The organism is Microcoleus sp., assembly GCF_041354475.1.
In the GTDB taxonomy this organism is placed as follows: Bacteria; Cyanobacteriota; Cyanobacteriia; order Cyanobacteriales; family Microcoleaceae; genus Microcoleus.
The window spans coordinates 1-51,879 of sequence record NZ_JBGJZU010000047.1 but is presented as its reverse complement, the minus strand read 5'-3'; the positions used below and the strand labels follow the sequence as shown (position 1 = coordinate 51,879).

The following is a 51,879-nucleotide window of genomic DNA, read 5'->3' as shown; positions in this document are numbered from 1 at the left end:
CTGCCACGATTATATCCACATGAACAAAGGCGAAAGCCAAGAACATCGGGAGCCGGATGCGGGGAAACCAGCACGTCCGGATCTAACTGAGAGGGGCGGGGAATAATATCCCCCCTCGACTCAACCACTCTCAAAAAACAGCGTTTTACTGAAGGGATTCTAACTCCGAGCGATCGCACAATCAAGGAGAAAGCCGCCACACCTTAATCGTGTCATCAAAACTACCACTGACGAGAGTTTGATCTTGAGGATTAAAAGCCAATTCTACCCAAGTAGTATGACCTTTAAGCGTACCAGTCATTTCGCCAGTATTCGTCTGCCACAGCTTGATAGTGCCACTCAAGTCGCTGCTGGCCAACTTGTCACCATTGGGGCTAAAAGCTAGAGACTGAATTCGATCGGCATGGCCAATCAAAGTCCGCAATAAAGAACCCTTGGGCTGTAGAGAATCATGACTTACTTTGATGTTCCAACTAAAATCATGAGACTCAAGGCGATCGGAATTGTCTGTAAAATTGGGTAACTGAGAATCCCCAGGTAAAGGAGACTCATGATTAGGACTAATGTCCCACAACTTCACAGTCTTGTCCCAACTACCACTGGCGAGAGTTTGACCATCGGGGCTGATAGCAAGAGACCAAACGGCGTCAGAATGACCAATGAGAGTCTGTTTCAATTCGCCAGTCTGGCAGTTCCAAAGCTTGATAGTACCATCGCTGTTGCCAGTAGCTAGAGTTTGTCGATCGGGACTGAAAGCCACCGACTGTACCTGATCGGAAAGCCCTTTAAAAGCTTCTAACTCAACAGCGTCGTCTACTTGCCACAATTTCAAAGTTTTGTCCTTACCGACACTGGCAATTACTGTACCATCGGGACTGAAAGCCACGGAGAACACGCCATCTTTGTGTCCTTCCCAACTCCGAATCAACTTGCCGGTGTAGAGATTCCACAATTTAATTGTATTATCAGCACCGCCACTGGCGATCGTCCGGCCATCAGGACTAACAGCCACGGACCACACCGGGCCGGAATGTCCGGCTAAAACCTTGAGCACTTTGCCGTGACGCTTGTGCAGGAGGCGAATTGTCCCGTCGTTATTACCACTGACTATGGCGCGGCCGTTGGGGGTGACAGCCACTGCCCAAACGGGGTTTTGGTCAAGAGTCGTCAGAGTTCGCACCGCCACAGGTTCTGGTGATGTCTGAGGCTGGAAATCGGACATGGGCGGGGGATTGAACCGAATTTCAGGAATAGTAGCAGGTTCTTGATAAGTGAAAGCCTGGGGCTGGGGAGACTGGAAACGAGAACCCAGAACCAGGGATAGCAAGCCGACAACCGCCCCAGCCCAAGCGCCTAAAGTCCACTGTGGCTGGCCCAGAATCAGATCCATCGATGCCGGGCCATGTTTGATGTCTTGGAGAATTGCCGAGGCTGTGGGATAGCGTTTCGAGGTTTCGCGCTGTACCATGCGATCGAGAATGCAGCCTAGTCTTGCCGAAACCGGCACTTTCAAATAATGCCGCCAGGCCCAGGTATCTGCTTTGATATCAAACAAATCAAAGGGTGACATTCCTGTTAGCAAATGAATGCAGGTGATGCCTAAACTATAGATATCGCTGCTGGGAATAGCTTGACCTTGAATTTGTTCTGGGGCTGCGTATTCAGCAGCACCGGTGGCTGTGGCTGTTTTCAGCGGGCCGCTGTTAGCGGGAATTGCTGAGCCGAAATCGACTAAAGCTAGACCTCCGAGACTTTCCTTTTCTCCCAAAGCTGTCACTGCTTGAGGGGATTTCCGGTGAATAATATTGGAGGGTTTGATATCTCGGTGAATCAGTTGATGGTCGTGAACAAATTGCAGTACGGGCAACAATTCGCTCAGGATATACCAAATGTGAATTTCTTTAAAAACACCTTTTTCTGAGAGTTGGGTGGTCAAATTGCGACCTTCGATGTATTCTTGTACCAAATACTGGCGGGAGTCGAGTTCAAAAGATGCCAGTAGTTGTGGTATTTGGGGATGTTTTCCCAACTCATCGAGGGCCCAGTCTGGGGCGCAAAATGTTGGATTTCGTAGTTTTTGACCGTCAGCGACTGTTTCGGCCTCGAAAAATTGTTGAATTACGCAACGGGGTTGGGAAGGTTGGTCTTCATCTACTGCTAAAAAAGTGCGGGTTGTGAGACTTTCACCTAGGGTGTGAAAGACTCGGTAGCGCCCTTTTAGTAGCAAATTCGAGCCGCAACTTTGGCATACTGTAGCGCGATCGAGATTTTGGGGGTGAGGACAATGGGAATTGATGCAGTAACTCATTTGTCTTTCCGCTGGAGACCCCCATCCGACTCTGGTTAGTGGGGGAGGAAAGCGGGGCGGTGGGTGCCGCTTCCTGTGGGCAAATTAAATGATTGCAATATTTGTTCTATGATAATTGTTTCCCAGATTTTAGCCACTCTTGCCAAGGTCGATCGCGCGTAAAATATTATTACTGACGGCAAGCTGCTGGGCTAGAGCCCCCAGATTCCTCCCTAGGCTCAAATCGTCAATCTCCCATCTCAAATCCATGGAGTTTCCTATGAGGGCTGTTTAATATGTCGATCGCGCCCTGGTTGTGAAATTGTTGGGTTTTAGTAACATTACGTTATAATTTATTTGTGATTTGGCCGCGAAATAGTCGCTTCTTGGCGCTGTGTTCGCTGAAGACTGCTGGATAACTTGTTGAATATTCTGGAACCAGTAACTACTAAATTTTAACTATTACTTATGCCGTTGATTCGTATTCCAAAATCCTGGGAAATTCTCGATCGAGAAATTACTCCAGAAAGCGTCTTTCTCAACCGTCGCCGGTTTATGACCAATTTAATTGGAGTCGGTGTCACTGCTTCACTCCTGCCACTTGCGGGCTGCAAGAGCAATTCGGGAGCGAATACAGCTTTGGAACAAACAGCAACTCAAGCATATTCCGGCTTAACCCGCAATCCAGCTTTCGCTAAAGTCGATCGGGCAATTACAGACGAAGCCCTAGCGACAAAATACAATAACTTTTATGAATACGGCGGCACAAAATCTATTTGGGAAGCAGCCCAAGCCTTACCCACCGAAAACTGGAAAGTAGAAGTTACAGGTTTAGTAAAAAATCCTCGAATTTATGACATTGACGAACTCTCCAAAAAATTCCCCATCGAAGAAAGAGTCTATCGATTTCGCTGCGTAGAAGCCTGGGCGATGGTAGTTCCCTGGGTGGGATTTCCGATGAAATTGCTGATGGCTGATGTCGAACCAACTTCAAAGGCAAAATTTGTTCGCTTCACATCTTTTTACGACCCCAAAATTACTCCCGGCCCCGGTTTGATGTCGCAATTTTATCCTTGGCCTTATACCGAGGGAATGCGGATTGAAGAAATGGCTAACGATTTAGCCTTTTTTGCCACAGGTTTGTACGGCAGAAAACTACCCAAACAAAATGGCGCGCCACTGCGGCAAGTAATTCCTTGGAAGTACGGTTTTAAAGGTGCAAAATCGATTGTTAAAATTGAATTTGTGGAGAAACAGCCAGCGACTTTTTGGAATACAATCGGCCCTAATGAATACGGTTTTGAAGCAAATGTCAATCCCGATAAACCACACCCCCGATGGTCACAAGCTAGCGAAAGAGTAGTAGGGCCTGGTAACAGTTGGTCCTGGGAAACTCGCCCAACTTTGCCCTATAATGGCTACGGGGAATATGTCGCCAGTTTGTACAGTTAACTGACGGAAAATCCCTCGTTCCTAGGCTCTGCCTGGGAACGCAGATCCGGAGGCTCTGCCTCCCTATTCTCGCGAGGCAGAGCATCGAATTAAAGCATTCCCAGGCAGAGCTTGGGAACGATAAAAAAATTGATGAAGCTACCAAGGAATTGTTAAATGGTAACAACAACATCAACTCCCGTCGAGCAGGAAATTACCCCAGAAAACCGAGTTGTTTTAAAAGGTGTCAGTTGGTCAACTTTTAAAGCATTGCTGGCAGATGTTGGGGACGATAGAGCTTGGAGAATTGCTTACGATAGAGGAGTCTTAGAAATCAGGATGCCACTGGAAGAACACGAAGAACCCAAACGACTGATAGAAAGCTTTGTGGAAGCTATTGTAGATGAGCTGGAAATTGAACTTAGAAGTCTCGGTTCTCTGACTATCGAACGAGAAGATTTAACTCGCGCTGTGGAACCAGATTCCTGTTTCTATATTCAAAATGAATATTTAGTTAGAGGCCGAAATATCAATTTACCAAATGACCCGCCACCTGATTTAGCAATAGAGTCGGATTACACGAATTCTTCTGTTAATAAAGATGCCATATATGCTGCTCTTGGGGTTCCAGAACTTTGGAGGTATCGGCGGCAATCTCTGCAAGTTTATCAACTTGTGGAGGGGAAATATCAAAATTGCGATCGCAGTTTTGCTTTTCCGTTTTTACCTGTTGCCGAAATTCCGGTTTTCATCGAACAAAGCAGAACAATCGGACAGCGTGCGGCTGTGCGTTTGTTTCGGCAAAGAATTAAAGAGATTTTACTAAGTCAAAAATAACACTTACTCTCTCCTTGCTCCTTCTCTGCGCCCTCTGCGCCCTCTGCGGTAAAAAAATCCTTATTGTTCGCAAAACTCTGCAACTCTCTGCCAAACTCGCTCCAACAAATCGGGTTTACTAACATCAAACCATTCAATTTCAGGATAAGCTCGAAACCATGTCCGCTGACGCTTCGCAAATTGCCGCGTGTGCAAAACCGTTAATTCCTTGGCTTCATTTAGGGTAATGTCGCCCGCCAAATATTGTTTGATTTCTTGATATCCCAGAGTATTTAGTAAGGGCAAATCGCACCCATATTTTTGACACAAATATTCAACTTCCCCAATCCAACCGGATTCTAACATTTGATTAGTACGCTGTTCTATTCGTTTGGTCAAAATTTCCATGTCGCAATCCAAGCCAATTTGCAAGATAGGATAACTTGGAGGATTTTCTCCCTGCTGTTCGGAAATAGAGCGCCCAGTCACATAAAATACTTCTAGTGCTCTTAAAGTTCTGACTGGATCGTTGAGGTGAATTTTCTCAGCAGCAGATGGATCGACTTGCTTTAGCATCTGGTAACATTGGGGTTGACCGAGTTCGATCAGTTGCGATCGCAATTCTGGCATGGGTGCAACTCTGGGAATTTTCAAACCGCGCACGATCGACTTAATATATAAACCTGTCCCTCCCACCAACAACAGCGGAACATCGTAAGCCATTATTAACTTTTGAGCTTGTTCCTGGTACTCTGCCAGTGTTAGCGTTTCCCTCGGATCGCAGATGTCAATTAAGTGATGCGGTACCGAAGTGCGATCGACCTTTGTGGGTTTGGCAGTGCCGATGTCAAATTCGCGGTACACTTGACGAGAGTCTGCACTCAAAATGGGCGATCGCAACCGCGAAGCCACAGCCACAGCCACTCCCGACTTCCCCGTCGCCGTCGCACCACAAATCGTAATTAATCTAGACATAAAGCCTCCTTCTGGGTGCAGGCAGACTTGTTCAATTGCTGAAACCATTGATTTGATTTAATTTCCCTGATTCCTTATTCCTTGTTGCTTCTTCCATAGCTTACTTGCTGGCGGGCGATCGCACTCAACTCTCCTGGCTGACCACAAAAAGTCCGCCCCGCTCCAAGCTATCCATCCCCTCAATAAATTTCCCTTCAGAATGCCCTAGCATCGCCATTAAGGGTTTTGTGCTATAATTTTAGAAGTTTTCCCATTTTAGAAGCTTTTGGGGCTTTAGCCTCATTATTGGAGCTATTTTTGTATGACCAGCAGCTACAGCGCCGACCAAATTCAAGTTCTCGAAGGTCTAGAAGCAGTCCGCAAACGACCGGGGATGTACATCGGTACCACCGGCCCGCGAGGACTCCACCATCTAGTTTATGAGGTTGTTGACAACTCGATCGATGAGGCGCTGGCTGGCCACTGCACTCACATCGAAGTTGAGATCAACGCCGACGGTTCCGTTACCGTTACAGACGACGGGCGGGGGATTCCGACCGGCATTGTTGCCAAGACTGGCAAATCGGGAATAGAAACAGTAATGACTGTACTCCACGCCGGTGGTAAGTTTGGGGGTGGTGGCTACAAGGTTTCAGGAGGATTGCACGGTGTAGGTATTTCGGTGGTGAACGCCCTGTCGGAGTGGGTAGAAGTCACTGTTTGGCGCGACCAAAAAGAACATTTACAGCGCTACGAAAGAGGCAATCCTGTAACCGAACTTAATGCCAAGCCCAACAAAGGCAATCGCACCGGCACTTCAGTTTCTTTCTTGCCAGATACTCAGATTTTTAGCACTGGCATTGAATTTGATTACACTATACTCGCCGGGCGCTTGCGAGAATTGGGTTACTTGAATGCGGGCGTGAGAATTACTTTTAGCGACCACCGTTTGGAACTGCTCAAAAGTGACGAATCTCGCATCGAAACTTACTGTTACGAGGGTGGCATCAAGGAATACATCGCCTACATGAACCGCGAAAAGCAGCCTTTGCATGAAGAAGTGATTTACGTGCAAGGCGAACGCAATAACGTGCAAATAGAAGTGGCTTTGCAGTGGTGTGTTGATGCTTTTAGCGATAATGTTCTCGGTTTTGCTAACAACATTCGCACGATCGACGGTGGTACGCACTTAGAAGGTTTGAAAGCCGTGTTGACACGGACGATGAATTCGATCGCTCGCAAGCGCAACAAAATCAAAGAAAACGAACCTAACCTCGCCGGTGAAAATGTCCGGGAAGGTTTAACAGCCGTTATTTCAGTAAAAGTCCCTGACCCGGAATTTGAAGGTCAAACTAAAACTAAACTGGGCAATACCGAAGTCCGGGGAATTGTCGATTCCTTGGTAGGCGAAGTATTGACAGAATATTTGGAGTTTCGCCCCCAAGTAGCCGACGCTATTTTGGAAAAAGCAATTCAGGCATTTAAAGCCGCTGAAGCCGCACGGCGTGCCCGCGATTTAGTCCGCCGAAAATCCGTCTTAGAATCCTCTCCTTTGCCCGGAAAATTAGCGGACTGTAGCTCCAGAGACCCCGCCCTGTCTGAGATATACCTGGTCGAGGGGGATAGTGCTGGGGGCTGTTTTTTTTCATTTCAGGAAATAATATTAGCTGACGGTACAACAAAAACTATCAAAGAGATAGTTGACGAACAAGCATCCGGCAAAGAACACTTTTGCTACACCATTAAAGAGAGTGGAAACATCTGTGTTGAGCGGATTACTAACGCTCGGATGACTAAAACAAATGCTGAAGTCATCAAACTGACATTAGACAATGGGGAGACAATTACTTGCACTCCCGACCATCTATTTATGTTGCGGGATGGCACTTACAGAGCAGCAGCAATGCTGACACCGGAAGATTCGTTGATGCCTCTTAACCGCAAGTTGTCTGAAAAAAAATCAAACGGGCAAGGACTTAAGGGTTATGAAATGGTGTGGAATCCAAACACTGATAACTGGATTTACACTCATCTTTTATCGGATTTTTACAACCTAAAACACGGTGTATATGAAGCATCTGAGGGCAATCACCGCCACCATGTTGATTTCAACAAACTCAACAACAATCCGACAAATATTCAGCGATTGCCTGCTGAGGTACACTTGGCTCTTCACCGCGCGAATCTTGAGAAAACATTGCACCGCCCGGATGTAATTGAAAAGAGCCGTCAAATTCACATGAGTGAAGAATTTCGGGCGATGATGAAAGAGCGGATGCAGCAGCCGGAAACGCGGCAAATTCTTTCGGAACAAGCGAAAGCTCAGTGGGAAGATGAAGAGTATAAAGCTTACATGACGAAGAAGTGGCGCGAGTTTTACGATTCTAATGAAGCTTATCGCGAACAAAATCAGGAACTGTTGGATCGAGCGCAACAAGAATATTGGAGTTGCGAAGAAAACCGTTTAGCTCAGTCGGAACGGGTTCGGAATCATTTTGCTAACAATCCTCAAGCGCGGGCTGCTCATTCACAACTTGCTAAAGAACAATGGCAAGATGAGAATTTATTAGAGTGGAGGCGTGAAAAAACGAAGGAACAGTGGACACCAGAGTTTCGCCGCAAACGCAAAGCTGCTTTGGATGAAACTTATTACCGCAAAACTCTGGAAGCTTTGAAGGCTGTTGAGATGAAAATGGGCTGGGTTGATGTTGATTATTACAATCTCTATCGCCGAACCAAAAAAGATAAGTGTTTGTTGAAGTATGAGACTTTTTGCGATCGCTATTTTGGTGGAGACGCACTCTATGCTCGTCAAGCAGTTCGGAACTACAATCACCGCGTGGTCAAGATCGAAGCCGTAGCAGAACGCTATGATGTTTATGACATCGAAGTTCCCAACAGCCACAACTTTGCATTAGGTGCGGGAGTCTTTGTTCATAACAGTGCTAAACAAGGGCGCGATCGCCAATTCCAAGCCATTCTCCCATTGCGGGGTAAAATCCTGAACATCGAGAAAACCGACGATGCGAAAATCTACAAAAATAACGAAATTCAATCGTTAATTACAGCCCTTGGTTTAGGGATTAAAGGCGAAGAATTCGATCCGGCACAATTGCGGTATCACCATATAGTGATTATGAGCGTAGCAGGGGACGAACCAACACTGGTGATGGACGATACAGGACGCACTGAATTCGTCACCATTGGTGGGTTTATCGATGACTGCGTAGAAGGCCGCCGCGCTGCCGATCGATATCAAGTGATGTCTTTCGATCAAACTACTCATGCTACTCGTTTTCGCCCTCTGAAAGCCGTGATTCGTCACGGACATGAGGAAGGGATGTATAAACTAACAACGCGCTACAATCGATCGATCAAAGTGACATCATCTCACAGCGTTTTTGTCTTTGAAAATAACGAAGTTATTCTCAAAAAAGGTAACGAAGTTAAGCCAGGAGACCTCCTAGTTGCCAGTCGGCGTTTACCTCGTCCAGCAGCAAGCCCAACGCAGATAGATTTGTTGGAAACTTTCTATAGTGCTGAGTTAACCAAATCACTTTATCTCAAAGGTGAGGACGTGCGAAAAGTTGCAATTCAGCGTGTCTTGGCAAAAGTTTCTGTCCCCGATCAATGGAGTGAACCGCGAGTACAAATAGATGCGGAAGCGTGGCAAAAATTAATCGCACAGCGCGAAGCAATCGGCATTACCCAAAAGCAAGTTGCGGCTTCCGTGGGAGTAAAACAGCCAGTCACAGTTAGCCAGTGGGAACGTGGAATCAGTCGCCCAATTTTATCTCACTTCTTGACTTATCTTGAAGCAATTGGTAACAGTGACAATGTTGTCTACGAAATGCTGCCGTCGAAAATTGACGATCGCCTCGCTCAAGATGATACCAGCAAAAATGCCCGTTGGCGCGAAGTTAGCTGTTACAAACCGCTCGATGACTTCACAGCCAGCGAAATAGCACAACTGGGCGAAGATGTGCAAATTGTGCCACAAGCACACGGCGACAAAGCGTTTGCCCGCTACCTACCTATTAGTCGGGAATTGATGTGGTTTATGGGCTGGTATGTAGCGGAGGGAACTCTCAGCAAACATCAAGTTAGCCTTAACTTAGGCAAGAAAGATCTGCGGTTTATTCCGGAAATAATTGCTGTCATTGAGTCGGTATTTAACGAAACACCTCGCCAATATAACGACCCAGACAGTGACGGAATTAAGCTCTACTTCCACAGCGTTGCAGCGGCGCGATTAATCCAAGCTTGGGGTTTAGGGAAACAGGCACATTTGAAGCAACTGCCAGATATTGTGTTTAGCTTGACAGAAGAACTGCAAATGGCTTTTCTCGAAGGCTATTTCCTCGGCGATGGTACAACAGGAGGCAGTCATTTATCCCTGACAACTAATTCTCCCAAGCTGAAAGATGGGTTGCTTTATTTGTTAGGACAGTTGGGGATGATTGCCAGTCCAACTCGTCACGAACCCTCTACTGCTGTAGATGCGGAAATTCAAACGCGACATCCCTATTATTCGATCGCAATTTGTAGCAAAAATCAGCTCGAACTGTGCCGCCAAATTTGGCATCGACACGCCAATGCCGATCTGATTGAAGCACATCTAGCACGCCCTAGTCGCAAATCATCGGACTACGTGCCAATTAGCGATGATTTGATGGGACTGAAAGTGATTTCGGCTGAGGAGATTGAATTAGTAGGCGACTATGTTTATGATTTCTCCGTCGAAGATGATGAAAACTTTGTCTGCGGTACTGGCGGTTTGTGCGCCCATAACACTGACGCTGACGTAGATGGAGCCCACATCCGCACGCTGTTGCTCACTTTCTTCTATCGCTATCAGCGAGCACTTGTAGAACAAGGTTACATCTACATTGCTTGTCCTCCTCTGTATAAAGTGGAACGGGGACGGAATCATTACTACTGTTATAGCGATCGCGAAATGAACAATTTGATTCGGAATGAATTCCCGGCGAATGCGAACTACACGATTCAGCGGTTCAAAGGTTTGGGCGAAATGATGCCTACACAGTTGTGGGATACCACGATGAACCCGGAAACTCGCACGCTGAAACGAGTGGAAATCGATGACGCTGCCGAGGCCGATCGCATCTTTACCATCTTAATGGGCGATCGAGTCGCACCCCGGCGCGAATTCATCGAAACCTACGGTCCCAAACTCAACCTGCTGGACTTAGACATCTAAGTTAGTCAGTAGTCAGTAGTCAGTAGTCAGTAGCTAACAACCAATGACTGACGACTACTGACTAAACTGTTTGTGTATTTTATAGCAACCGCCAAGATGCTGAGGACGTTTTCATTGGCCCAAACCCTTGATTTTCTGCCTTGTGCCTTGTGCCTTCTGCCCAGTATAGGTTTTGTTATAAAAATTAATACAATCTCTCATTAAATCAGTCTAAGGTAATAACTTAGGTATTTTTTAGATTGTTGGCGCATCCATCGACAACCACGAAAATAGAAAGTTGGACAATATATTATGAGCATCAATTTAGCGACCAAATTGCGTGAAGGAACGAAAAAATCTCACACAATGGCAGAAAATGTCGGTTTTGTCAAGTGCTTTTTAAAAGGCGTTGTAGAAAAGACATCTTACCGGAAATTAGTAGGCAACCTCTACTTTGTATACTCCGCCATAGAAGAGGAAATGGAACGCCAAAAACAGCATCCGGTGATTTCAAAAATTTACTTTTCTGAGTTGAATCGGAAACAAAGTCTAGAAAAAGATTTGTACTATTACTACGGCGTGAATTGGCGGGAACAGGTAGCTCCCTCAGCAGCAGCAAAAGCTTACATCGAGCGAATTCACAAAATTTCAGCCACCGCACCAGAACTGTTAGTCGCTCATTCTTACACTCGCTATCTCGGCGATTTATCCGGTGGACAAATCCTCAAGGGGATTGCTCAGCGCGGGATGAATCTTACCGAGGGAGAAGGTACTGCTTTCTATGAATTCGCAGATATTCCTGATGAAAAAGAGTTCAAAACTAACTATCGTCAAGCAATGAATGAATTGCCAATTGACGAAGCTACAGCAGAGCGAATTGTTGATGAAGCTAATGCAGCTTTTGGCATGAATATGAAGATGTTCATGGAGTTAGAAGGCAATTTGATTAAAGCTGTTGGTCAAATGTTGTTTAATACCCTGACGCGGAAGCGTGGCGCTGCTAGTACGGAATTGGCTACGGCTGAGTAAGTTAAGGTCTGCGGGCGATAATTTGAACCTCGGTTAAAGAGGAAAATTTTAAATCCTGGGGGTTTGATGGCTGCTTTTACAGTCACCAAGTCTCCGGGATTTTGCATTGTGGGCGATCGACTTTCTCGATCGGCTTCGAGACACTCGTGTCATATCGTTTCCGGTTGTATTGGAATGATTTAACCGCAGAGAACACAGAGGACACAGAGGGAGAGAATAGAAATCTGAATAATTCAGATGCTACCGGATTTGATATCAAAATTACCCAGATGCTCTACCATACCAAAAGATTTAACGTCCCACACCCCGATTCGGAGGTTCCTCCGGCACCGTTGGTGAAGCAGACCTCGCCTGTCCCTCCAAATACTTGTTCAAAGCGTAAGCAATGTCGCCACGAGTCATCGGCTTCAAAGGATTAATCTTATTAGTTCCCAATTCAATATTGACAAAACCTTCATAAAGTGCAGTCGCCAGAGACTTTCTCGCCCAATTAGGGATTTCCGCCGCATCTGGATAATTAGCTAAAATCTCAGAAACGTTAACATCGGGAAACTGAAAAACACCATAAGCTTGAGCAAAAATCGCTAAAGCCTCAGCACGAGTCACCCTTTGATTGGGAAAAAACATTCCATCGCGATATCCAGTCATAGTTCCCGTTTTCAAAACAATTTGAATCGCACTATAGGCCCAGTAACTTTTAGGTACATCTGGCAAGTCCCGATCGGCTTTCTGAGAAATTTTCCGGTGTTCTAAACCAAAAGTTTTCACCAAAATCGTAGCCAACTCCGCACGACTCACAAAACCCTCAGCATTAAAATTACCACGGGCATCCTTAGTCATCAATCCCGCAGTCACCACCCGCTCAATCGGGTCAATCATTAATTGAGCTTGAACGGCTGTCGGGATTCCTTGCAATAGCGCGATCGTAAAAAAAATGCTAACTAAATTTTTCACGATTTTAAAATAAAACATTTGCTTCCGGCAAAGCACCCTGCATCTTACCCAACCAATCAATCAAATTATCCAATTGCTTGTCCGCACTCAAAACGGCCATCCCTCGAATAGTAACCTTTCCCTTGCTGTAGACAAAACGAGACTGCAAATGTTCCGGCAAATTAGCCTTAAGCAACAGCCAAGCAGGCTCCTCCATAGATGTTTCCAAAACAATATGCTGCTTATTTTCCGCTTTAATCCTAGAACAACCAATTTGCTTAGCAATTTGTTTGAGTTCAACAATACGAATAAGTTGCTTTGCAGGAAGAGGAATCGGCCCATAACGATCGCACCAATCAGCCTGAATCTGCTGCAACTCTTGGGGCGTACTAGCAGAAGCAACAGAACGATAAGCACTCATCTTCTGATCCAAATCCCCAATATAATCAGCAGGAATAAAAGCCGTCAAACTCAGATCAATTTGAGTATCTTCAACCTTGGGAATTTCTTGACCCTTAATTTCGCGAATTGCCTCCTCCAACATTTCAGCATACAAATCAAAGCCGATCGCCTCCATTTGACCAGACTGTTCCGTGCCCAAAATATCACCCGAACCCCGAATTTCCAAATCCCGCATCGCCAACTGATAGCCCGAACCCAACTGAGCGAACTCTTGAATCGCCCGCAACCTCTGCCTCGCAGCATCAGTCAACTGATTTTGCTTAGGATACAACAGCCAAGCGTGAGCTTGAATACCCGCGCGTCCCACCCGTCCCCGCAACTGGTAAAGTTGACCCAAACCAAACCGATGCGCGTCTTCAATCAAAATAGTATTGACACGAGGAATATCCAAACCAGACTCAATAATCGTGGTGCAGACCAAAATATCGAAATCCGCCGCACTAAAAGTCAGCATAATCGATTCCAATTCCGAAGCATCCATTTGACCATGGGCGATCGCAATTCTCGCAGACGGAACCATCACCTGCAACTGAGCAGCTAACTCCTCAATCCCCTCAATCCGGGGCACAACGTAAAAAACCTGACCACCCCTGTCTAACTCTTGACGAATAGCCGATCGTACCGCTTCCGGGTCATAGGGAGCCAAATGCGTCTGAATCGGTCGCCTACTCGGAGGCGGAGTCGCAATCAAACTCATTTCCCGAATCCCCGACAGCGACATATACAAAGTCCGAGGAATCGGCGTCGCAGTGAGAGTCAGAACATCCACCTCTGTTTTGAGAGCTTTAATAGCTTCCTTTTGCTTAACCCCAAACCGCTGTTCTTCATCCACCACCAACAAACCCAAATCCCGAAACTTAATCGCCTTACTCAAAACAGCTTGAGTACCCACAATCACATCTAACTCCCCAGTAGCCAAACGCTTATGAATCTCCCGGCGTTCCGTTTCAGTGCGAAAGCGATTGAGCAAACCAACTTGGATAGGATAAGGCGAAAAACGCTCTGAGAGCGTGTGATAGTGCTGTTGGGTCAAAATCGTCGTCGGCGCAAGCATGGCCACCTGCTTACCCGCCGTAACCGCCTTAAAAATCGCTCTCAGAGCCACTTCCGTCTTACCAAAACCGACATCACCACAGACCAAGCGATCCATAGGTCGATCGCCCTCCATATCCCGTTTCACATCCTGAGTTGCCTTCAACTGATCCGGCGTTGGTTGATAAGGAAAAGAATCCTCTAATTCTTGTTGCCAAGGCATATCTGGAGGAAAAGCGTAACCTGTTTGTTTAGCTCTTTTAGCATAAAGATTCAGCAAATCCACCGCCAATTTCTTAACAGCTTTGCGAACCTTTGTTTTAGTTTTTTCCCAAGTTTGACCTGTGAGTTTGTTAAGTTCCGGCACTTGATCAGCTACAGTCCGAAACCTCGACAAAGCCCCCAATTGGTCAGCGGCGACTCGGAGAGTACCATCAGCATATTGAATCAATAAATATTCGCGAGTTTCGCGATCGATCGTCAAACGCTCCAACTTAATAAATTTACCCACTCCATGCTGACGGTGAACCACAAAATCACCAGGGCTTAATTTATTCGGGTCTACTTGTTTAGAAGCAGCACGACGGCGCTTGCGAACATAGCTAAAAGTAGCTAGAGAATGTTGACCGTAGAATTCCCGATCGCAAATCAACACAATCCGAAAAGTAGGCAGAATAAAACCTTCCAATTCAGCCAAACCGCTGTACTTCAAAGCAACCGGAATATGCTGCAATTGCAACTTATCGATCGCCAAATAATCCCGCGGATTCACCACAAACTGAGCCGGACAGTCATGTTCCGAAAGCAGAGAAACAGAGCGACTCGGTTGAGCCGAAACCAAAAACACCGAAAAACCGCGATCGCGCTCCTCCCGGAGCATTTGAGATAACTTAGCAAACTGGTGAGGCATCACCGGCACCGGGCGAGAAGCCAAATTAATCGCACCAGAAACAGAAACAGAAGATTCAGCCAATTCCGAAAGATAAAGTCGAGGAAAAGCTTCCACATCCGCCATAGACTCAGCAAAAGAGCGGTGAATCTTAGGAACAGAAACAATTAAACTTTCCCATTGCTCCCGAGCACCTTCAAACCAACGATCGCAGTGAGCCTCACACTGAGCCGGTTCATCAATAGCCACCAAAGTATTTGACGGCAAATAATCCAAAATAGAAGCAGGCTGCTCAAAAGCCAAACCCAACAACCCCTTAATAACCTTCCCTTCCCCTTCTTCCCCCTCCTCTCCATTCCCCCCTTGGGGGGGGGCAGGGGGGGGTTCTTCCTTTGCGCCCTTCGCGCCTTCGCGGTTCGTTAGTAAACTCAACCTTTCACCCAAAGCCCCCCGCACAATCCCGCCAAAATCCGTAGGAGTCAAAACCAAGCGATCGATCTTATCAAGAGAACGCTGCGAAGACGGATCAAACTCCCGAATTTGCTCCAAATCATCCCCAAACCATTCCAGACGCACCGGCAACTCCGCAGCCACCGGAAACACATCCACAATATCGCCCCGACGACTCCACTGGCCCTCCATTTCGACTAGAGGCACCCGCTCGTAACCCATCGAAGCTAATTGGCGGTCTAATATTTTCGAGTCTTGAACCATACCTCGCGCCAAAGTCAGACAATAGGGTGCAAAAGCAGCAGGTGGTGGCAAATGACACTGGAGAGCCCGCGCTGTAGCGACAATCGCCATCGGCTTAGAATTAGTAGTGATTTCTGGTTGCTGGACCAAATCCGCCAGCACCTGCATTTGCCCCCAAGTCATTTCGCTCTCATCCGAGTAAGATAGCTCGTAGGGCGAAGCCTCCGAAGTCGGGTAAAAATGCACAGTCTGCCAGCCCATCGCCTCCAGCCCAGCCACCCAACGGCCAGCTTCTTCCAGAGTTGCTGTGACGACGAGTAAACTTTGCCCCTCTTGCTGGGCGAGGGCTGAAGCTACCAAACCTTTCGGTAGGCGGGCTACGCCGGAGAGTTGCACGTACCCATGGCGCTTGAGTTTGTTGAGTAGTTCTGTGGCTAGGGGCGATCGCCCTAGAGTCCGAATGATTGAAGAGAAAGTCATGGGCTGTTAATTTTTAATCCCCGATCGGCAAAGGCTCTTTCTCTTTGCCTGTTAAGGAGATTGTACGACAAACATCATTGATTGTGTCGAGGATCTGTTGTCGCCGAGGAACTTAACAGGGGGTTAATTTTTGCTCTAATATATCGAGGCTGCGATCGAAACGAGCGAGTTCCGTTAATCTAGGTACAGGATTGATAGCAACAAAATTTCGATTTTGCGATCGAGATTGAAAGCTTTCAGGCCTCTCCTTTAACCGGGCTGTGATTGCCGTTACCACCGATAATTTGAGAAATGTCCCCAAGTACCGACCTTCTGATTGTTCTGCTGCTGATTTTCCTCAATGGCTTATTTGTGATGTCCGAGATGGCCATCATCTCAGTACGCAAGGTAAGACTGCAACAGATGGCCAACCAAGGTTCGACCAATGCCCGCGTCGCATTGGATCTAGCTAATGCCCCCAATCAGTTCTTACCGACAGTCCAAATCGGGATTACGCTGCTGGCGATTCTGTCGGGCGCTTTTGGAGAAACGACTATTTCTAAAAGAGTAGAGCCTTTGTTGCGACTGATTCCCGCCCTCGCACCCTATTCTGGGGCGATCGCCTCAGTCATCGCGATTTTAACCATAACTTATCTGACCATAATTATTGGCGAACTCGTGCCCAAGCGACTAGCACTCAACAACCCAGAGCCGATCGCCTCTAGCGTAGCCATTCCCATGCGAATGCTCTCCAAAATTGGTGCTCCCGCCGTTTATGTTTTGAGTTATTCTACTGAATTAGTGCTGCGGCTCATGGGGATTTTGCCCTCCACAGAACCGCAAGTTACAGAAGAAGAAATTAAAGTTTTAATCGAGCAAGGAACCGAAGCCGGCACCTTTGAAGAAGCCGAACAAGATATGGTAGAAAGGGTGTTTCGTTTGGGCGATCGACGAGTCAGCGCCTTAATGACACCCCGCCCGGATCTTACCTGGCTCGATCTCGACGATTCAGTAGAAGAAAATCGCCAAAAAATGCTTGGCAGCGGTCATTCTAGGTTTCCGGTGTGTCAGGGAGGCCTCGACAACGTTGTCGGTTTAGTACACGTCACAGATATGCTGTCACGGACTTTAACTGGTCAACCCCTCGATTTAAGCGCTTCTTTACGAAGACCTTTATTTGTACCAGAAAGCACGCGGGGTTTAAAAGTATTAGAACTTTTCAAGCAATCTAGCAATCAAATAGCCTTGGTAGTAGACGAATATGGCGTGATTCAAGGATTGGTTACAGTTAACGACATTTTAGTCGAACTCGTGGGAGAATTTCCCTCTATTGAAGATGCCGACGAGCCACAAGCCGTCCAACGGGAAGACGGTTCTTGGCTGTTAGATGGAATGCTACCAGTCGAAGATTTTTTTGAGATGTTTGGCATCGAAGAATTGTCAGCAGAAAACAAAGGAAGTTACCACACAATGGGTGGTTTTGTGATTACAAATTTGGGCAAAATTCCCGCAGCCGCCGATCACTTTGAGTGGAACAATTTGCGTGTCGAAGTAGTCGATATGGACGGGAACCGAGTTGATAAAATCTTGGTAATGCCGATCGACAAAGCAGGGAATCTACCCCCAAGCAATCCAAAAACATGACAGACTCCCACATCAAGCCGAGTACAGCTACTTGTGCGCTCGCGTAGCCGAAGTATGATGTGGGCTTCTTAACAGCCCTAGCGAGGGCGTACCCGACTCCTTAGCCAAGAAGAATTCACCTCTCGTTCAGACCACTTGGTGAGGGAATAAACTAGAGAATAACATCCATCTTAGTTCCTTGTCACCTATACCCACAGACTCTGGCTCATCGCTTCTTCTTATTTTTTTCATCCTCCCGCAACACTTCTAAAATGGAACTACCCACATAATTACTAAAAACCACTTCTCCCGCTTTGTTATAATGACAGCAGCTATCAACATAAACAGCATCTTTAGTCTTGTCAAAAACCTTAACCCCATTAAATATATTAATCTTATTTTTTTCTAAATTAGGAAACTTTTTAAACAGAGCCGGATACCCAATTTCCACTGCCTTAGCATAGGGAGTATCCTGATTAAAAGCAATCTGCTTTTCGGCGGCGCTAAACACCCTTTTTGTCTGATAATACTGATTGGGCTGGAGTACATGAACATAAGGCACATTGCTAGCCGACAAAACTTTGTGCATAAAAATTGAACTCTTCGCCCAATTCCATGCCATTTCTTCAAATGCTACCGCATCCTGTGCCACAGATTTATTAGTATTAAGGTAAATAACGCTCCCATCGTCTTGTTGTTTAGTGCGTTCTTTTTCAAACTTAATCACATCGGTTTTATAATTATTTACTAAGTTTTGAATATACACTGAATAGAAAGCATCACACGCCGCCAAACTACAGTGTTGCAAACTTTCCAAAGCCTGATTAATCTTAGCTTTATTTTCTTTAATTCTGATAGTTGCTTTCATCGCTTTTGTAGAAAGGCTATTATTCGCCAAGTTAGTCAACGGCAAGATATGCTGAATGCTTGGCATCGCTAAATCGACCTTATTTTTATTGTTTAAATTAGAAAGGGCTACTTCATTGAAGCCATCTATATTTACAACCAGATCGAATTCTTGACGAAGGGCTAAGAAATAGTTTAAAATTAACAATTGTTGGGGCTGTTTATAGCCTCCGGTAGCAAAAGACAAAATTACAAATTCTCGATTTTTCAAACTAGGCAACTGCTTGATATATTCAGGCAAAATTTTATTCTGTATTTCAAATATTGAATAGTTAGAAGCAACCGAACCGCCAAATACCCCAATAATAAATTGATTTTTGTTAGTCTTTTTCAAAGGGTAATCGTAAGGAGAAATAAACCCATAGTTATTGACTTTAAAACCGGGGCGAAAATCCGCACTCGGTTTTTGAACAAATCCGAAAAAAGGATGAAATCTTTCTACTATAGACTCATTTAACCGGACTCCTTCTAAATTAATTCCCAAGGCAGATTTATCTAATGGCTTTTGTCTGGTATAGAAAAATTGCTTGTGCTTGACAAAATACCATCCCAAGGAACCCACCTCTAGGAAAGTCAGTAACAACAGTAAATTAATCAAAGCAATTTTGATTATTTCTGGGCTTTTTTTAATAAATTTGAAATCATTCATGTTTTTTTTACAGTAATAAATACTTATTTATTTTTTGGGGCTTTCTTTCAGTGGTGTGCTAGTTGCTGCTGGATTTCTCCATACTTTAATAATCGAACTAGAAATATAGTTTACCAATATTTCCTGTCCTACTAAATTTTTTCTCGTTCCCAGGTTCTACCTGGGAACGCATATCCAGAGGCTCTGCCTCGCGATTTATCGACGCCCAATGCCCGATGCCCACATAGGATTTATCAGCAATTAACCGGACATCATATCACTTTTTCTCGTTCCCAGGTTCTACCTGGGAACGCATATCCAGAGGCTCTGCCTCGCGATTTATCGACGCCCAATGCCCGATGCCCACATAGGATTTATCAGCAATTAACCGGACATCATATCACTTTTTCTCGTTCCCAGGTTCTACCTGGGAACGCATATCCAGAGGCTCTGCCTCGCGATTTATCGACGCCCAATGCCCGATGCCCGATGCCCACATAGGATTTATCAGCAATTAACCGGACATCATATCACTTCTTCTTGTTTCTTTCTTCCTTCCGCAACCGTTCTAAAATCTCCCCGCCCACATAATTACTGAAAACCACTTCTCCAGCTTGATTATAATGACAGCAACTATCCACATAAACAGCATCCTTAGTCTGATCAAAAACATTCACAGCGTTCACTAAATTAATATTATTTTTTGCCAAATTAGGCAACTTCTTAAACAAAGCCGGATATCCAAGTTCAACAGCTTTAGCATAAGGAGTATCCTTATTAAAAGCAATCCGCTTTTCCGCTTCGCTAAACACCCTTTTCGTCTGATAGTATTGATTTGGCTGAAAAACATGAAAATACGGCACGTTGCTAGCCGACAATACTTTATTCATAAAAATTGAACTTTTCGCCCAACTCTGAGCCATTTGTTCAAAAGCAGCATCATCTTTCATAACAGAATTGTTAAGATTGATATAAACCACGCTGCCGCCGTCATCATTCTGCGTTTGATTCCTCTCTTTTTCAAACCTGATGACATCTTTTCGGTAGTTGTTTATCAAGTTTAGAACGTAAACAGAAGTTAAAGCGTCGCACGCAGCTAACTTGCATTCCTGCATACTTTTCAAACCCCGATTAATCCTAACTTTACTTTCTTTAATTGCGATCGTTTCTTTCATCGCTGTTGTAGAAAGGCTATTGTTGGCTATGTTTGTCAGCGGTAGGATGTGCTGAATGCTTGGCATCGCCAAATCGATTTTATTTTTATTGTTTAAATTTGAAAGTGCTACTTCGTTAAAGCCGTCGATATTCACGACCATATCGAGTTCTTGATCTAAAGCCAAAAAGTAGTTTAAAATTAGCAACTGCTGCGGCTGTTTGTAACCTGCCGTGGCAAAAGATAAAATAATGAATTCTCGATCTTTCAAAGCGGGCAACTGTTTGAGGTATCTAGGGAGAATTTGATTTTGGACTTGAAATATTGCATAATCAGAAGCAACTGAACCGCCAAATACTCCGATAATAAATTGATTTGGTTTAGTCTTTTTGAAAGGGTAATCGTAAGGCGAGATAAACCCGTAATTGTTAACTTTAAAACCCGGGCGAAAGTCGGCGCTTGGTTTTTGAATAAATCCAAAAAAAGGATGAAATCTTTGGACAATCGACTCTCTGAGCCGCACTCCTTCTAAATTAATTCCCACCGAAAACTTATCTTTTGGCTTTTCCCTAGTATAGAAAAATTGCTTGTGTTTCACAAAATACCATCCCAGGGAACCGAGTTCGAGGAAAACGAGTAAAATCACTAAGTTCACTAAAGCAATCTTGAGAAAATCTTGTCCTTTTTTGATAAATTTTAAATCTTTCATAAACCTCTATTTCGACTTCCTTGCTACTTTAATAATTGAACTAGAAATATAGTTAGCAAATAATTCCTGTCCTACTAAATTATAGTGACAGCAGGAATCTTTGTAAACAATTTCATTGGTATTGTCCAAGATATTCACTCCACTAAATACATTAACTCCGGCTTTTTGCAAATCATCAACTTTTGACAAAAGCAGCGGATAGCCTTTTGTTACCCCTTCCATGTAAGGACTATCTTTGCTAATGGCAAATGCTTTTTCCTTTTGGGGAAATATCCGTTTGGTTTGATAATATTGGTTGGGCTGAATAAAGTGAAAATAAGGAATTCTTCTACTTGATAAAATTTGATTCATCATTACCGAAGAGTCGTACCACATGGATACCATTTTGCTAAAAGCATCAGTATCATCTAAAACAGTATCAGATTTGGGAATATAGACAGTACCGCTATTTTTGGGGTCGGTTTTAGACTCTTTTACTTGTTTGTCGTACTTGATAATTTCTTGTTGGTAATCTTTGAGTAATAGCCTCACCTGTATTGAGATAACAGCATTACACAAAGCCAACCTACAAGTTTGTAATTGAGCAATGGTTGTTCTCAATTGTTTTTTATTTTCATTGATTTTCACTATGGCAGCCATAGCTTCCGGTGACAAGTTATCATTAGCTAAATCAGTTAATGCCTGAACGTGTTGAACGCTGGGCATTCCTAAGTCTAATTGGGATTTGTTGTTTAAATTTGACAAAGCTACTTCGTTAAAACCGTCAATATTAACTACCATGTCAAACTCTTGACCCACCGCTAGAAAGTAGTTTAAAATCAATAATTGTTGGGGCTGTTTGTAACCACCGTTGGCAAAATTTAAAACAATAATTTCTTTGTCGGCAAATTCTGGATAACTTTTTAACTTCCTAGATAACATGGTACTTTCGTATTCATCCACGGCGAGGTTGTTGGCTACCGAACCGCCAAAAATCCCGATAATAAATTGATTTTTACTGGTTTTAGCAAAAGGATATTGTAGGGGAGTATAAAAACCGCTCTTGTTGACTTTTAAATTATATTTTTTATTGCTAAAAGCACCTTGTTTCATGACATAGCCAAAAAATGGGTGCAGTCTTTCAACGGTGGAATCATCTAGCCGAATTCCGATTCTTTGAATGTCCTCTACTACTGGTTCTTTTGTTTTATTTCGGGTATAAAACAATTGATTTTGAGTTAGGAAATAAAAAGCTAGGGACAAAGATTCCAGGCAAATAAATAGGATGGCAACATTAATAGTGATTACACTAAATAGATTTTTGCCTTTGTTTATATCTTTTGAATCTTTCATCAGATTTGACATACTAGCGTTGACTATTTGGCAGTTGAGACTGCTTCAAATTTTCGCACAAATTTCGATTAATCATGATGCTAGCCAGCCGATGTCCAAGTTGATTCCAGTGGCCTCCACAGTTGACATAATTCTCAAAACCGTGGGCGCAAACCTGATATTTGTCAGTGTATGCTTGAAACTGTTCGGCTAAACTCAGCACCCTAAAACTGTGGGTTCTACCCAAGTTGTCTAGTCGGCGATTGGGGTAAAACAAGTCCTGAATGTTGTTGTCTTTGATGAACTTTTGTCGCATCGCAACATCTGGGTGAACCTGAGCTGGATCGCCGATGGTGACAACTAAGAAATCAGCATTTTTTTGCACCACTTCATCCCGGATGGTCAAAATCAAACCCTCTGTAATTTTCCAAGCATCTTGCCAAGCAGCATCGGTTGGTTCTTTAAAATTCTGGGTGCTTAAATTTGTAAAGTCATTAGATAACTGCTGCTTTTTTCTCTCTAATTCTACCTTTTTCACAACTTGCAAAATGCGGGAGTTGTTGACTAACCAAGCGGGTAGTTTGTCGATCGCAGAAACGGCATACCGGTTGCGGTCGATGGGACGTAGAGTCCGAAAAGACATATCTGGAACTAACTTGCCACTAGCATCATACACAAAAAATGGTCGATAGCGATCGTATTCTAGTTTCGGTGAATTATTAATTACATCATTGCCAATAAAAAAAGCAAGGACTACGATATCAGGGCTGTAATCCCACACTTTTTTCCGCAACATAACTAATTCTTGAGCAGTGCCGTAACCCTGGACTCCAAAATTGATGACTTCAACTTTTTTGCGTCCTTTGACGGCTTCGCAATTGGCCAGTTTCCGTTCCAATTTTGACCAGAAAGTTTGTTCGATAGGTACGTGAATGGCTTCGGTGAAAGAATCCCCCAAAACTGCTACTCGCAAAGTATTGGGAGGTTTAGCTTTGGTGTGTTCGCGATCGCGCAAACCCTCGCTATTCACCTGCACAAAACTCGCGCCTTCGCCCTTCCACTCCCCCGACACACCGGGTTTGAGCTTCCAGCCCAAATCGCGATCGGCTGTATGGAAATTTGTTGGTGCAGAGTCTACCAAATCGCCAATTTTTGGATAGCCTTGAATCCCAGCAACTCGCAATCCCAATTCACCAATTATCACCCCCATTAATAAACCACCGAGTGTCAAACCCACGTTGACACCCAAAGTTTTTAACTTGCTCATTCTGTCAAAACAAAGTGTAAATAAACGGAGCAATCACAGAACCCTGACTGAGTACAATCAAAGCTCCCAAAAAGACCAAAGTCACAATTAACGGTAGTAGCCAATACTTTTGGCGTTCTTTCATAAACGCCCACAAATCTTTGAGAAAGTCTAATGTTGATTCAAACACTTAGAAAGGACGCTCCATACTAACTTTGGTTCTGGCTTTACTGGGGACGCGGTAAGTATCCATTTTGGGATTTAGTTTGCGTCTCATTGCATCTTCGCCTAACAGGGTTTTAATTACTCCCATTGGCCACACTATCAGGTAAAAAACTATCCCCAGAATAATCGGAGTTTCGATTTTGTTAAGGATGAGTCCAAACCGCATCCAAGCGTGATAAACGGGATTCAGAGATTTTGGCGCAACCAATGCTAGCACAATTAGCACTGCACCGATCGCCCAGGGCAACCAAGGTAGGGGATGACGGCGCAATAACGGTACTACTAAACCGAATAGCAGTGCTATCAAACCGCCGATTAGCAGCCCGAAATCGCGCAAGCCTTTTTTATCGAGTTTTTTAATTTCGTCGCTCATTTGTTAGTTGACAGTTGTCAGTTGTTAGTTGTCAGTTGGCAGTTGGCAGTTGGCAGTTGTTAGTTGGTAGTTGACAGTTGGTAGTTGACAGTTGGCAGTTGTTAGTTAGCAGTTGCCTGGGTTTGCTAATAACCAATAACCAGTAAAGAATAATTACTAATGACCACTGTCAACTGTCAACTGTCAACTGTCAACGGACTAATCTAGTTCAAATTCATTTTTCCAAGCATCATCTTGTTTCCAAGGAATTTGTTCTGATTTAGAAAGCAAGAAATTTTCCAAAACCAGATAGTCCATTTCAGTACGCATGAAACAGCGATAAGCATCCTCTGGATTACAAACAATCGGTTCGCCACGGACATTAAAAGAAGTATTAACTAAAATCCCACATCCCGATCGCCTTTCAAAGTGACTAATTAAGTCATAGTACCGAGGATTAGTTTCCTTGTGAACCGTTTGGACACGGGCCGAGTAATCAACGTGAGTAACAGACGGAATCTCCGATCGCGGAACGTTGAGCTTGTCAATGCCAAACAGTTGTTCTTGTTCGGGTGTCATCGGAATGCGGAGACTGGTTTTGACAGGAGCCACCAATAGCATATAAGGGCTAGAATGATCCATCTCAAAATAATCAGCAACACGTTCCGCTAAGACTGACGGCGCAAAAGGTCGAAAAGATTCCCGATATTTAATTTTCAGGTTCATGACCGACTGCATTTTAGCATTGCGGGGATCGCCAACGATCGATCGACCTCCGAGAGCCCGCGGGCCAAATTCCATCCGTCCTTGGAACCATCCCACCACATTGCCCTGTTCCAGAATTTCTGCCAACTGCGGCATTAATTCGGCATCATCCAATCGATGATAGCTAGCTTTGACAGCATCCAAATATTCCAGAATTTCTGTGTCAGTAAACTTTGGCCCCAAATAAGAACCGCGCATTTGATCGCGACAAGTTAAATGAGCAATAGACTTAGTAACAGTTGCTACTGGTTGGTTGGTAGCGAGGAATTCACTCGGCTCCTCCTCTTTTGTAGTCAGGAATTCAGTCCTTTCCTCCGGGACTTCCTTTAATGCGAATCCATCACCTGCAACAGTGCGATTTTGTTCGCAATACTGATACCAAATCGCCAAAGCTGCGCCCAAAGCACCGCCAGCATCTCCTGCCGCTGGTTGAATCCAAATATCTTTGAAAATGCCTTCCCGCAAAATGCGGCCGTTAGCCACGCAGTTAAGAGCAACGCCACCAGCAAGACAGAGATAATCGACATTCAATTCTTTTTTAACTGTTCTGCAAAGCCGCAACACAACTTCTTCAGTGACAACTTGAATGGAAGCGGCAATATCCATTTCTCGCTGAGTTAATTTCCCTTCAGCTTGGCGTGGCGGGCCTTCAAACAGTTCGTCAAACTTCTGATTTGTCATGGTTAAGCCAACTGTGTAGTTGAAATAATCCATGTTTAAACGGAAAGTTCCGTCATCTTTGAGGTCGATTAAATAGTTGAGAATTTTGTCTACATATTTGGGTTCGCCGTAGGGCGCTAAACCCATGAGTTTGTATTCACCTGAGTTGACTTTGAAGCCTGTGTAGTAGGTGAAAGCGGAATAAAGCAAACCCAAGGAGTGAGGAAAGTCGATTTCCCACTCAGGAGTTAGTTGGTTGCCATCTCCCAGCCAGACTGAGGTTGTTGCCCATTCTCCCACGCCGTCGAGACACAAAACGGCGGCTTTTTGAAACGGGCTGGGGAAAAAGGCTGAGGCGGCGTGGGATTGGTGGTGTTCGGTAAATAGTAGAGATGGTTTGAGTTTTGAGGTTTTGCAGTTTGCCATTTCTGCAAGTTCTCTTTTGAGGATGGTTTTGAGGTATAGCTTCTCTTTTAGCCAGATGGGCATGGCGGTTAAGAAAGAGCTAAAACCTTTGGGTGCGTAGGCTAAATAGGTTTCGAGCAGGCGCTCGAATTTGACTAAGGGTTTGTCGTAAAATACTATTCGATCGACTTCCTGTAGCTCAATTTTTGCTTCTTTTAGACAATAGGCGATCGCATTCTTGGGAAATCTGGCATCGTGCTTTTTGCGGGAAAATCTTTCTTCCTGCGCTGCGGCGATAATTTCTCCATCGCTAATTAAGGCTGCGGCGCTGTCGTGGTAGTACGCCGAGATTCCAAGTATGTTCATCGCTCTCCTCACAAATCGCTATGCGTTTGCATCTGAATATTTAGAATAGTCAATGATTATAGCTGCTTAAGTACAGATTTGAACTTTTTCTCAAATCCCCAATCTACAATCGCTGAATCCGTCGCCACCAAGCCCTGAAGTATGTCACCAAGGGGAATTGATAAAATTCACCTACCAACCACAGGACAATTCCTAAATGGGACAAAAATGCTAGCCCTGTCCAAGCTGCGGGCAACCACGACAGTCGGCTGCCGGGAACCGGGGGAAAATAGTAAGCACAGAGCCCTAGCAAGGTAGTGGGCAGGAAAATTAGACCTAGTGCTGCTGCTAAGTAGGGCCATCCGAATTCTACGCCTTCGAGGTGGGCTCCGATCCACTGTTTGCCGTTCCAGTGCCAAGTTACTGGTGGTGATCGATCGGCCATTTTGAGCATTTGTCTTTCTTCGTTGCCAGTGAAAATGTGTTGACAGAAGTTGCAAGCTAGGGCTTCCATCATGGGCATGGGAGAAATTTCGCCAGTGCGACAAACTGGGCAAGGATATGTGTGTTCAGGGTGGAAAGGACGGGTGGATTTTTGGGTGAAGGTTCGCATGGATTAGAGATTTTGTCAAGAGATTAACGCAGTCATTAGTCAGTAGTCATTAGTCAGTAGTCAGTAGTCAGTAGTCAGTAGTTAGTAGTCAGTAGTTAGTAGTCATTAGTTAGTAGTTAGTAGTTAGTAGTTAGTAGTTAGTAGTCAGTAGTTAGTAGTCAGTAGTTAGTAGTCAGTAGTTAGTAGTCAGTAGTTAGTAGTTAGTCAGTAGTCAGTAGTCATTAGTGAACCGTCAACCGTCAACTGTCAACTGTCAACTGTCAACTTTTTAATCGAACTCGCCCGGAACTAAAGGCCTGTATTCGATCGCCTTCTAAACGCAATCGCAAACGACCACCTTCGTCAATGCCGGCGGCTTGTCCGTAGATGGTTTTGTCGGAAAGTTCCATCGCCACTGGGCAACCAAAAAGTGCATCACGGTGCTGTAATTCTGGCAACAGTCTGGCTAAACCGGATTTTCCGGCTGGTTTGTCATTTTTGTGAAACATATGGGCGAGTTCCAGGAGATAGTGTCGCAGTCGATCGAGCAAACACAGTTCATCTGGCACTTGGCTAGCTATAGAATGCAAGCTTACTGCATTGCCGATCGCGCTGGCATCAAGTCCGCGGAGATCGAAGTCTACACACAGGTTGATGCCGATGCCGACTACGGCGCGAGTTGTGGCCCAAACATTGCTAGAAGTGGCTTCGCAGAGAATTCCGGCTAATTTGCGGCGATCGATCCAAATGTCGTTTGGCCATTTCAGGCGCAGCAGAGTGCGACAGTCGGGAACTAAATCTTCGATCGCATAAATCACGGCTAAACCGACGGCTAAACTGAGCCCAGGTAACAGATTAGTGTTGAGGTTGTCGAGTACAAAACTGGCAGTCAAAACACCGGTTGGGGCGTGCCATGTGCGCCCGTGTTGGCCTCTACCACTGGTTTGTCGTTTGGTGAATACGACATCTCCGTGGTTGAGTTGGGCTGCGCGGGCGATGGCGATCGTGTTGGTACTGGGACAGGTATCTAGCCAGTGTAGCCAGTGAGGGATATTTGGGCGATCGGGTTCTGGGAATGGTGGAATTAAGGGCGATTCAGACAAGGTTTGATTGGTGGTATAGCAACCGCTGGTGTGAGGAAGTTAGGCGTAATTAGCTTGCTTGTTCTGTAGCAGACTTAGTATTTTTGCTGGCAACATTGGGCTTGCTGCCTAATTTTTGGAAGTAAAGACTGCCGACGATGACTAAGAACATAGCATAACCGAGCCCTTGGACTAGATAAAGTCGATCTCTGTATCCGAATAGTGCTTTGAGTACAATTCCAGGAAATTTGCGATCGGGCAAAACTGCCTCTGCATTCCACAGCATCGGACCTAAAATACAGGAGTGGAGTTGTGCAGTGCGATCGAAAAAAACACAAATCCCTGCATAATTGATATCTGTCTGGGACAAAAGGGCAGCAGAGGAGTCAAAATGTTTGAGTGCTGATACTGCTAAACCGGCGACGATTAGCAATAATAAGATTCCCATAAATTTGAAAAACTGGCCCAGTTGAATTTTGACACCCCACTGGAAAATTAGCGCGCCTATGATTGCCGCCCCAAGCAAACCGCCCAAAGCACCTAAAGCCGGAGTTAAACCTTGTTGAAATTGAGCGCTGACAAATATAACTGTTTCAAAACCTTCGCGAAGTACGGCGATAAAAATCAAGCCGAATACGCCCCAGCCAGCCTTAGCATTTTCTGTCAAAGCTGCTGTTACTGCTCCTTCCACTTCTGCTTTAAGAAAGCGGGCTTGCTGAGTCATCCAAATTAGCATCCAGCTTAGCATTACTATGGCGACAATTCCCAGACCACCTTCGAGTAGTTGCTTAATTACTGGTGCGTAAGGCTGATTTGATGTTGAGAGTATATAGAGTAACTGATTGAATAATGCACCCACACCAGCGCTAGCTGCAATGCCGGCTGCGATACCTGCATAAACCCAAGAATTGAGATTAGTTTTGTCGGCTTTTTTTAAGCAAGCTAGGACTATGCCGACGACTAAGGCGGCTTCTACGCCTTCGCGGAGGGTGATTACAAAGGTTGGGATGGCTTCAGTAAAGTTCATTTTTTTGATAACTGCTAATTTGTAGTTAGTCTTTAGTCTTTAGCAACTTTTGTTATTGAACCGCGAAGGCGCGTTCCCCGCAGGGGTTCCCGTAGGGTAGGACGCGAAGAAGTAGGTATTCTTAAGGTGGTTTGGGAGTAACTAAGGACTAATCACTAATGGTAAGGTGCGTCGCTCATCAATTGTCGATTGATTTTTTTGAGGGATTTTTGAGGCTACACACCCTACAACTACAACTGTCAACTGTCAACTGTCAACTGTCAACTATAATCCCTTAGCATTTTTTTGAGTTCTACTTGGTGCAATTCTTCTTGTCCAATCAGAGTGCGGGCATATTCTTCCAAGTAAACGCTGGAGTCTGTGACGACTTCAAGTAAGGTTTTATACTTTTTGAGAGCTTTTTTTTCGTGATTTAAACTTTCTTCCAACAAGTCTCTTATCGAATGTTTGTAGGTTTCTTCGATGGGAGCAATTTTCTGGCTGGGATGTCCATCTAAACCTGTTAAAATTTCTCCGGCTTGTTGGGCGTGGAGTAGGGATTCGGTTGCTTGTGCTTGAAAAAACTGCACGATGGGAATCCGGTTTGGCCCTGTCACCATTAGTGCGTAGTGGGTGTAGCGTACTACTCCTGCTAGTTCCCATTCCATGATGGTGCATAGCAGTTCTTGGGTTTTTTTCTCGTCGAGTTCTTTCATTTGTTGTTTAAGATGTAGAATGCTTTACAGGGCGCAATTTATAATATCACATTTAAATGTGAATTTTAAATTAAGGTGCGCCATAAGTACCTTACTGGATAAATGTTTTAGGTGAGTTACGGGTTAACTTCTAAGGTTCCAGTAGGAGTGAATACCACTGTCAACTTCGCGACTGGTGCGGGGCTATTGCTACTGGTAGTTTCGGAAGCTGTGAGCAGATTTGGTAGGGGAGTTTCTTGGGTAAAATCCTTGGCAGGCTGGTTGAGTGGCTCGAAATTGCCGATCGCCCCGTCTTGACTTGCACTGACTCGATAGACTAGATTTTGAGTGAACGTGGGGCTAGTTTTCCAAGTCTGATTTATGCGATCGTAGACTTTTAGAGCTAATTCATCTAGTTTAGTGCGATCGGTAATTTCTGCTGTCTGATTAGTGACCTCCACCGCCTGAACATCCTGCTTACCCGCTGACACAGGTAAAGCTTGGACAGTCTTATCTGTAGGGCTACTTGCAATAGCCGTTTCAGAAGACTTATTAGCAACAGTCGTAACATCTGTTGCTGTATCAGAAGGTTTTTTTACCTCAATTGTCAAAGACTTGACGTGGGAACTGAGAAACTTTTCTTTTTGGCTAACGCGCCACATGGCGATGGGATAAGTCACAAAGAAAAGAGTCAAAACTCCCATACTAATCCAAACTATTTTGTGCATCTCCCTGGCTGGGAGCGGCTTATTTTTTGTTTCCATCATCAAACCTCGCATTACTTAAGTTAAGGGCAAATAGGGGAATAGAGGATGCCAACACATAGCTGTGGCTGCGACTAACAAAGCAAACATCCAGAAAAATATGGTACGGCTTTTAATATTCTGATTCTTCCAGAGCGAATGAAGTATTAGCCAACTGACAAGCCAACCGACAAGCAACATAGTTTCTTTGCCGCTATAACTGCCGATATTGCCCCACATTTCGTCACCAGTCTTGCTTCCGGGAATCCAAGTGCCGAGATTCCAAACAATTGTTTCTATGGATTTAGATGTCTCTGACAAGTGGTGAGTCACCATCATTGTAAAACAGCCAATTCCAGCACTAATTAATGCGGCAGCAGCAGGGCCAGAATCGCTAGGCGGAGTTTCGGCTCCCTCAGCTAAACTCTTGGGAAATTTTTTGAAATAACTCCATATTTTGCCGTAAATAGGTTCAGTTGCAGCCAATTTTTCGCTGTATAATTTTCGACTCATTTCAGGTATTTCCTAGATTTATTTATTCGTCATTAGTCATTAGTTAATCAAACTAAAAACTCACTATAAAGCGCGAAGTTTAGCAATACCAAGTCCGCTCACTATGCCGCCCATTGCAAAAAACATGATTGCCATCAAAGCTACACAAGTAGCTGTTAATACTGGGCGATTTCTCTTCTCTAAAATTGAGTCGCCATAGTTCCACAAAATCCAGGTACAAGCTACTGCCAGTGGCAATGTAAAGAGCGGGCTAAGTTCGTGGTATTCCGCCAAAATGTACTGCCCTAAAGGCGAGTTTGATTTCAGCCAATCGCTAGCTCCGCCAAAATCTGCGCCAGCTCGATAACGCATATAAGCCCAATTACCAGTAGCAATGGCCAAAAAACTCAAAATAGTTGACCAAAAGGCTAAGGTTCGCATTTGTGGCAAGATTTTACCGGCCCCTCGCAACAATGGAAATGCCAAATGTCCGGTATAAACCATCACCACTAATGCAAACATTGCACCCATGCCGTGAATTGTACCCATCCACCGCTGCCAAGGGCTCGGATGCAATAGGTTAACTAGGGGTAAAAACAGAAATAAACCAGCGGATAAAAAGCTCAGCCCGTAGATGGAAACTTGAGCAATATCTAGTTGTCTGGGAAATTCCGATGTAGCTAAATCTGTAGTTGAGTCTTGTTTTGAGTGTTGTACCACTGCTGGGTCTCCTTGAGTTGGGATGATGCAGGAAGTTATTTGAGAATATTTGCATTAGTAGCGAGAGTCTTTTGATAAAAAAACCTATATTACCAGAGCCGATCGCCCATTAGCCCGATCGACAACTGCTAAATTATTGCTCGCTTCAGACCTAGTACCCAGAATATTTGGCTTTTGAGGTCAGGAATAGCCCATAATCTTGCTTTAACTAGGTATTTAGCTATTTTGCTGCTTTTGTTAGTGCTAATAACTTAATGCTATCTATTCTCAATAATTGAGCATAAAACTAATTAGGAGGTTTCAGTTTTTTCTTTATATTTTCTTAATATTTATGTCAGAGCTTCGACTAGGGCTAGATTTTGCTGTTGAGTCCGTAAAACGAGGGGAGATTGGAGATGGGAATAATTGACAAATCGGCGATCGCTCTTTTGGGAGCTCGATCGCCTGAGAATCGCGGCTTATGGAAAAATAAGAGACCTGGTGATGGTGTGTTTTGAGCCCTTGCTCAGTTAATTCTTCAGAATTATTTAATTTGAAGGTAAAATCCTCGATCCTCTGGCTGTAAAGCCCGAATCTATGGGAAATAGTCGATCGCCCATCCCCCATACCCAGAGCGATCGCCCCCAGAAATGCCCCTAGAGGGGGTTGTAAATTTTTGTAAAAAATAGTTGACTAAAGGGTTGAGAGTTCTCCCGTTTAGGATACATCGATGCACATACCTGATGGCTTTCTTTCACCGCCGGTAGCCATTGCCACCGGCATAGCAAGTGCAGCAGTAATCGCCGTTGCCCTGAATCGAACCCGCGAAAGTCTTGGGCTGCGACAAGCCCCAATCATGGGTTTAACTACTGCTTTCGTGTTTGCAGCCCAGATGATCAACTTTCCCGTAGCAGGCGGCACCAGCGGACACTTGTTGGGAGGTGCCCTAGCATCTGTGGTTTTGGGGAACCCTTGGGCGGCAACTCTGGCAATGAGTACGGTTTTTATCATTCAGAGTGTTTTATTTGCCGATGGGGGTATCACCGCCCTGGGAGCCAATATTTTTAATATGGGGCTAGTCGGAATTTGGGTGGGCTGGTGGCTGTTGCAGCCATTGCAGCGACTTTTGGGAGGTTCCCGAAATCGTTTGCCGCTAGCTGCGGGGATTGCAGCCAGCCTCAGCGTTGTTGCGGCTTCGATTTGCGTGGCAATCCAATTGGCAATTTCTGGAACAGTATCACTTAATATCGCATTGCCAGCAATGGTAGGAGTTCATATTTTAATTGGGATTGGTGAAGGGATAATTACAGCCAGTGTTTTAACTTATCTGGTTAAAGTAAGACCAGATTTGTTACCAGGACAACAGCCACAATTGCAGAAATGGTTAGTGCCAGTAATTGGGGTTTTATTAATTAGCGGCGTACTGTCGCTGTTTGCTTCCAGTTGGCCTGACGGGTTAGAATCGGTAGCGGAAAAATACGGTTTTAAAGAGAAAGAATCTGTGGCAATTGAAAATCCTACTCCCTTAGCAGATTACACAGTTAAAGGATTAGAAGAACAGCCTATCGGTACTAGCATTGCTGGACTTTTAGGCTCTGCTGTCAGTTTCGGCGCGGCCTTTGGGATTGTTCAGTTAATTAAACCGAAAGATGTCTAAACTATCGATACCTTTTCGACTGCGACTGTCTCTAACAATTGTGATTGGCCTTGGTTTTATGAAGACAGGGGCTTGGCTGTGGCTGGGCATTTATGGGGCGATCGCACTTTTTTGGTCTTTGTGGCTGAAAGCGCCTCTGCGAACCTTAGTCCAACTATTAGGAGCAGAATTAATTTTTCTCTCCTTATTAGTGCTACCCCAAGGTTGGGAACGTGCGAGTTTTCTGCTGGTACGTTCCCTGATTTGTCTGCTAATTATGAACAGTTTTCTGCTAACTTTGCCACCCCACAGTTTGGGAATAGCCCTGAAAGGATTGCCACTACCAGCCGGCTTACAAGAAATTGTGCTATTAGCAGGGCAATACTTAGAAATCTTGCTAGCGGAAGTCAACAGCATGAAAAGAGCGGCCCAACTACGAGGCTTATCGGGTACGGGTGGATGGCTGCGCTACGCTAGTGCATCGATGATCGGAGCGCTTTATTTGCGAAGTCTCGATCGCGCAGAAAGAGTCCACGCAGCCATGCTAATTCGTGGCTATCAAGGAACCTTACCAGCCGACTCAAAATCAACACCAAAAGAGCGACTATGGCTGACAGTAACAATTTTAACCGCCACTGGATTAACCCTAGCTTCTTATGGTAATTTGTAATTAGGAATCGAGAATAGGGAAGAGATTAATTCGTGCATCAATATTTTAACTTTGTACCCTTTGCCTTCTCCCTTCTCCCTTCTCCAATCCTCTCTCTGCGCCCTCTGCGCCCTCTGTGGTTAAAAACTCCTAATCTTAAAATTGAGGCAAATAAAAATTGACTAATCTCAAAGTGACACCAACCATCCAAGTAGAAAACTTAGTCTTTGGATATCCACAGCAAAAACCAGTATTGCAAGGAATTTCCTTCACCTTGCAACCGGGAGAAAGAGTTGCCCTACTAGGTTTAACCGGCGCTGGAAAAAGCACTTTGCTAGAAAATTTAATTGGCTTAAAAATGCCTCTATCTGGGGAGATTAGAGTGCAGGGAACAAAACTGGAAGAAGGTAATTTATCGAAAGTACGCCGACAGATTGGATTTTGCTTTCAAGATGCCAACGATCAGCTATTTATGCCAACTATTTTAGAGGATGTCATGTTCGGGCCACGCAATTATGGGGTATCAGCGGGACTGGCGCGCGATCGAGCTTTAGCTCTATTAGATGAATTTGGTTTGGTAGAATTTGCCCATCGTTCAGCCCACGAGCTTTCTGGGGGTCAAAGAAGGTTGGCGGCGCTAGCGGCAATTTTAGCATTAGAGCCGGCAATTTTAATCTTAGATGAGCCGACCAATGGACTAGATCCATCCTGGCGTAGACATTTGGCTAAGGTTTTGTCGCAATTGCCGATCGATGTTATTTTGATCGCTTCCCACGATTTAAACTGGATTGGGAAGACGACTCAAAGGGCGTTAATTTTGGCTGAGGGTCAGATTCGCATCGATGAGCAAACTCAAGAATTGCTCAAAGATCGATCGACTCTCGAATATTACAATTTGCCGCCAGATTGGTAATTAGTCATGAGCGTAAGTCCTGTTAAAGCTCGAATTTGCGACAGGTTTCATTATACAAATGAACAGCTAAATCCCGAATAATTTCTTCACTTTCAAAAGCTGTTCCCAAATTCTGTTTAGTGCGATCGACACAAAGTTTCATCAATGCGGATGAATTTTCGATATTAAGTGCGATGGCTGGGAGTTTCTGCTCAAAACTCACCTCGCTCCCCCCCGGCATTTCTACCGATTTAAAATTGGCAGATTGCTCTAAATTTTCAGTAATTTTTTGCTGCTTTCTCTTTTGCACTTCCTCGGAAAAACCCGAAGAAATTATCCCCGCAGGCAAAGCAAAAATTCCAATCCCCAAAAATGCTAACATTGAGCCTAAAAATCTGCCGATAGGAGTGATCGGATAAATATCACCGTAACCGACAGTAGTTAGAGTCACGACTCCCCACCACATTGCATCTGGGATGCTCCCAAAAGATTGAGGCTGGGCTGATGATTCCACAAAATACATCAGACTAGATGCAAAAATCAATAATATAAATACGGCAAAAGCGGTGGCGAATAGTTCTTCTTTTTTAGCATCTAATACTATTCCCAAGGTTCGCACAGACTCCGAGTATCTGCTGATTTTGATTAAGCGTAATAAACGGAGGAGGCTAATTAAATAAACAAAACTTAATTTGGGAAATAACAACAATAAATAAAAGGGTAAAATCGAAACAAAGTCGATAATGCTCAGGGGTGTGAGAGCATATTTGATTCTTCCCCAAAAGGGGTGGCTGTATTTACTGTCAACAGTACATACCCACATTCTCAAAATATATTCTAGGGAAAATACTAAAGATGAGACTATTTCGATATCTTCAAATATTTTTTTGTATTCTATAGAAAAGACAGGGGAAGTTGAAGCAATAAAAGCGGTGATATTTAAAACTATTAAAAATTGAATAATAATATCATCTGCTAAGCTGTATAAATTAGTGCTGCTGGAAATTTCTAAAATTTCATAGATGATTTTTTTAAGTTGTGTACGCATTAGTTTATCTCCTAGGTGATGGCTGGTTAAAGCTAAAAGAAGATAGTCCTGGACGCAAAAGCCCGGTTTCTTCAGGTAATTGCGTGATTTTTGAGTGAAGATGAGAACCAGAAACCGGGTTGTTCTGCTCGATCGCGTCTAGGACTGGAAGTGTTAAATTGAGAGAGCAATACTAATCACAATTAAAGCTAATAAAGCTAACCAAACTTGATGTCGCTGACACCAATTTTTGGCCGCTCTTTGCCAGCCACCGCTGATGTCAGGGGTCGCCTGGGGTACGATTGGTTGCGCCTTGTTGTGATAAAGGGTGCACTCTTGGGCGAAGGGACGCTGGGGATAGTTGCAGGTGTCGTCTTCGTGGTATGTACAGGTGGTACATAAAAATTCTTGGGGTTTCGATCGATAAAGGGGGATACCGGGATGTCCGAAAGCTTTGAGAGGGGTTTTGCAGTGTCCACAGGTGATGGCTTGGGTGTCCACAGGTAGGTGACAGCGAGGGCAATCTGGCATTGACGTTGCTGGTGATGGGATAGGTTACAGGTAGGTAGATTAGGGGGTTTTCCGCACGCCCATGGGTGGATTAGACTCGCCAGCAGGGGCTGGGATGCTCCAAAATAGAAAGGTAGGTCAGCGCTGATGTAACTTTAAGTTTACGCGGTTGGGGCATCGACCGCTAAGTTAGGCAATGTTAGACAGGCTCAGCCTGCAATTGCTGGCTGAGCTTAGAATCCCCTCGCCTTGATAGCTGGGGAGTATGTCAATAATGGTTTCGCAGCTTTGGCAGGTGACTTGAGTCGATCGCATCTTTTGAGGCAAACAGTAGGAAAAATCTATGGATAACAATAATAACTTACTCAAACAACTGGTGATGTTGGGCATTGGTACTACCTCCCTGGTGGCTGAGAAATTGCAGGAAGTCAGCGAGCAATGGGTTAAAGATGGCAAAATCAATCCTGAGCAAGCTCAAACCTTTGTGGAGGACATGACGGAGCACCTTAAGTCCGAGCAGGGGAATTGGGAGACGCAGTTGCAGCGGCAAATGCGGAATATGCTGCAAGATATGGGTGTGCCACGACAGTCGGAAATGGATGAGTTGCGTGGTAGGCTCGATCGACTCGAACGTCAGGTGAGGGATTTAGAAAATCGTCACTGGCGTTGAGTTTGGTGTGGTGGGGCTGTTCCCTGCTATCCTGTGATAGGACGATCGCCCCAAGGTAGAATGCTCACAAAGGTAGAAAGTAGAATTAACAACTTTCTGCCTTCGGAATTCATACTTCCGACAGAAGTATGAGTTTGCATCCGCCGTCTTTTTGCAGCGGAAAGATTTTTGGGTTTTGAGCTGGTTTCGAGAAATAATTCTTGAATGTAAGGAGGATTAATTTTGCAAGGAGTTCTAGTCAGCTTGGGAGTAATGCTGGTTTGTGTTTTGTTTTTGATAGTCGCTCAATTTAGCGGTTCTGGGGAAAAAGCCATAGCCGCCGAAGTGAAGAGTTCTTTACCCCAGACTGCGATTGAGATATTGTCTGAGCAGTCTTTAAATGAAAATAGTCTCCTAGTAGCTGATGCTACTTTACCGAATGTATCACCTACTAACGATGGAAATAAGATGACTGAAAATACTGAGAAAACTGAGCAGATTGTCACCACAGATTCAGGTTTGAAATATGTTGAATTAAAAGAGGGTAACGGGGCGACTCCCAAAAATGGTCAGACGGTTGTGGTGCACTATACTGGCACTTTGGAGGATGGCACGAAATTTGATAGTTCGCGCGATCGCAATTCTCCTTTCCAGTTCAAAATTGGTGTCGGTCAAGTGATTAAGGGTTGGGATGAAGGTGTGGGTACAATGAAAGTTGGAGACCGACGCCAGTTGATTATTCCTCCCGATTTGGGTTACGGTGCTCGTGGTGCTGGTGGGGTGATTCCTCCCAATGCCACACTAATTTTTGATGTGGAATTGTTGAAGATTTCTGGTTAAGTAGCGGAATCTAATTAAACGTAAAACTTTTTTTTACGCTGTTGAGAAACCCGGTTTTTTTTAGTAACCGGGTTTCTTGAATTTAGAGCTTTTACCTAGGTTATGAACAGGGAAGATGCCTATTGCACAAAGAGTTTATATCAATTCCTATCTTCATCGGAATTATTCATTTCTCTCCGCTCTCTCTGTGTTCTCTGTGTTCTCTGTGGTTCAATCATGACCATGCAACGGTCAAGGATATTACAAACATGGATATAGCAATCCTAAATCATTTGTGAATTTCTTACTCCCTCCCCTTAATAAGGGGAGGGTTGGGGTGGGGTAAAAAACTTTACGACTCATTTAGGACTGCTATATGTTGCGATTAACTTCGTCTTGCTTGCAGATTTAAGAATTTTGTTACCTGACCATCGAATAATAATTTAATCACACCTGTAGGGCCGTTTCTGTGTTTGGTAATAATGACTTCTGCAATGCCGCGATCGGGGGTATCTGGATTATAATATTCATCACGGTACAACATAATTACTAAATCGGCGTCTTGTTCGATACTTCCACTTTCTCTCAAATCAGACATCATCGGCCGCTTGTTTGTCCGCGCTTCTACACCTCGACTCAACTGAGATAAAGCAATAATTGGTACAGCTAGTTCGCGGGCTAAACCTTTGAGGCTTCTGGTAATTCGAGATAGTTCTTGGACGCGATTGTCGCTGCTACCTTCCATTAATTGTAAGTAATCTAGCAGGATTAATCCTAGGGTTCCGCCTTGTTCTGCTTGAAGGCGACGGGCTTTTGAGCGAATTTCTGTCACTGTAATATTAGGAGTGTCATCAATAAACATTGGCAATTCTGAGAGGCGGCCAATAGCTGTACTGATGGGTTCCCATTCGTTTTGACTAATTCTGCCCGATCGCAATCGATTACTTTCTATTCTAGCTTCACCGGACAAAATGCGCTGCACTAGCTGTTCTTTTGACATTTCTAGGCTAAAAATGGCAACCGGCAATTTTTGTGGCCCGGCGGCGATGTGGTGGGCGATGTTGGTACAAAAGGCTGTTTTGCCCATGGCCGGGCGCCCAGCAACGATGATTAAATCCGATCGCTGAAAGCCTCCTGTCATAGCATCTAAGTCATAAAAACCGCAGGGAATACCGGGAAGTGTGAGTCCTTCATTCCGATTTTCGAGGTCTTGAAATGTCTGATTTAGGGTTTCGCCGATGGATACTAAATCTTGTTGGGGACGTTCTTGAGTTATGCTAAAAATCTGTTGTTCAGCGCGGTCTAAAACTGTTTCTAAAGGTGTCGCTGTCTCGTAACCTAATTGTACGATGTTGTTACCGGCTTCGATTAATTTCCGTCGCTGGTATTTGTCTTCTACTAAGACGGCATATTGATCGATGTTGACAGCAGAAACGGTGCGATCGACTAATTGTGCTAGTTTGCTTTGTCCTCCTATTTGTTCTAACTGATTGCGATCGGCTAATCGAGTAGTAACAGTCATTAAATCCGTAGGCTGACCTTGAAAAAACAAGTCTAAAGCCGATCGATAAATGACTTGATGAGCGCTGATGGCAAAAAAATCAGGACGCAAAAGTTCAGCAATTCGGGAAATAGCTTCGGGGTCAATTAAAATCCCGCCCAGAATTGCTTCTTCTGCCTCTACATTTGTTGGCATCAAGTCGCTCATTAGTTATGGGGAATTGGGAATTGGGAATGGGGAATTGGGAATTGGGAATTGGCAATGGGTTATCCGTTACTAGCTTGGGGCTGCCAATGCCCAATGCCATCCCCCCTTGGGGGGGGTTGCCCAATCCCCAATACCCAATACCCAATTACATAGGAATAACTTGAATTTCAACTTCAGCGGCAACTTCTGCGTGTAATTTGATTTCAGCTTTATAAGTACCAGTTTCCCGAATTTCCGGCAGGGAGATGCCACGGCGATCGACTTCTTGACTGGTAGAGTTGAAAATCAGTTCTGCTACTTCTTGGTTGGTGACAGTACCAAAAATAGCGTTTCCTTCGCCGACTTGCTTGGAGATGATGAAGGGACCTGCTGCTTCCAGCGCTGTTTTGCGGACTTCAGCTTGCTGCTTGAGCTCTAGCTGGCGGAGTCTTTCTGTTTCTCTGCGACGTTCTGCTTGCTTGAGAATGCCCGGAGTGGCCCGAAATCCCATGCCTTGGGGTACTAGGTAGTTGCGGGCGTAACCGGGGGCTACTTCTACGACGTCGCCAGCTTTACCGAGCTTGCTGACATCTTTATTTAAAACTAATTGGACGCGCTTGGCCATGATCTTTGCTAGTGGTTTTTAACTCGAACATTCTATAATACCGAAGTTTGAGTGGCGATCGCAAGCAGTAAGGAAAAAGCAAACAGGACTTCCATACTCAAAATCGCTCTTTCATACCGCGCAAGCGCGCGAAGGTTTGCACGGAATCCTGGCTTTGGGTGGCTGATTGAAGACTAGGATGATCCCAGCGCAAAAATGGGTTGGTACTTTTTTCTAGTGCGATCGATGATGGTATCGTGGCTTGATTACGGCTGCGGGCGGCCTTGACTTCGGCGAAACGCTTCTGTAACTCTAGATTGTCACTATCTACAGTCAGGGCAAATTGCAGATTATTGAGGGTATATTCGTGGGCACACCAGACTCTAGTATTGTCTGGCAGGTTTCGCAGTTGTTCCAGGGAACCTACCATCTGACTGGGAGTACCTTCTTTGAGTCGGCCACAGCCTCCGCCAAATAGGGTGTCACCGCAGAACAATTCCCCGGTTTCGGCTGGGTGGTTGGGCGGGAAATAGTAGGCGATGTGGGCTTTTGTGTGTCCGGGTAGAAATAAGATAGAGGCGGTTCTGTCTGCGAAAGAAACTCGATCGCCCCCTTGTAAAAAGATTTGCTGTCCCGGAATTCTGCCCCTGTCTTCTGCGCCACCGTAGACTTTAACTTGGGGGAAGCGATCGATCAGTTCCTGGTTGCCACCTATATGGTCGTTGTGGTGGTGGGTAATCAAAATTTTGGTTAATTCGGCTCCCAGTGCTTCGAGTTGCCGCAAGACCGGGTTGGCTTGGGCTGGATCGATGACTGCGGCTAGATTGCGATCGCGATCGTGCAGCAAAAAAATGTAATTATCCGACAGTACGGGAAGTCGATAAACTTGCATATAGCGTTTCTCCAATAAATTAGTTAGTCTTGGGCATAGGGCATCAGGCATCCTGCACTTTTGCTTAGCTTGTGCTGAGCTTAGTCTAAGTGCGTAGTTGAAGCATCCGGCATCGGAATAGTTAATCTTTTCCTTGCTTATTCCCTCTTCCTGAATTTCCCCCCTTGGGGGGGGTTGGGGGGGTAACTTCTTCCTTCTTCCTTCTTCCTTCTTCCTTGATAACAATATGCGAACATCTCAGAACAAATCAAACTTAACACTCACTCAAATGGTCGATCGCATTTTAGCATCGGGCAAGATTGCCCGCCGGGAACATTTAATTCTAACTTCTGCCATCCTGTCCAACGAGAAAATTTCCGAAGACGAACGATATCAAATAAATCGAATATTTGATTACATTCAAATTGGTCGCCTCAAGTTTATTGATTGAACTTGTTGTAAATTCATCATATAATCAACACAGGTAGTAAAACAAAAAAGGGAGAAAAAAATGAGTGTAGACCAAGGAACTATTTTAGTGACCGGGGGAGCTGGATATATTGGCTCTCACGCCGTCTTGGCACTAAAACACGCAGGTTACAACGTGTTAATTTTGGATAATTTAGTTTACGGTCATAGTGATTTAGTAGACCAGGTATTAAAGGTTGAATTGGTGGTAGGAGATACCAACGATCGCGCCCTACTAGACAAAATATTTGCCACTCACAATATTGCTGCCGTCATGCACTTTTCTGCCTATGCTTATGTGGGCGAGTCCGTGACTGACCCAGCTAAATATTACCGTAACAATGTCATCGGTACTATTACTCTTTTAGAAGCCATGATAGCTGCTGGAGTGAAAAAAATTGTATTTTCTTCTACCTGCGCCACTTACGGAGTACCGCAGAAAATTCCCCTCACAGAAGACCACCCACAGCATCCGATCAACCCCTACGGTACTACTAAGTTAATGGTAGAACAGATTTTATCAGATTTTGATACTGCTTACAATTTTAAGTCTGTTTGTTTCCGCTATTTTAATGCTGCCGGTGCCGATCCGAGTGGGTTGTTGGGAGAGGATCACAACCCAGAAACTCACCTGATTCCCCTAGTGTTGCTGACTGCTTTGGACAAGCGAGATTCTATTTCAATTTTTGGTACAGATTATGATACTCCTGACGGTACTTGCATTCGAGATTACATTCATGTTAACGATTTAGCATCTGCTCATCTTTTAGGATTAGAATATTTGTTAAATGGTGGAAAATCCGATGTCTTTAATTTAGGCAACGGCGGCGGTTTTTCCGTAAAAGAGGTGATAGAAGCTGCGAGGGAAGTGACTGGAAAAGAGATTAAGACTGTTGAGTGCGATCGACGTCCGGGAGACCCTCCTGCTTTAGTTGGTAGCAGCGAGAAAGCCATTAAAACACTAGGTTGGTCTCCTGAATATCCACATATTAAGGATATTATATCCCATGCTTGGGAATGGCACAAAAAACGCCACTCCTAGGCAAGCATTACTTAAATAATCGGGGAAAAAATCTCTCCAACTCCCCCTTTTTTTTACCCTTGGGGCACGGCGATTTCATTCTCAGGCGTTGGGTAGGCCCTACCAGAAAATGATGATTTTGTAGGCGTAGTGGATGGTGCGTGCCTACCCTCCCCATCTACTACAAGCGAGATTTATCAGGGGTTTCAGTAGTATGCTAATCATATCTGCTAAATCGGGACAACTTGGGAACAGACTGCTACTTTTTGCTAATTTCATCGCTGTGGCGATCGAGCATAATTTAACAGTCCTCAATCCGGCTTTTGAGGAATATGCAGAATTTTTTGTGGGTACAGCCCGCGATTTTTTATCTTGTTATCCTCCTCCATATTTTGCCTTACCAGGCAACAAATTCATCAGAAATAAATATTATAAAATAATTAAGTATTTAAACAATAAAAAAATATGGAAGACGCAAGAAATAACCAGAGAAAAACCTTTTAATTGGGTGAATCATCAGGATTCAGACACACTCAAGTACAATTCTACTATTTGTTTTGAAGGCTGGCTATTTCGAGATGGCTGGTTTGTAGAAGATTTGCCAAAATTACACAAGTACGCTGACCCAATTCGAGCCTACTTTGCACCCTTACAGCCATATAAAATTAATGTAGATAGTTTGATATTGAATGTAAAAAATAACGCGGATATAATCATCGGAGTTCATATTCGTCAAGGCGATTACGAACAACACCAAAAAGGGAGATACTTTTACAAAACTGAGCAATATTTAGAAGTCATGACTTCAGTAGTAAAACTATTTGCAACTAAGCAAATAAAATTTTTGATTTGCTCTAATCTTCACCAAGAACCTAGTTTATTTGATAATTTTAACTGCGTTTTTGCCAAGGGTCATTTCATCGAAGATATGTATGCTTTGGCAGAGTGTGACTATATTGTCGGGCCACCTAGCAGTTATACTATGTGGGCTTCGTTTTACGGCGAAAAACCTCTTTACATGATGAGAGATATCAGTCAAACAATTAATTTGAAGGATTTTGTGCATTTTTATGAATGGCAAGGAATTTTCCATTATCGAGATAACTGGAGCGAGAGTTTTTGGGAGTGGACGCACTGAGGTAAGCTGCTACCCATCTCCAGTCCCTGTTAATTCTAGAAAGCGGTAACGTGAGGGGAAGAGGTCGAAAAATAGCTACTCTTTTTATAATGGTATAAGTATATAATTAAAATGCCAAAGTGCTTAAATCAATCCATGAATTCAAAAAAATTAGAAGCTAAGGGTTTTATCACTATTTTAACTGGTTTGTATTCTTTTCAAGATTGCATTCATTTTCTGGCATCTGTCAGGAAGTTTCACCGCGAACCAATTATTGTTTTAATAGATAAAGTCCCTAGATTTTTATATCCCTTACTTCAGGTGTTTGGAAATGTGAGATTGCAGTCAGCACCGCCGAACGAAAATCCTGTTTTAGCTTCGCGGCAAGCTAAACTGAGCTTATATCAAGTATCTCCTTTTGAGAAAACTATTTATCTCGACTCCGATATTTGTTTGTTGTCGCCAATAGATGAAGTTTTTGACTATCTTGATGAGGTGGAGTTGTTGGTGACAGAAGATGTTCAGCCGGCGATCGCCAAAGCTGCTAATTTATTAAGAGTCAAGCAACCTATTCTCTCGACTCTGCAATCCGTAGGATTACCCCTCAACGAAAATAGCATTCAATATAATGGCGGATTTATCGCCTTTACCAACAGCAGTAAAAATCAGGAATTATTCAATTATTTTAAGAAATATTTCAATTTGGTAATTGCCCATCAAGATGTGCTACTCTTAAAAGACCAAGGCGCTTTTGCTGCTGCTATTGCCTCTGTCAAGCCGAAAATGAAAACCTTGTCGCCTGTTTACAATTACTTGGACAAATGGAAAGAAGTTTATAGGATTGACGAGCCGATCAAGGTAATGCACTGTACTTATCCTTACCGCCCGCAGTACGCGAAGAATGTGACGAGAACGCTATTTACTAGAATAGTCGATCGCGCTGCTAAAATATTTTTACCAAATCAACTTAACAATCCCTGGCGCTTAAAATAGACTTTCTTTAACTCTGCGGCCTCTGCGCCCTCTGCGGTTCATTAAAAAAAACATCATTCACAACAAATGAAATAGGATAGATCTAGCTGCTGTGCAACATTATACTCAAGAATTCTACAAATACTTGCAAAAAACATCCCAAGAATCAGCCAGAGAAATTATTCCGATTATTTGGGAATTTGTACAGCCACAGCGAGTAATTGATGTCGGTTGTGGGACAGGAACTTGGTTGTCAGCATTCACAGAATTCGGCGTTGAAGATATTTTGGGCATAGATGGTGATTGGGTTGACCCAAAAATGCTGGAAATTCCGGCTGACAAATTTTTAACCTTAGATTTAAGTCAGCCTTTACCTATTGATCAAAAATTTGATTTAGTTGTTTCCTTAGAAGTAGCAGAACACATACCCCCGGAGTGCGCCCAGATATTTGTAAACTCTTTAGCGAAGTTAGGTCCAGTAATTTTGTTCTCGGCCGCAGTACCATTTCAAGGAGGAACAAACCACATCAACGAACAGTGGCCTGACTATTGGGCAAAACTATTTCAAGCACAAGGATATGTAGCGATTGACTGCGTGAGAAACAAAATATGGCAAAACGAGCGAGTCCGATGGTACTATGCCCAGAACATACTGATATTTGCCAAACGGGAATATTTAACAACTAATCCCCTGTTACAAAAAGAGGCAGATACAACTAACATTTTGCAGCTTGCCTTAATTCATCCATACCTTTATTTGCGAACAGCTTCAGAAGCCACTAAATTAAGACAAGAAGTCAAAGACGCTCTAGGATTAACAGACCCAAGAATTTCAGTAAAAAAAGTATTTTTTGCTTTGCTAACCTTGACAAAATCTCGGTTAAATGGCAAAATAAAACAACTTTTTTGAAAAGATACCAAGTGAAAGTTTCGTTAGTCGCGAGCGATTTGTCAGGAGGGGGTGCAATTCGTGCTTTTCTGTTAGCTCAAGTTCTGATTGAGCTTAACTGTGATGTAGAAATTGTCGGATTTATGTTTGGTAAGGAATTATATGCAATTCCTCCTCATGGCATCCCGGTATATGCGATACCGGGGAGCAAATATCCGGGTTTTGTGATGAACGCTCACAAACTTTTGAAAAAAATAGATGGGGATATTATTTATGCAGTCAAACCTAAACCTAGCAGCTTTGGTTTATCATTGCTCAAAAAACTGGAGACTCACCGCCCTATAATTTTAGATATAGACGACTGGGAACTGAGCTGGTTCGGCGGAGACGAATGGAAATATCGCCCTGATTTCAAACAACTTTACCGAGACATTGTAAAAACAAATGGTCAATTGAGAGAACCAGATCATCCGTTGTATATTAAGTGGATGGAAAGTTTAGTTTCCCGTGCGGATGCTGTCACTGTGGATACGGAGTTTTTAAAACAACGTTTTGGTGGTGTATATTTGCCTAATGGCAAGGATACTGAAATGTTCGATCCGGCTAAATACCATCCTGAACTAAGCAGACGGCGTTACGGGTTGTCCGGGTATAAAATTTTAATGTTTCCCGGTGCACCGAGACCTCATAAAGGCGTTGAGGATGTTTTGATGGCCCTCGAACATTTAAATCAGCCTAATTTAAAGTTAGCGATTGTGGGCGGAAGTCCTTATGATGATTATGACGATCGACTTATGCAACAATGGGGGCGTTGGATTATTAAACTGCCAAAATTTCCAGTGGAAAGGATGCCTGAAGTTGTAGCGGCGGCTCATATTGTCGTTGTTCCTCAGCGAGAGACTTTGACAGCCGTGGCTCAGTTTCCGCTCAAGTTGACAGATGGGATGGCAATGGCTAAGCCTGTTTTGTCTACGCGAGTGGGGGATATTCCTGAAATTTTAGGCGGCACCGGTTATTTAGTAGAGCCTAATTCTCCCGCTCAAATTTCCCAGAAAATTCAATGGATATTTCAAAATTTGACAGAAGCAAATCTGCAAGGAATGAAAGCTAGGGAAAGATGCGTAGAAAAATATAGCATTAAAACAATGGCCCCGATCCTTTCAGATATAATTGCAGGTATATCGAGGTAAATTTTTAGTGACTGAATGGAGGAAGATACACTGGCTGTAATTAAAAAAAATTTTGAAATGTTGTACTATTTAGCTGGGAATGCTTCATGTCTGCAAATAAGCTACTCCTAAAATTTGCCAGACGATATCCAGGCAGGATTTTTTTGACTGTGTTCCTGGGATTCTCTGGGGCTTTATTCAATGGTATCAGCACTACTCTGATTGTACCAGTTCTTTTGAATTTTTTGCAGGAAGCTGTCGAGTTGCGGGGTGCTCCACCTTTAATTAAAATTTTGATGTATCCCTTTGAAGGAATGCCTCAAAATCAGCGTTTGGTGTTAATGACCGTCGCGATAGTTATGACAATTATATTTAAAAATATTGCTAGTTATACTAATACTTTAGTAGCTACTTCTCTGACGCGGGCTTTGACTTTTGACTTGCGAGAGGCTGGATTGCGCTTGTTATTAGAAGTAGATTTGGATTATTACTCAAAAACTAAAGTAGGGGATTTAATTAATAGATTGGGCGGAGAAGTAGGTCGAACCGCTAATGCAATTGGCACGGCTATCGGGGTGTTTACTACCTCAATTACTGTTTTGGTGTTTGTGGGTTTGCTGCTTTCAATATCTTGGAAAATGACTCTGACATCTACGATTTTGTTAGGGCTGGTTGCTTGGACAAATCAGTATATTATTAACCGTTCTAAACAATTTGGTACGCTGTTATCGGAAATGTCTAAAGATTATTCAGTGGGGATATTGGAAACCATCACTGGAATTAGACTTGTCAAGTCAACGGGGAATGAAGAAAAAGAGTATCACCGGATTAAAAATTTAATTCATAGGCGAGAACAAGCGGATTTTTCAGCTCAGATAAACTATGCAGCGATCGCTCCTATCAACGAAGTTGTGAATTTGCTGGTTATTATTTTAATTATATTTATAGGTAGGACAATATTTGTCAATGAAATAGAGTCTATTTCTACGGTTCTACTAACATATTTGTTGGTGCTTTTTAGACTAATACCTCTGATTTCTCAATTAAATAGTGGTCGCAGTCAATTTGCTAATACATCGGCTAGTGTAGAGGTTGTTAATAAATTTTTAAGATGTGATGACAAGCCATTTATGCGGAATGGGTTAGTGCCATATACTCATTTGCGATCGGGAATTCATTTTAATAAAATATCTTTTAGTTATCCAAATTATAAAAACTTAGTTCTGCAAGGAATAGATTTATTTCTACCTCACGGTACTACTTTGGCTTTGGTAGGCAGTTCAGGTTCTGGTAAATCAACTTTAGCAGATTTACTACCGAGATTTTACGATCCTACCGAAGGTTGTATCTCGATCGATGGCGTGGATCTGCGCGAATTTGATGTCAAAAGCTTGAGAAAAGCTATGGGAATTGTGAGTCAAGATACGTTCTTGTTTAATGCCTCAGTGCGCGATAATATTGCTTATGCTAGGCAAGAAGCAACAGAAGCAGAAATTGTCGAGGCGGCGAAGGGAGCAAATGCTTACGAGTTTATCCAACAGTTGCCACAGGGATTGGATACTCAAATTGGCGATCGCGGTCTGATCCTATCGGGAGGGCAGCGTCAGAGAATTTCCATTGCTAGAGCCCTGCTGCAAAACCCAGAAATTTTAATTTTAGATGAAGCAACCAGCTCCCTGGATACAGTGGCGGAAAGGTACGTGCAAGAGGCGATCGAGAAATTGAGTTACGATCGCACCACGTTAGTCATTGCCCACCGCCTCTCCACAGTCCAAAAAGCCCATAAAATCGCTGTGATCGATCGGGGACAAGTAGTAGAAATTGGTTCTCACAAAGACTTGTTAGCAAAAGGAGGATACTACACTCGCTTACATTCTATGCAATTTGCAGAAGAAACTGCTCGCGACGAAGCTTTAATTAGAGGTTCTTACGAAATTCGCACTCGTCTAACTCCCATGATAGCTTATCTAAAATTGCTACTAGATGAAATGGTAGATTCTCCCGAAGAAAGGGATGAATTAATCAGAGAATCCTTTCAATCCGCTGCTAATATTTTTGAGACTTTAGAATTTATTGAAAATACAATCAGGCGTCAGGCTGTTCAAAAGTAGTCAGTTGGCAGTTGGCAGTTGGCAGTTGGCAGTAGTCAACAATTACCCATGCCCAATGCCCAATTCCCAATGCCCAATGCCCAATTCCCAATGCCCAATTCCCAATTCCCAATTCCCAATACCCAATTCCCATGTCTCCATATTATGTATTCTTCACCCGCAATATATTGCCACAACCGAATGTAGCTAGCTTAGTTCAAGTTGCACACTCGGCGAATGCCGCAGCAAATCTCGGTTTACCCGCAGTGTTAGTATATCTCCGTAAAGGATGGAGCGCTCTTAATCCAGTAGATTTACTCCATCCTTTTCAACCTAGAAAACCCGATGAAACACTTGCCAAAATCTACAACATTCAACAAAACTTAAAAGTAGCAGATTTACCTATGCCTTGGCCCATCGACCTTTGGGACAACAAGTGGACGAGTTCGAGTACAATAGTATCAAAATACTACCTACCAATCCACCTGCGGAAATCAACTCAAATTGTCCACAGCCGCGACTGGAACTTTGTCAAAGCAGCAATTAAAAATGGAATTCCCGCTATCTACGAACAGCATCATCACGAAAACAAAAAATTTGAACCAGAAATTGTCCGCAATTCTCTGTTTCAAATTGCTGTAACTGTTGCCGATACAGTGCGAGAAAGCATGATGCAAAATGGAATGCCACCAGAAAAAGTAATTATGCTGCACAATGGTTTCAATCATTTATTTTTCGCCAGACAAACGGCAGCATCCCAGAATTGGCGACAGCAGCTATTAACAGATGGCAGACAGCATTTAGCAGTTTATGCAGGGGGACTTTATCCGTTTAAAGGTGTGGATATGTTAGTGGATGTGGCTGAGGAATTGCCAGGAGTTCAATTTGCGATCGCCGGTGGTACCGAATCCCAAGTAACAGCCTACCAAAAATTAGCCAAATCCCAGCAAGTTAACAACATAAAATTTCTCGGCTACCTCCCACAGCATCAACTTGCTAGCTTGCTACAAGCCGCTGATGTTTTAACTCACCCTCACTGTTGGACAGAAGCTGCGACATTTACATCTCCTTTAAAATTCTTTGATTATATGGCATCGGGAACTCCAATTGTGGCGACAGAGATTCCATCTTTGCGGGAGTTTAAATCGGGAAACATCGCTGCGACTTGGTGCGAACCCGATAACCCCTATCAATTTGCACAAAGCATTCAAAGTAGTTTAATAAAATATCCCTGGAAGGTAGAAGGTTATGCAGAAACTATGGATTTTGTCAAGCAATTTTCCTGGGAAAATCGGATTGAGAAAATTTTGAGTTATGTAGACGAGCAAGTGCGATCGCAACTACTTACATAATTTAAAATTGGTTCCTAGTAAATAAGGACTTTAGCCATTCTTCTGAGAGGAGTTCAGTCCTCACTACAAACCTATGATGGTTCGTATTAACGACATAATATTCAAAATGAACCCAAAAATCATCGGCACAATCACCACCTACCCCGCCATGAGCCAAAGCGACTGGCTGTGGCAACAAACCCCGGAAAATTTCGGAAAATGGAAAAACATTCAAATGCTAGCAAACCATCCAGAACCAGACTTTTTACTCATGTATCAATTCGACTTTCCCCAAGCGCCTAAAAAGCGATCGTGGCTGGACAAAATTCGCCATCCTACCCCTCCAAATTCCGAAAATCAACAACTTCAAGAAAAATTGCGCGGAGTCCCCAAAGAACGCATTATTTACCTAATTCGCGAGCCACCATTACCAGAAGTCATTGAAATTACCAAAGCCAACTACGAACAAGCCAAACTTTACTGCGGTTACATTTCCGGGCCAGACGACTTCGCACCAAACCCAAATTATATGCCCGCAATTTGGTATCACACCAACTCATTTCGAGAACTTGATGAAATGCCTCCACCCGCTAAAACTAAACCCTGTTCTTGGATTACTTCAGGTGTTAGCCGTAGTGCCAATCACCGCCAGCGATTAGAGTTTATCAAATTGCTGCAAGCACAAGAATTAAATTTTGACCTTTACGGGCGAAACCTGCCCCATTGGGCGGGCGGTAAGGGCATTGTGAACAATAAATGGCACGCTGTTGCACCTTACTATTACAACTTAGCTATTGAAAATTATGCAGCAAACGATTGGTATGTGAGCGAGAAGCTTTGGGATGCTTTGTTAGCTTGGTGTTTGCCGATTTATTACGGCGGTGCTGCGGCGGATAAATTGTTGCCGGCGGGGAGTTTTCTGCGGCTTCCCAGTCTGGATGAGACAGGAGTAGAATTTATCAGAGAGGTGATGGCAACTCCCGATTATTGGCATGAAGCGATCGAGAAAATTGCGGAAGCCCGACAAATAATTCTCCACGAATTGAACCTGCTCAATTGGTTGGCTAATTTTACATCTTAGGAGATTGGCGGGGAGCATATTAGTCAGCACTTACGCATGGGGGGGCAAAAACCCCTGGTGGTTGCCCTTCGACTACGCTCAGGAACCGCGGAGTCGAAACCCTGCGTGAATATTTGTCGAAAAAAAGGACTAATATAAAATCCTCTCTTCATCGTCCTGTATTAAACTCTCTCTTCTCTTGCTTCGCGTCCTACCCTACGGGAACGGCTTCGCCGAACGCGCCTTCGCGGTTAAATCATTCCGATACAACCGGAATTGATATAATTTGGCATCCCATCGAGGGGGAGTCGGAGGTGACATACTCCCACATCAAATCTGAGTACAGATTATGATGTGGGCTTCTTAACAGCCCGATGAAGGGTATGTAAGATTTCCTTGATGGTACTGTTATCCATAGTTCCTACTATAGAAAGATTCCCACTAGGGCGTTTTATACTGGGGAAAATGTCCAACCCCAGTCTTTTTAGGTTAATCGCAGCATTAAGATCGCGATCTACCATCAAAGAATTTTGCTCGTCCCAATACTCTCGAATATTGCAATCGGTGAAAACCATTTCATTCCGATAACACAGAAG

Annotated in this window: 42 protein-coding genes and 1 pseudogene; 19 read left to right on the top strand and 24 right to left on the bottom strand. The window is 44.0% G+C overall.

The window, feature by feature from the left end; translation table 11 throughout:
- Positions 1-181 precede the first annotated feature (181 nt).
- Positions 182-2,308, bottom strand: coding sequence for a protein kinase (locus ACBR23_RS17885; protein WP_371120037.1), 2,127 nt, complete (start codon positions 2,306-2,308; stop codon positions 182-184).
- 447 nt (positions 2,309-2,755) lie between these two features.
- Between ACBR23_RS17885 and msrP the strand changes: the two genes are divergently transcribed.
- Together msrP and ACBR23_RS17875 are read left to right on the top strand one after the other, a co-directional pair.
- Positions 2,756-3,739: a protein-methionine-sulfoxide reductase catalytic subunit MsrP gene (gene msrP, locus ACBR23_RS17880; protein WP_371115738.1), complete on the top strand. Its 984-nt coding sequence runs from the start codon at positions 2,756-2,758 to the stop codon at positions 3,737-3,739.
- A gap of 156 nt (positions 3,740-3,895) precedes the next feature.
- Positions 3,896-4,555 (top strand): Uma2 family endonuclease, encoded by a 660-nt coding sequence (locus tag ACBR23_RS17875; RefSeq protein WP_371120036.1) that lies wholly within the window; start codon positions 3,896-3,898, stop codon positions 4,553-4,555.
- 60 nt (positions 4,556-4,615) lie between these two features.
- Here ACBR23_RS17875 and miaA read toward each other — a convergent pair whose 3' ends face one another.
- Positions 4,616-5,509 (bottom strand): tRNA (adenosine(37)-N6)-dimethylallyltransferase MiaA, encoded by an 894-nt coding sequence (gene miaA, locus ACBR23_RS17870; protein WP_371120035.1) that lies wholly within the window; start codon positions 5,507-5,509, stop codon positions 4,616-4,618.
- Between the two features lie 301 nt (positions 5,510-5,810).
- Between miaA and ACBR23_RS17865 the strand changes: the two genes are divergently transcribed.
- Both ACBR23_RS17865 and ACBR23_RS17860 read left to right on the top strand, forming a co-directional pair.
- Positions 5,811-10,709 carry an ATP-binding protein gene (locus ACBR23_RS17865; RefSeq protein ID WP_371120034.1) on the top strand — a complete coding sequence of 1,633 codons (4,899 nt, stop codon included), beginning with the start codon at positions 5,811-5,813 and terminating at the stop codon, positions 10,707-10,709.
- 291 nt (positions 10,710-11,000) lie between these two features.
- The gene (locus ACBR23_RS17860; RefSeq protein WP_371120033.1) at positions 11,001-11,717 is read left to right on the top strand and encodes a heme oxygenase (biliverdin-producing); all 717 of its coding nucleotides are present in this window, start codon (positions 11,001-11,003) and stop codon (positions 11,715-11,717) included.
- Between the two features lie 291 nt (positions 11,718-12,008).
- Here ACBR23_RS17860 and ACBR23_RS17855 read toward each other — a convergent pair whose 3' ends face one another.
- A complete protein-coding gene (locus tag ACBR23_RS17855) occupies positions 12,009-12,689 on the bottom strand; it encodes an S-layer homology domain-containing protein (protein WP_371120032.1) in 681 nt (226 codons plus the stop codon).
- Positions 12,676-16,206, bottom strand: a complete 3,531-nt coding sequence (mfd, locus tag ACBR23_RS17850) for a transcription-repair coupling factor (RefSeq protein WP_371120031.1) — start codon at positions 16,204-16,206, stop codon at positions 12,676-12,678. The genes ACBR23_RS17855 and mfd overlap by 14 nt, the downstream gene beginning before the upstream one ends.
- Before the next feature lie 291 nt (positions 16,207-16,497).
- Between mfd and ACBR23_RS17845 the strand changes: the two genes are divergently transcribed.
- The gene (locus tag ACBR23_RS17845; protein WP_371115731.1) at positions 16,498-17,829 is read left to right on the top strand and encodes a hemolysin family protein; all 1,332 of its coding nucleotides are present in this window, start codon (positions 16,498-16,500) and stop codon (positions 17,827-17,829) included.
- A 205-nt stretch (positions 17,830-18,034) separates the two neighbouring features.
- On the opposite strand, the gene ACBR23_RS17840 is transcribed toward ACBR23_RS17845, so the two are convergent.
- From ACBR23_RS17840 to ACBR23_RS17775, 14 genes are all read right to left on the bottom strand, one after another.
- A complete protein-coding gene (locus tag ACBR23_RS17840) occupies positions 18,035-19,363 on the bottom strand; it encodes a hypothetical protein (protein WP_371115730.1) in 1,329 nt (442 codons plus the stop codon).
- Between the two features lie 509 nt (positions 19,364-19,872).
- Positions 19,873-21,204 carry a hypothetical protein gene (locus ACBR23_RS17835; protein WP_371115729.1) on the bottom strand — a complete coding sequence of 444 codons (1,332 nt, stop codon included), beginning with the start codon at positions 21,202-21,204 and terminating at the stop codon, positions 19,873-19,875.
- Between the two features lie 6 nt (positions 21,205-21,210).
- Positions 21,211-22,536: a hypothetical protein gene (locus tag ACBR23_RS17830; RefSeq protein WP_371115728.1), complete on the bottom strand. Its 1,326-nt coding sequence runs from the start codon at positions 22,534-22,536 to the stop codon at positions 21,211-21,213.
- Between the two features lie 13 nt (positions 22,537-22,549).
- Entirely contained in the window at positions 22,550-23,782 is a 1,233-nt protein-coding gene (locus tag ACBR23_RS17825) for an SGNH/GDSL hydrolase family protein (protein ID WP_371115727.1), read from the bottom strand.
- 4 nt (positions 23,783-23,786) lie between these two features.
- Complete coding sequence (locus ACBR23_RS17820; protein WP_190734603.1) at positions 23,787-23,951, bottom strand: DUF5989 family protein; 165 nt, start codon at positions 23,949-23,951, stop codon at positions 23,787-23,789.
- Positions 23,952-24,359, bottom strand: a complete 408-nt coding sequence (locus ACBR23_RS17815) for an SxtJ family membrane protein (RefSeq protein ID WP_371115726.1) — start codon at positions 24,357-24,359, stop codon at positions 23,952-23,954. It abuts the gene before it with no gap.
- 198 nt (positions 24,360-24,557) lie between these two features.
- The gene (locus tag ACBR23_RS17810) at positions 24,558-26,534 is read right to left on the bottom strand and encodes a carbamoyltransferase (protein WP_371115725.1); all 1,977 of its coding nucleotides are present in this window, start codon (positions 26,532-26,534) and stop codon (positions 24,558-24,560) included.
- A 103-nt stretch (positions 26,535-26,637) separates the two neighbouring features.
- Positions 26,638-27,126 carry a hypothetical protein gene (locus tag ACBR23_RS17805; protein ID WP_371115724.1) on the bottom strand — a complete coding sequence of 163 codons (489 nt, stop codon included), beginning with the start codon at positions 27,124-27,126 and terminating at the stop codon, positions 26,638-26,640.
- A 260-nt stretch (positions 27,127-27,386) separates the two neighbouring features.
- Positions 27,387-28,208: a biotin--[acetyl-CoA-carboxylase] ligase gene (locus ACBR23_RS17800; RefSeq protein ID WP_371115723.1), complete on the bottom strand. Its 822-nt coding sequence runs from the start codon at positions 28,206-28,208 to the stop codon at positions 27,387-27,389.
- Between the two features lie 49 nt (positions 28,209-28,257).
- Complete coding sequence (locus ACBR23_RS17795) at positions 28,258-29,214, bottom strand: FTR1 family protein (protein WP_371120030.1); 957 nt, start codon at positions 29,212-29,214, stop codon at positions 28,258-28,260.
- A 260-nt stretch (positions 29,215-29,474) separates the two neighbouring features.
- Entirely contained in the window at positions 29,475-29,909 is a 435-nt protein-coding gene (locus ACBR23_RS17790; protein WP_341739171.1) for a ferritin-like domain-containing protein, read from the bottom strand.
- A 116-nt stretch (positions 29,910-30,025) separates the two neighbouring features.
- Positions 30,026-30,655: a hypothetical protein gene (locus tag ACBR23_RS17785; protein ID WP_371115721.1), complete on the bottom strand. Its 630-nt coding sequence runs from the start codon at positions 30,653-30,655 to the stop codon at positions 30,026-30,028.
- Positions 30,656-30,670: 15 nt separating this feature from the next.
- On the bottom strand, positions 30,671-31,144 hold the full coding sequence (locus ACBR23_RS17780) for a hypothetical protein (RefSeq protein WP_371115720.1): 474 nt from the start codon (positions 31,142-31,144) through the stop codon (positions 30,671-30,673).
- A 63-nt stretch (positions 31,145-31,207) separates the two neighbouring features.
- On the bottom strand, positions 31,208-31,843 hold the full coding sequence (locus ACBR23_RS17775) for a hypothetical protein (RefSeq protein ID WP_371115719.1): 636 nt from the start codon (positions 31,841-31,843) through the stop codon (positions 31,208-31,210).
- A gap of 709 nt (positions 31,844-32,552) precedes the next feature.
- Between ACBR23_RS17775 and ACBR23_RS17770 the strand changes: the two genes are divergently transcribed.
- The 3 genes from ACBR23_RS17770 to ACBR23_RS17760 all read left to right on the top strand — a co-directional run bounded on the left by ACBR23_RS17770 (position 32,553) and on the right by ACBR23_RS17760 (position 35,020).
- A complete protein-coding gene (locus tag ACBR23_RS17770) occupies positions 32,553-33,479 on the top strand; it encodes an energy-coupling factor ABC transporter permease (RefSeq protein ID WP_371120029.1) in 927 nt (308 codons plus the stop codon).
- On the top strand, positions 33,472-34,128 hold the full coding sequence (locus ACBR23_RS17765; protein ID WP_371120028.1) for an energy-coupling factor transporter transmembrane protein EcfT: 657 nt from the start codon (positions 33,472-33,474) through the stop codon (positions 34,126-34,128). The genes ACBR23_RS17770 and ACBR23_RS17765 overlap by 8 nt, the downstream gene beginning before the upstream one ends.
- A 157-nt stretch (positions 34,129-34,285) precedes the next feature.
- On the top strand, positions 34,286-35,020 hold the full coding sequence (locus ACBR23_RS17760) for an energy-coupling factor ABC transporter ATP-binding protein (protein ID WP_371120027.1): 735 nt from the start codon (positions 34,286-34,288) through the stop codon (positions 35,018-35,020).
- A 22-nt stretch (positions 35,021-35,042) separates the two neighbouring features.
- On the opposite strand, the gene ACBR23_RS17755 is transcribed toward ACBR23_RS17760, so the two are convergent.
- Together ACBR23_RS17755 and ACBR23_RS17750 are read right to left on the bottom strand one after the other, a co-directional pair.
- A complete protein-coding gene (locus tag ACBR23_RS17755; protein ID WP_371120026.1) occupies positions 35,043-36,047 on the bottom strand; it encodes an ion transporter in 1,005 nt (334 codons plus the stop codon).
- A 153-nt stretch (positions 36,048-36,200) separates the two neighbouring features.
- Positions 36,201-36,557, bottom strand: coding sequence for a zinc ribbon domain-containing protein (locus ACBR23_RS17750; RefSeq protein WP_340517344.1), 357 nt, complete (start codon positions 36,555-36,557; stop codon positions 36,201-36,203).
- A 322-nt stretch (positions 36,558-36,879) separates the two neighbouring features.
- Between ACBR23_RS17750 and ACBR23_RS17745 the strand changes: the two genes are divergently transcribed.
- Positions 36,880-37,206, top strand: coding sequence for a phasin family protein (locus tag ACBR23_RS17745; protein WP_340549796.1), 327 nt, complete (start codon positions 36,880-36,882; stop codon positions 37,204-37,206).
- Positions 37,207-37,428: 222 nt separating this feature from the next.
- Positions 37,429-38,025, top strand: coding sequence for an FKBP-type peptidyl-prolyl cis-trans isomerase (locus ACBR23_RS17740; RefSeq protein WP_371115714.1), 597 nt, complete (start codon positions 37,429-37,431; stop codon positions 38,023-38,025).
- 364 nt (positions 38,026-38,389) lie between these two features.
- On the opposite strand, the gene dnaB is transcribed toward ACBR23_RS17740, so the two are convergent.
- From dnaB to gloB, 3 genes are all read right to left on the bottom strand, one after another.
- Complete coding sequence (gene dnaB, locus ACBR23_RS17735; RefSeq protein ID WP_371120025.1) at positions 38,390-39,712, bottom strand: replicative DNA helicase; 1,323 nt, start codon at positions 39,710-39,712, stop codon at positions 38,390-38,392.
- A gap of 145 nt (positions 39,713-39,857) precedes the next feature.
- Positions 39,858-40,316 (bottom strand): 50S ribosomal protein L9, encoded by a 459-nt coding sequence (rplI, locus tag ACBR23_RS17730; protein ID WP_341731197.1) that lies wholly within the window; start codon positions 40,314-40,316, stop codon positions 39,858-39,860.
- Between the two features lie 97 nt (positions 40,317-40,413).
- A complete protein-coding gene (gloB, locus tag ACBR23_RS17725; protein ID WP_371120024.1) occupies positions 40,414-41,187 on the bottom strand; it encodes a hydroxyacylglutathione hydrolase in 774 nt (257 codons plus the stop codon).
- 226 nt (positions 41,188-41,413) lie between these two features.
- On the opposite strand from gloB, the gene ACBR23_RS17720 reads away from it, so the two are divergent.
- The 9 genes from ACBR23_RS17720 (at position 41,414) to ACBR23_RS17680 (ending at position 51,304) form a co-directional block, all read left to right on the top strand.
- Positions 41,414-41,617, top strand: a complete 204-nt coding sequence (locus ACBR23_RS17720) for a hypothetical protein (protein WP_341739160.1) — start codon at positions 41,414-41,416, stop codon at positions 41,615-41,617.
- A gap of 60 nt (positions 41,618-41,677) precedes the next feature.
- On the top strand, positions 41,678-42,676 hold the full coding sequence (gene galE / locus ACBR23_RS17715; RefSeq protein WP_371115712.1) for a UDP-glucose 4-epimerase GalE: 999 nt from the start codon (positions 41,678-41,680) through the stop codon (positions 42,674-42,676).
- A 193-nt stretch (positions 42,677-42,869) separates the two neighbouring features.
- Positions 42,870-43,793 (top strand): hypothetical protein, encoded by a 924-nt coding sequence (locus tag ACBR23_RS17710; protein ID WP_371120023.1) that lies wholly within the window; start codon positions 42,870-42,872, stop codon positions 43,791-43,793.
- A 135-nt stretch (positions 43,794-43,928) separates the two neighbouring features.
- A complete protein-coding gene (locus ACBR23_RS17705) occupies positions 43,929-44,765 on the top strand; it encodes a hypothetical protein (RefSeq protein WP_371120022.1) in 837 nt (278 codons plus the stop codon).
- A gap of 91 nt (positions 44,766-44,856) precedes the next feature.
- Positions 44,857-45,654, top strand: coding sequence for a class I SAM-dependent methyltransferase (locus tag ACBR23_RS17700; protein WP_371115709.1), 798 nt, complete (start codon positions 44,857-44,859; stop codon positions 45,652-45,654).
- An 11-nt stretch (positions 45,655-45,665) separates the two neighbouring features.
- Complete coding sequence (locus ACBR23_RS17695) at positions 45,666-46,823, top strand: glycosyltransferase family 4 protein (RefSeq protein WP_371120021.1); 1,158 nt, start codon at positions 45,666-45,668, stop codon at positions 46,821-46,823.
- Between the two features lie 86 nt (positions 46,824-46,909).
- Positions 46,910-48,913, top strand: coding sequence for an ABC transporter ATP-binding protein (locus ACBR23_RS17690; protein WP_371115707.1), 2,004 nt, complete (start codon positions 46,910-46,912; stop codon positions 48,911-48,913).
- Positions 48,914-49,044: 131 nt separating this feature from the next.
- The gene (locus ACBR23_RS17685; RefSeq protein WP_371120020.1) at positions 49,045-50,244 is read left to right on the top strand and encodes a glycosyltransferase family 4 protein; all 1,200 of its coding nucleotides are present in this window, start codon (positions 49,045-49,047) and stop codon (positions 50,242-50,244) included.
- 106 nt (positions 50,245-50,350) lie between these two features.
- Positions 50,351-51,304, top strand: a complete 954-nt coding sequence (locus ACBR23_RS17680) for a glycosyltransferase family 10 domain-containing protein (RefSeq protein ID WP_371120019.1) — start codon at positions 50,351-50,353, stop codon at positions 51,302-51,304.
- 326 nt (positions 51,305-51,630) lie between these two features.
- Here ACBR23_RS17680 and ACBR23_RS17675 read toward each other — a convergent pair.
- Positions 51,631-51,879: pseudogene (locus ACBR23_RS17675) on the bottom strand (RNA-guided endonuclease TnpB family protein); the annotation flags it as partial.

What these genes read in the sequence shown, in the direction of transcription:
- ACBR23_RS17885 (WP_371120037.1), bottom strand. Translation starts at nt 2,308, where the DNA reads ATGAGTTACTGCATCAATTCCCATTGTCCTCACCCCCAAAATCTCGAT.
- msrP (WP_371115738.1), top strand. Translation starts at nt 2,756, where the DNA reads ATGCCGTTGATTCGTATTCCAAAATCCTGGGAAATTCTCGATCGAGAA.
- ACBR23_RS17875 (WP_371120036.1), top strand. Translation starts at nt 3,896, where the DNA reads ATGGTAACAACAACATCAACTCCCGTCGAGCAGGAAATTACCCCAGAA.
- miaA (WP_371120035.1), bottom strand. Translation starts at nt 5,509, where the DNA reads ATGTCTAGATTAATTACGATTTGTGGTGCGACGGCGACGGGGAAGTCG.
- ACBR23_RS17865 (WP_371120034.1), top strand. Translation starts at nt 5,811, where the DNA reads ATGACCAGCAGCTACAGCGCCGACCAAATTCAAGTTCTCGAAGGTCTA.
- ACBR23_RS17860 (WP_371120033.1), top strand. Translation starts at nt 11,001, where the DNA reads ATGAGCATCAATTTAGCGACCAAATTGCGTGAAGGAACGAAAAAATCT.
- ACBR23_RS17855 (WP_371120032.1), bottom strand. Translation starts at nt 12,689, where the DNA reads ATGTTTTATTTTAAAATCGTGAAAAATTTAGTTAGCATTTTTTTTACG.
- mfd (WP_371120031.1), bottom strand. Translation starts at nt 16,206, where the DNA reads ATGACTTTCTCTTCAATCATTCGGACTCTAGGGCGATCGCCCCTAGCC.
- ACBR23_RS17845 (WP_371115731.1), top strand. Translation starts at nt 16,498, where the DNA reads ATGTCCCCAAGTACCGACCTTCTGATTGTTCTGCTGCTGATTTTCCTC.
- ACBR23_RS17840 (WP_371115730.1), bottom strand. Translation starts at nt 19,363, where the DNA reads ATGAATGATTTCAAATTTATTAAAAAAAGCCCAGAAATAATCAAAATT.
- ACBR23_RS17835 (WP_371115729.1), bottom strand. Translation starts at nt 21,204, where the DNA reads ATGAAAGATTTAAAATTTATCAAAAAAGGACAAGATTTTCTCAAGATT.
- ACBR23_RS17830 (WP_371115728.1), bottom strand. Translation starts at nt 22,536, where the DNA reads ATGAAAGATTCAAAAGATATAAACAAAGGCAAAAATCTATTTAGTGTA.
- ACBR23_RS17825 (WP_371115727.1), bottom strand. Translation starts at nt 23,782, where the DNA reads ATGAGCAAGTTAAAAACTTTGGGTGTCAACGTGGGTTTGACACTCGGT.
- ACBR23_RS17815 (WP_371115726.1), bottom strand. Translation starts at nt 24,359, where the DNA reads ATGAGCGACGAAATTAAAAAACTCGATAAAAAAGGCTTGCGCGATTTC.
- ACBR23_RS17810 (WP_371115725.1), bottom strand. Translation starts at nt 26,534, where the DNA reads ATGAACATACTTGGAATCTCGGCGTACTACCACGACAGCGCCGCAGCC.
- ACBR23_RS17805 (WP_371115724.1), bottom strand. Translation starts at nt 27,126, where the DNA reads ATGCGAACCTTCACCCAAAAATCCACCCGTCCTTTCCACCCTGAACAC.
- ACBR23_RS17795 (WP_371120030.1), bottom strand. Translation starts at nt 29,214, where the DNA reads ATGAACTTTACTGAAGCCATCCCAACCTTTGTAATCACCCTCCGCGAA.
- ACBR23_RS17790 (WP_341739171.1), bottom strand. Translation starts at nt 29,909, where the DNA reads ATGAAAGAACTCGACGAGAAAAAAACCCAAGAACTGCTATGCACCATC.
- ACBR23_RS17785 (WP_371115721.1), bottom strand. Translation starts at nt 30,655, where the DNA reads ATGATGGAAACAAAAAATAAGCCGCTCCCAGCCAGGGAGATGCACAAA.
- ACBR23_RS17780 (WP_371115720.1), bottom strand. Translation starts at nt 31,144, where the DNA reads ATGAGTCGAAAATTATACAGCGAAAAATTGGCTGCAACTGAACCTATT.
- ACBR23_RS17770 (WP_371120029.1), top strand. Translation starts at nt 32,553, where the DNA reads ATGCACATACCTGATGGCTTTCTTTCACCGCCGGTAGCCATTGCCACC.
- ACBR23_RS17765 (WP_371120028.1), top strand. Translation starts at nt 33,472, where the DNA reads ATGTCTAAACTATCGATACCTTTTCGACTGCGACTGTCTCTAACAATT.
- ACBR23_RS17755 (WP_371120026.1), bottom strand. Translation starts at nt 36,047, where the DNA reads ATGCGTACACAACTTAAAAAAATCATCTATGAAATTTTAGAAATTTCC.
- ACBR23_RS17750 (WP_340517344.1), bottom strand. Translation starts at nt 36,557, where the DNA reads ATGCCAGATTGCCCTCGCTGTCACCTACCTGTGGACACCCAAGCCATC.
- ACBR23_RS17745 (WP_340549796.1), top strand. Translation starts at nt 36,880, where the DNA reads ATGGATAACAATAATAACTTACTCAAACAACTGGTGATGTTGGGCATT.
- dnaB (WP_371120025.1), bottom strand. Translation starts at nt 39,712, where the DNA reads ATGAGCGACTTGATGCCAACAAATGTAGAGGCAGAAGAAGCAATTCTG.
- rplI (WP_341731197.1), bottom strand. Translation starts at nt 40,316, where the DNA reads ATGGCCAAGCGCGTCCAATTAGTTTTAAATAAAGATGTCAGCAAGCTC.
- gloB (WP_371120024.1), bottom strand. Translation starts at nt 41,187, where the DNA reads ATGCAAGTTTATCGACTTCCCGTACTGTCGGATAATTACATTTTTTTG.
- ACBR23_RS17720 (WP_341739160.1), top strand. Translation starts at nt 41,414, where the DNA reads ATGCGAACATCTCAGAACAAATCAAACTTAACACTCACTCAAATGGTC.
- galE (WP_371115712.1), top strand. Translation starts at nt 41,678, where the DNA reads ATGAGTGTAGACCAAGGAACTATTTTAGTGACCGGGGGAGCTGGATAT.
- ACBR23_RS17710 (WP_371120023.1), top strand. Translation starts at nt 42,870, where the DNA reads ATGCTAATCATATCTGCTAAATCGGGACAACTTGGGAACAGACTGCTA.
- ACBR23_RS17705 (WP_371120022.1), top strand. Translation starts at nt 43,929, where the DNA reads ATGAATTCAAAAAAATTAGAAGCTAAGGGTTTTATCACTATTTTAACT.
- ACBR23_RS17690 (WP_371115707.1), top strand. Translation starts at nt 46,910, where the DNA reads ATGTCTGCAAATAAGCTACTCCTAAAATTTGCCAGACGATATCCAGGC.
- ACBR23_RS17685 (WP_371120020.1), top strand. Translation starts at nt 49,045, where the DNA reads ATGTCTCCATATTATGTATTCTTCACCCGCAATATATTGCCACAACCG.
- ACBR23_RS17680 (WP_371120019.1), top strand. Translation starts at nt 50,351, where the DNA reads ATGAACCCAAAAATCATCGGCACAATCACCACCTACCCCGCCATGAGC.